The sequence below is a fragment of the Psychrobacter piscatorii genome, assembly GCF_904846415.1.
Taxonomy (GTDB): Bacteria; Pseudomonadota; Gammaproteobacteria; order Pseudomonadales; family Moraxellaceae; genus Psychrobacter; species Psychrobacter piscatorii.
Genome location: NZ_CAJHAR010000005.1, coordinates 57,672 through 113,040 on the forward strand (window position 1 = coordinate 57,672; position 55,369 = coordinate 113,040).

General features: G+C 42.9%; 68 protein-coding genes and 1 tRNA gene (2 of these 69 only partly in view). 49 read left to right on the forward strand and 20 right to left on the reverse strand.

Going from position 1 to position 55,369, the window contains the following annotated elements:
• Both JMX83_RS03445 and JMX83_RS03450 read left to right on the forward strand, forming a co-directional pair.
• A protein-coding gene (locus tag JMX83_RS03445) for a hypothetical protein (protein ID WP_201599195.1) crosses the window boundary here: on the forward strand, nt 1-3 show its 3' end. It extends 1,452 nt beyond the left edge of the window; the window shows 3 of its 1,455 coding nt (coding positions 1,453-1,455); its start codon lies off the left edge, out of view; it ends in the stop codon at nt 1-3.
• Between the two features lie 194 nt (nt 4-197).
• A complete protein-coding gene (locus JMX83_RS03450) occupies nt 198-1,400 on the forward strand; it encodes a hypothetical protein (RefSeq protein ID WP_201599196.1) in 1,203 nt (400 codons plus the stop codon).
• 35 nt (nt 1,401-1,435) lie between these two features.
• On the opposite strand, the gene JMX83_RS03455 is transcribed toward JMX83_RS03450, so the two are convergent.
• From JMX83_RS03455 to gatC, 16 genes are all read right to left on the reverse strand, one after another.
• Complete coding sequence (locus tag JMX83_RS03455; protein WP_201599197.1) at nt 1,436-2,395, reverse strand: DUF1853 family protein; 960 nt, start codon at nt 2,393-2,395, stop codon at nt 1,436-1,438.
• 407 nt (nt 2,396-2,802) lie between these two features.
• The gene (locus tag JMX83_RS03460; protein ID WP_201599198.1) at nt 2,803-3,648 is read right to left on the reverse strand and encodes a hypothetical protein; all 846 of its coding nucleotides are present in this window, start codon (nt 3,646-3,648) and stop codon (nt 2,803-2,805) included.
• 2,260 nt (nt 3,649-5,908) lie between these two features.
• The gene (locus JMX83_RS03465) at nt 5,909-6,220 is read right to left on the reverse strand and encodes an addiction module antidote protein (protein WP_201599199.1); all 312 of its coding nucleotides are present in this window, start codon (nt 6,218-6,220) and stop codon (nt 5,909-5,911) included.
• Nucleotides 6,213-6,539 carry a type II toxin-antitoxin system RelE/ParE family toxin gene (locus tag JMX83_RS03470; RefSeq protein ID WP_201599200.1) on the reverse strand — a complete coding sequence of 109 codons (327 nt, stop codon included), beginning with the start codon at nt 6,537-6,539 and terminating at the stop codon, nt 6,213-6,215. The genes JMX83_RS03465 and JMX83_RS03470 overlap by 8 nt, the downstream gene beginning before the upstream one ends.
• 297 nt (nt 6,540-6,836) lie before the next feature.
• Nucleotides 6,837-9,335 (reverse strand): DUF927 domain-containing protein, encoded by a 2,499-nt coding sequence (locus tag JMX83_RS03475; protein WP_227675701.1) that lies wholly within the window; start codon nt 9,333-9,335, stop codon nt 6,837-6,839.
• 106 nt (nt 9,336-9,441) lie between these two features.
• Nucleotides 9,442-10,026 carry a hypothetical protein gene (locus JMX83_RS03480; protein WP_201599201.1) on the reverse strand — a complete coding sequence of 195 codons (585 nt, stop codon included), beginning with the start codon at nt 10,024-10,026 and terminating at the stop codon, nt 9,442-9,444.
• Nucleotides 10,019-10,549, reverse strand: coding sequence for a hypothetical protein (locus JMX83_RS03485; protein ID WP_201599202.1), 531 nt, complete (start codon nt 10,547-10,549; stop codon nt 10,019-10,021). The genes JMX83_RS03480 and JMX83_RS03485 overlap by 8 nt, the downstream gene beginning before the upstream one ends.
• A complete protein-coding gene (locus JMX83_RS03490; protein WP_201599203.1) occupies nt 10,542-10,817 on the reverse strand; it encodes a hypothetical protein in 276 nt (91 codons plus the stop codon). The genes JMX83_RS03485 and JMX83_RS03490 overlap by 8 nt, the downstream gene beginning before the upstream one ends.
• Nucleotides 10,818-11,105, reverse strand: coding sequence for a helix-turn-helix domain-containing protein (locus JMX83_RS03495; RefSeq protein WP_201599204.1), 288 nt, complete (start codon nt 11,103-11,105; stop codon nt 10,818-10,820).
• Between the two features lie 4 nt (nt 11,106-11,109).
• Nucleotides 11,110-11,400 carry a helix-turn-helix transcriptional regulator gene (locus JMX83_RS03500; RefSeq protein WP_227675703.1) on the reverse strand — a complete coding sequence of 97 codons (291 nt, stop codon included), beginning with the start codon at nt 11,398-11,400 and terminating at the stop codon, nt 11,110-11,112.
• Between the two features lie 152 nt (nt 11,401-11,552).
• A complete protein-coding gene (locus tag JMX83_RS03505; RefSeq protein ID WP_201599205.1) occupies nt 11,553-12,578 on the reverse strand; it encodes a hypothetical protein in 1,026 nt (341 codons plus the stop codon).
• Nucleotides 12,579-12,699: 121 nt separating this feature from the next.
• On the reverse strand, nt 12,700-13,941 hold the full coding sequence (locus JMX83_RS03510) for a tyrosine-type recombinase/integrase (protein ID WP_201599206.1): 1,242 nt from the start codon (nt 13,939-13,941) through the stop codon (nt 12,700-12,702).
• 164 nt (nt 13,942-14,105) lie between these two features.
• Nucleotides 14,106-14,182, reverse strand: a tRNA-Pro gene (locus JMX83_RS03515).
• Between the two features lie 114 nt (nt 14,183-14,296).
• Nucleotides 14,297-15,823, reverse strand: coding sequence for an Asp-tRNA(Asn)/Glu-tRNA(Gln) amidotransferase subunit GatB (gene gatB / locus JMX83_RS03520; RefSeq protein ID WP_201599207.1), 1,527 nt, complete (start codon nt 15,821-15,823; stop codon nt 14,297-14,299).
• Entirely contained in the window at nt 15,823-17,319 is a 1,497-nt protein-coding gene (gatA, locus tag JMX83_RS03525) for an Asp-tRNA(Asn)/Glu-tRNA(Gln) amidotransferase subunit GatA (protein WP_201599208.1), read from the reverse strand. The genes gatB and gatA overlap by 1 nt, the downstream gene beginning before the upstream one ends.
• Nucleotides 17,320-17,400: 81 nt before the next feature.
• Complete coding sequence (gatC, locus tag JMX83_RS03530; RefSeq protein WP_201599209.1) at nt 17,401-17,715, reverse strand: Asp-tRNA(Asn)/Glu-tRNA(Gln) amidotransferase subunit GatC; 315 nt, start codon at nt 17,713-17,715, stop codon at nt 17,401-17,403.
• A 630-nt stretch (nt 17,716-18,345) separates the two neighbouring features.
• On the opposite strand from gatC, the gene JMX83_RS03535 reads away from it, so the two are divergent.
• The 33 genes from JMX83_RS03535 to rplQ all read left to right on the forward strand — a co-directional run bounded on the left by JMX83_RS03535 (nt 18,346) and on the right by rplQ (nt 38,092).
• On the forward strand, nt 18,346-19,383 hold the full coding sequence (locus JMX83_RS03535; RefSeq protein ID WP_058024004.1) for a rod shape-determining protein: 1,038 nt from the start codon (nt 18,346-18,348) through the stop codon (nt 19,381-19,383).
• A gap of 227 nt (nt 19,384-19,610) precedes the next feature.
• The gene (gene mreC, locus JMX83_RS03540; protein ID WP_201599210.1) at nt 19,611-20,468 is read left to right on the forward strand and encodes a rod shape-determining protein MreC; all 858 of its coding nucleotides are present in this window, start codon (nt 19,611-19,613) and stop codon (nt 20,466-20,468) included.
• 127 nt (nt 20,469-20,595) lie between these two features.
• Entirely contained in the window at nt 20,596-21,081 is a 486-nt protein-coding gene (mreD, locus tag JMX83_RS03545; protein WP_201599211.1) for a rod shape-determining protein MreD, read from the forward strand.
• Between the two features lie 74 nt (nt 21,082-21,155).
• Entirely contained in the window at nt 21,156-21,842 is a 687-nt protein-coding gene (locus tag JMX83_RS03550; RefSeq protein WP_201599212.1) for a Maf family protein, read from the forward strand.
• Between the two features lie 120 nt (nt 21,843-21,962).
• Nucleotides 21,963-23,567, forward strand: coding sequence for an Rne/Rng family ribonuclease (locus JMX83_RS03555; protein ID WP_201599213.1), 1,605 nt, complete (start codon nt 21,963-21,965; stop codon nt 23,565-23,567).
• A 408-nt stretch (nt 23,568-23,975) separates the two neighbouring features.
• Nucleotides 23,976-24,287, forward strand: coding sequence for a 30S ribosomal protein S10 (gene rpsJ / locus JMX83_RS03560; protein WP_010196670.1), 312 nt, complete (start codon nt 23,976-23,978; stop codon nt 24,285-24,287).
• A gap of 49 nt (nt 24,288-24,336) precedes the next feature.
• Nucleotides 24,337-24,975: a 50S ribosomal protein L3 gene (gene rplC, locus JMX83_RS03565; RefSeq protein WP_201599214.1), complete on the forward strand. Its 639-nt coding sequence runs from the start codon at nt 24,337-24,339 to the stop codon at nt 24,973-24,975.
• 14 nt (nt 24,976-24,989) lie between these two features.
• Nucleotides 24,990-25,592 (forward strand): 50S ribosomal protein L4, encoded by a 603-nt coding sequence (rplD, locus tag JMX83_RS03570; protein ID WP_075106934.1) that lies wholly within the window; start codon nt 24,990-24,992, stop codon nt 25,590-25,592.
• Nucleotides 25,589-25,939 carry a 50S ribosomal protein L23 gene (rplW, locus tag JMX83_RS03575; RefSeq protein ID WP_201599215.1) on the forward strand — a complete coding sequence of 117 codons (351 nt, stop codon included), beginning with the start codon at nt 25,589-25,591 and terminating at the stop codon, nt 25,937-25,939. Before rplD ends, rplW begins: the two co-directional genes overlap by 4 nt.
• A gap of 11 nt (nt 25,940-25,950) precedes the next feature.
• A complete protein-coding gene (gene rplB / locus JMX83_RS03580) occupies nt 25,951-26,778 on the forward strand; it encodes a 50S ribosomal protein L2 (protein WP_058025575.1) in 828 nt (275 codons plus the stop codon).
• Nucleotides 26,779-26,790: 12 nt separating this feature from the next.
• On the forward strand, nt 26,791-27,066 hold the full coding sequence (rpsS, locus tag JMX83_RS03585) for a 30S ribosomal protein S19 (protein ID WP_010196682.1): 276 nt from the start codon (nt 26,791-26,793) through the stop codon (nt 27,064-27,066).
• A 10-nt stretch (nt 27,067-27,076) separates the two neighbouring features.
• The gene (gene rplV, locus JMX83_RS03590) at nt 27,077-27,406 is read left to right on the forward strand and encodes a 50S ribosomal protein L22 (protein ID WP_021813373.1); all 330 of its coding nucleotides are present in this window, start codon (nt 27,077-27,079) and stop codon (nt 27,404-27,406) included.
• 3 nt (nt 27,407-27,409) lie between these two features.
• On the forward strand, nt 27,410-28,138 hold the full coding sequence (gene rpsC, locus JMX83_RS03595) for a 30S ribosomal protein S3 (RefSeq protein WP_201599216.1): 729 nt from the start codon (nt 27,410-27,412) through the stop codon (nt 28,136-28,138).
• A gap of 3 nt (nt 28,139-28,141) precedes the next feature.
• Nucleotides 28,142-28,555 (forward strand): 50S ribosomal protein L16, encoded by a 414-nt coding sequence (gene rplP / locus JMX83_RS03600; protein WP_010196693.1) that lies wholly within the window; start codon nt 28,142-28,144, stop codon nt 28,553-28,555.
• Complete coding sequence (rpmC, locus tag JMX83_RS03605; RefSeq protein WP_110923946.1) at nt 28,555-28,752, forward strand: 50S ribosomal protein L29; 198 nt, start codon at nt 28,555-28,557, stop codon at nt 28,750-28,752. The genes rplP and rpmC overlap by 1 nt, the downstream gene beginning before the upstream one ends.
• Nucleotides 28,749-29,024, forward strand: a complete 276-nt coding sequence (rpsQ, locus tag JMX83_RS03610; protein ID WP_021813375.1) for a 30S ribosomal protein S17 — start codon at nt 28,749-28,751, stop codon at nt 29,022-29,024. The genes rpmC and rpsQ overlap by 4 nt, the downstream gene beginning before the upstream one ends.
• A gap of 183 nt (nt 29,025-29,207) precedes the next feature.
• Entirely contained in the window at nt 29,208-29,576 is a 369-nt protein-coding gene (rplN, locus tag JMX83_RS03615) for a 50S ribosomal protein L14 (RefSeq protein ID WP_010196702.1), read from the forward strand.
• A gap of 8 nt (nt 29,577-29,584) precedes the next feature.
• Nucleotides 29,585-29,902 (forward strand): 50S ribosomal protein L24, encoded by a 318-nt coding sequence (gene rplX, locus JMX83_RS03620; RefSeq protein WP_011279796.1) that lies wholly within the window; start codon nt 29,585-29,587, stop codon nt 29,900-29,902.
• A gap of 21 nt (nt 29,903-29,923) precedes the next feature.
• Entirely contained in the window at nt 29,924-30,460 is a 537-nt protein-coding gene (gene rplE, locus JMX83_RS03625) for a 50S ribosomal protein L5 (protein ID WP_057758706.1), read from the forward strand.
• A gap of 12 nt (nt 30,461-30,472) precedes the next feature.
• A complete protein-coding gene (gene rpsN, locus JMX83_RS03630; protein WP_193006033.1) occupies nt 30,473-30,778 on the forward strand; it encodes a 30S ribosomal protein S14 in 306 nt (101 codons plus the stop codon).
• A gap of 11 nt (nt 30,779-30,789) precedes the next feature.
• On the forward strand, nt 30,790-31,188 hold the full coding sequence (gene rpsH / locus JMX83_RS03635) for a 30S ribosomal protein S8 (protein ID WP_057758708.1): 399 nt from the start codon (nt 30,790-30,792) through the stop codon (nt 31,186-31,188).
• A 176-nt stretch (nt 31,189-31,364) separates the two neighbouring features.
• The gene (gene rplF / locus JMX83_RS03640) at nt 31,365-31,898 is read left to right on the forward strand and encodes a 50S ribosomal protein L6 (protein WP_201599217.1); all 534 of its coding nucleotides are present in this window, start codon (nt 31,365-31,367) and stop codon (nt 31,896-31,898) included.
• 11 nt (nt 31,899-31,909) lie between these two features.
• The gene (gene rplR, locus JMX83_RS03645) at nt 31,910-32,260 is read left to right on the forward strand and encodes a 50S ribosomal protein L18 (protein WP_201599218.1); all 351 of its coding nucleotides are present in this window, start codon (nt 31,910-31,912) and stop codon (nt 32,258-32,260) included.
• A 2-nt stretch (nt 32,261-32,262) separates the two neighbouring features.
• Nucleotides 32,263-32,778 (forward strand): 30S ribosomal protein S5, encoded by a 516-nt coding sequence (rpsE, locus tag JMX83_RS03650; protein ID WP_010196711.1) that lies wholly within the window; start codon nt 32,263-32,265, stop codon nt 32,776-32,778.
• 20 nt (nt 32,779-32,798) lie between these two features.
• A complete protein-coding gene (gene rpmD, locus JMX83_RS03655; RefSeq protein ID WP_057758718.1) occupies nt 32,799-32,978 on the forward strand; it encodes a 50S ribosomal protein L30 in 180 nt (59 codons plus the stop codon).
• The gene (gene rplO, locus JMX83_RS03660) at nt 32,978-33,418 is read left to right on the forward strand and encodes a 50S ribosomal protein L15 (RefSeq protein ID WP_057758719.1); all 441 of its coding nucleotides are present in this window, start codon (nt 32,978-32,980) and stop codon (nt 33,416-33,418) included. Before rpmD ends, rplO begins: the two co-directional genes overlap by 1 nt.
• 19 nt (nt 33,419-33,437) lie before the next feature.
• A complete protein-coding gene (secY, locus tag JMX83_RS03665) occupies nt 33,438-34,769 on the forward strand; it encodes a preprotein translocase subunit SecY (RefSeq protein ID WP_178379273.1) in 1,332 nt (443 codons plus the stop codon).
• 30 nt (nt 34,770-34,799) lie between these two features.
• A complete protein-coding gene (gene rpmJ, locus JMX83_RS03670) occupies nt 34,800-34,916 on the forward strand; it encodes a 50S ribosomal protein L36 (RefSeq protein ID WP_010196721.1) in 117 nt (38 codons plus the stop codon).
• 252 nt (nt 34,917-35,168) lie between these two features.
• Nucleotides 35,169-35,525, forward strand: a complete 357-nt coding sequence (gene rpsM / locus JMX83_RS03675) for a 30S ribosomal protein S13 (RefSeq protein WP_021813384.1) — start codon at nt 35,169-35,171, stop codon at nt 35,523-35,525.
• A gap of 20 nt (nt 35,526-35,545) precedes the next feature.
• A complete protein-coding gene (rpsK, locus tag JMX83_RS03680; RefSeq protein WP_045454458.1) occupies nt 35,546-35,935 on the forward strand; it encodes a 30S ribosomal protein S11 in 390 nt (129 codons plus the stop codon).
• Nucleotides 35,936-35,983: 48 nt separating this feature from the next.
• Nucleotides 35,984-36,625 carry a 30S ribosomal protein S4 gene (rpsD, locus tag JMX83_RS03685; protein ID WP_058025563.1) on the forward strand — a complete coding sequence of 214 codons (642 nt, stop codon included), beginning with the start codon at nt 35,984-35,986 and terminating at the stop codon, nt 36,623-36,625.
• An 80-nt stretch (nt 36,626-36,705) separates the two neighbouring features.
• Nucleotides 36,706-37,713, forward strand: coding sequence for a DNA-directed RNA polymerase subunit alpha (locus tag JMX83_RS03690; RefSeq protein WP_201599219.1), 1,008 nt, complete (start codon nt 36,706-36,708; stop codon nt 37,711-37,713).
• Between the two features lie 19 nt (nt 37,714-37,732).
• On the forward strand, nt 37,733-38,092 hold the full coding sequence (gene rplQ / locus JMX83_RS03695; protein ID WP_021813387.1) for a 50S ribosomal protein L17: 360 nt from the start codon (nt 37,733-37,735) through the stop codon (nt 38,090-38,092).
• 92 nt (nt 38,093-38,184) lie between these two features.
• Here the strand turns inward: rplQ and JMX83_RS03700 are convergent, their stop codons facing one another.
• On the reverse strand, nt 38,185-38,805 hold the full coding sequence (locus tag JMX83_RS03700) for an L-threonylcarbamoyladenylate synthase (protein ID WP_201599220.1): 621 nt from the start codon (nt 38,803-38,805) through the stop codon (nt 38,185-38,187).
• Nucleotides 38,806-39,037: 232 nt separating this feature from the next.
• Nucleotides 39,038-39,781, reverse strand: a complete 744-nt coding sequence (locus tag JMX83_RS03705) for an elongation factor P hydroxylase (protein ID WP_201599221.1) — start codon at nt 39,779-39,781, stop codon at nt 39,038-39,040.
• A gap of 182 nt (nt 39,782-39,963) precedes the next feature.
• On the opposite strand from JMX83_RS03705, the gene JMX83_RS03710 reads away from it, so the two are divergent.
• The 6 genes from JMX83_RS03710 to lysM all read left to right on the forward strand — a co-directional run bounded on the left by JMX83_RS03710 (nt 39,964) and on the right by lysM (nt 44,439).
• Complete coding sequence (locus JMX83_RS03710) at nt 39,964-40,557, forward strand: YceD family protein (protein WP_201599222.1); 594 nt, start codon at nt 39,964-39,966, stop codon at nt 40,555-40,557.
• 318 nt (nt 40,558-40,875) lie between these two features.
• Nucleotides 40,876-41,058 carry a 50S ribosomal protein L32 gene (gene rpmF / locus JMX83_RS03715; protein WP_057758809.1) on the forward strand — a complete coding sequence of 61 codons (183 nt, stop codon included), beginning with the start codon at nt 40,876-40,878 and terminating at the stop codon, nt 41,056-41,058.
• A gap of 424 nt (nt 41,059-41,482) precedes the next feature.
• Nucleotides 41,483-42,451, forward strand: coding sequence for an ACP S-malonyltransferase (gene fabD / locus JMX83_RS03720; RefSeq protein WP_201599223.1), 969 nt, complete (start codon nt 41,483-41,485; stop codon nt 42,449-42,451).
• Nucleotides 42,448-43,176 carry a 3-oxoacyl-ACP reductase FabG gene (gene fabG / locus JMX83_RS03725; RefSeq protein ID WP_057758813.1) on the forward strand — a complete coding sequence of 243 codons (729 nt, stop codon included), beginning with the start codon at nt 42,448-42,450 and terminating at the stop codon, nt 43,174-43,176. Before fabD ends, fabG begins: the two co-directional genes overlap by 4 nt.
• A gap of 253 nt (nt 43,177-43,429) precedes the next feature.
• Entirely contained in the window at nt 43,430-43,666 is a 237-nt protein-coding gene (acpP, locus tag JMX83_RS03730; RefSeq protein ID WP_058025368.1) for an acyl carrier protein, read from the forward strand.
• 263 nt (nt 43,667-43,929) lie between these two features.
• Entirely contained in the window at nt 43,930-44,439 is a 510-nt protein-coding gene (lysM, locus tag JMX83_RS03735) for a peptidoglycan-binding protein LysM (protein WP_201599224.1), read from the forward strand.
• Between the two features lie 139 nt (nt 44,440-44,578).
• On the opposite strand, the gene queG is transcribed toward lysM, so the two are convergent.
• Complete coding sequence (gene queG / locus JMX83_RS03740) at nt 44,579-45,742, reverse strand: tRNA epoxyqueuosine(34) reductase QueG (RefSeq protein ID WP_201599225.1); 1,164 nt, start codon at nt 45,740-45,742, stop codon at nt 44,579-44,581.
• A gap of 248 nt (nt 45,743-45,990) precedes the next feature.
• Between queG and JMX83_RS03745 the strand changes: the two genes are divergently transcribed.
• On the forward strand, nt 45,991-47,802 hold the full coding sequence (locus JMX83_RS03745; protein ID WP_201599226.1) for an NAD(P)H-hydrate dehydratase: 1,812 nt from the start codon (nt 45,991-45,993) through the stop codon (nt 47,800-47,802).
• A gap of 18 nt (nt 47,803-47,820) precedes the next feature.
• Here the strand turns inward: JMX83_RS03745 and JMX83_RS03750 are convergent, their stop codons facing one another.
• Nucleotides 47,821-48,318, reverse strand: a complete 498-nt coding sequence (locus tag JMX83_RS03750; protein WP_201599227.1) for a DUF4124 domain-containing protein — start codon at nt 48,316-48,318, stop codon at nt 47,821-47,823.
• Nucleotides 48,319-49,291: 973 nt separating this feature from the next.
• Between JMX83_RS03750 and JMX83_RS03755 the strand changes: the two genes are divergently transcribed.
• The 7 genes from JMX83_RS03755 to JMX83_RS03785 form a co-directional block, all read left to right on the forward strand.
• Nucleotides 49,292-51,004 carry an acetolactate synthase 3 large subunit gene (locus tag JMX83_RS03755; protein ID WP_201599257.1) on the forward strand — a complete coding sequence of 571 codons (1,713 nt, stop codon included), beginning with the start codon at nt 49,292-49,294 and terminating at the stop codon, nt 51,002-51,004.
• Nucleotides 51,004-51,501: an acetolactate synthase small subunit gene (gene ilvN / locus JMX83_RS03760; RefSeq protein ID WP_075106943.1), complete on the forward strand. Its 498-nt coding sequence runs from the start codon at nt 51,004-51,006 to the stop codon at nt 51,499-51,501. The genes JMX83_RS03755 and ilvN overlap by 1 nt, the downstream gene beginning before the upstream one ends.
• Nucleotides 51,502-51,651: 150 nt before the next feature.
• Nucleotides 51,652-52,668, forward strand: coding sequence for a ketol-acid reductoisomerase (gene ilvC, locus JMX83_RS03765; RefSeq protein WP_201599228.1), 1,017 nt, complete (start codon nt 51,652-51,654; stop codon nt 52,666-52,668).
• Between the two features lie 351 nt (nt 52,669-53,019).
• Entirely contained in the window at nt 53,020-53,352 is a 333-nt protein-coding gene (locus JMX83_RS03770) for a hypothetical protein (protein ID WP_227675705.1), read from the forward strand.
• A gap of 369 nt (nt 53,353-53,721) precedes the next feature.
• Entirely contained in the window at nt 53,722-53,934 is a 213-nt protein-coding gene (locus JMX83_RS03775; RefSeq protein WP_057758834.1) for a cold-shock protein, read from the forward strand.
• Between the two features lie 238 nt (nt 53,935-54,172).
• Nucleotides 54,173-54,736 (forward strand): DUF421 domain-containing protein, encoded by a 564-nt coding sequence (locus JMX83_RS03780; protein WP_201599230.1) that lies wholly within the window; start codon nt 54,173-54,175, stop codon nt 54,734-54,736.
• 456 nt (nt 54,737-55,192) lie between these two features.
• A protein-coding gene (locus JMX83_RS03785) for an electron transfer flavoprotein subunit beta/FixA family protein (protein WP_193011083.1) crosses the window boundary here: on the forward strand, nt 55,193-55,369 show its beginning. 573 nt of this gene lie beyond the right edge of the window; 177 of the gene's 750 nt are visible here — the first part of the coding sequence; it begins with the start codon at nt 55,193-55,195; its stop codon lies off the right edge, out of view.

Consider the following 55,369-nt stretch of genomic DNA (forward strand, 5'->3'; position numbering starts at 1 on the left):
TAATTGAGCTATGTTCATACCTCACTCTCAGATGTTTCTATTCATGATTGAGGTATAAAAAAGAAAAAAGAGACAGCACCAGCTGTCTCTTTTTTGTGCCCTTTGACAAATGTGAGAAACCAATGTCAACTTCTGCTTCAACTCTATGTCATTTGCTACCTAAAAACATCGTATCATTTCTATATAAACGTATGAGGATGATTATTACACCAACGACTACCAGTATCATTGTGTCTGCTATAGTATCTACCTCTGCAATTGCTCAAAGCGATAGGGTTGATAATGATGCCGGTGTGAATTTTTACCTCAATCCACAAACAATAAACTTCGTAGATGGTAACGCTGAAATAACAGATACTCAGAGTGCTTGGACAGTCATGGCCACTGCGCATAGCCCAACTCAGCCTATATCTGAATTTTTGGACGACTGGGATGCACCTTTAGACTCAGGTGACCATGCTTATGTACAAGGCCGAGCTTCTTTTGAGATTCGTCCTGCGAATAGTGCGATTAGCTATGGTTTAGGATGGCGTTATGATTATTTAATGAGCTTTAGTGAGCAGACTGCTAAGGTCTACTGGCAGTATGAAAACCAGCAGCCCCCAAGCACCAGTCAGACTTATCCTTTGTATTTAGAAGCTAAGCACAATGAAAGAATAGGGGCTAATATTGGTTTTACTAAAAAGGTTTTGCCCAACTGGCAATTAACGACTCGTGCCAACATATGGCAAGGATTGCATGCTTTAGATGGCAAAATAGTAGGTGATTTGAGTACAATCGGACTACCAGCTAGTGAGGTAACAAATATACGCGACAGCTTAGATGAGACGCATGCTGATATCAATTATTATTATGATAAGCCCGCATTAGGCGAAGAAAATCTGGGCTGGAACCCAAACAAGCCTTCAGGATATGGTTATTCGTTTGATTTGCAACTGAAAGGCGATCTATCCGAGAATACAAAATTATCTATTGATGCTTACGATGTACTTGGACGCATGTATTGGAAAGAGATGCCAAGTACCCGTTATACGTTGGATTACGATATCGATGGTCGACCTTTATATACCATAGAAGGGCAGCTTGATACTGATGATGTCACACAGACATTACCATGGCGGGTAGAGGGAAGTCTTCAGCACCAAATAAATAATCACTGGCAGCTTGGTCTACAAGGGCAAGTAAATGATATTCAGGATTTATACCAGCTATCGGCAGGTTATCAGACAGATTATCGTACTTATCCCATGACCATCACAGGACTCATAGAGCCGCAGACGCACGCACTGGGTCTGGCTCTAGACAGTCAATATGGTGGTATCAGACTACTGACAGACAGTCTCGATTGGGGCGAGGCTAAGCGCAGTGAAGTCAGCTTATACGGGCAGTATGCTTGGTAGCTATGATATAAACAAAAGTAGCAGCTCCGCTCAGACTATTCTTTTAGTTGGTCTAACTGTCTTGGATAAATGACAATAGGTCTATCACCTTCAAAATATAAACCTGTCCTAGGTGGCTCATTATCTGACCAAACTATCGGCTGCTGACGATCATCGTAAAAGCCGCGCTTGGTGAACCATTCAATATAATGCGCGGCTCGTAATGAAGCGGCGTCAATCGTCGCAAGAGCGGCTTTATCTCTCTTATCGCACCATTCATGTATCGGAAAGTTTGGCGTTAGCCAATGAGGACAATCATAATCGCCAAGGTCGGTTGTGTTTATCGGTAAAAAGAATCGTCCTTTTATCACACCATAGCGCTTATTTATTTTGACCTGCCCGTGATCTTCCGTATCTACCCACACCGCTCGAAATTGCTTGGTCTGCATGTGCGTCATTTTGCGCTGTAGGTTATCATTAGAGTTAATCCCCACCCAGTTCACAGGCTCAAAAGGCGCTGATCCCATAAAGAACTTGATGGCCAGCTCCCAATGTTCAACCAGCCTCTCTTCATGGTTGTACAAAATCAAATCAAGCTCACCGACAGTCTGCTTACCATTGTACAGCTGCACATTGTTTGCTAGGGTCTCATACGGATGCAGCTTGCGCGCAAAGCCATCTTCTAACCAAAACGATAGCAGTCCCTCAAAATGAAAACCCAGACGATTGGGACTAGGGCGTTTAAGTAAATAACGAGTCAGCTCTTGATAGGCGGCAGTGGTGTCTAGCTCTGTTAATCGCTGCTCATACGCCTCAAACTGAACCTGCCAAAATTGCGCGCTATGAACGGTAACCGCATGGGTGTTCTCATGTGGTGCAAAGTCTAGCCACTGCGTCAAAACATTGGGACATGCCAACACATATGCCAAATCACGTACATAAGGTCGGCGGTAACGCTCCCAAGGTGCGTTATCCATGAGGCGATTAAATGTGGGCTGATTGATAGGCTCGGACATAGGATAGACCAGTGTGAAGAGGTAGCATTTACCCTAACGGCTCGCTCTATAAAAGTCTATAGATGACAAGTATCTGTTAGGGTAGTGCATAGTTGTTTACTTTAGAACATGATACTAATGTGATGGATATGAATGCTGATATCAGGAGGTGATAGCAGGTAGGGTAAAAGGATGCTGAGTATTGTTTTAAGTATTGGCAGTAGCCTTTTTGATATGTTGTTAGGCGCGTTATGTGGTGGTTGCTGCTCCAAATTATGCGGTGTATGCTCTTGCTGAATCATTATCTAGCTCCAATTATGCTGTTGCACTATGTTGTATAACAATCAATAAATAGAGCCTAATAAAATAAAAAGTTATCTGCAGAATTGGAGCAACTAAAGTGACATTTTAGCTAGTAAAATGGTGTTTTAGTCTTTGGTCTGCCTATTACGATGCTTGCTTATGATGTTAGATAATGAGCGTTCTGTATAACCGAGATGTTCAGACTTTCTTTCAAAATAAGAGATTATTTCTCTAGCTGCTTTATCATTGGAATAAATATATTTACCTTTTTCATGCTTTTCACTGAGGTGTTTATCGTGATAAATCAATGCCTTTTGCTGTGAGTTTCTATAGTTGAGAGCTTTTTGTGAACCTCCCTTAGCTCCAATAATTTTATAATTACGTGCTATAACTTCGCTTTCTTCTACATACTCAGATGGGCTTAAACTCTCACCAACTATCGAACCTCCATACATTAATACCGCAGCTTCATGATGCCAACAAGAAACGTCATGAAAATTGAGGTCGAAAGCTAAATAAGCTAACCCCTTATATAAAATCAATCTGATTACTGCCATTAAATTACAGTTTAAAAGCCTATTTTGTTCTTCTGATGTGAATTCTTTTAAAGCATTATGTATTACAGAATTACTTTCTACGTAAACTCCAAATTCAACAGTCATATTTTTGAAAGCTGGCATCACAAATTCATTAAGACCACATTCACAATTATAATCACAGTCACATTCAGGGCTGCCTTTAAAGTCGTTGTTATTTTTATAGTTTAGTTCATTTTCCTTTAAGAATTGGCCAACAACAGACTTTATACTATTTATGAAGGAAAAGTTATTTTCAGATTGAAGTTCACTACATTCATTATCAAGCAGTATCGTTTTTGCAATCTGACTATCCATAGGTTTTGATAAATTGAGTTCAAAATACTTATACATTAACTTATGGTTTCTCGCTTTCTCTTTTTTGCTCTGACTCATATTCACACCTCTACACACCATTAAATCAAAGTAGATATAAGACAAGCCAGCCTAAAACTATATGGATGACTGGCTTTAGATTATTCATCATGCCTTGCAAGATTTTTATTATTATTTGCTCAATCAAAACATCATACAATCCCTAGCCAAATTTAGCACAAAAAAAAGCCAACCATTGAAAACAATGATTGGCTTTTCTCTTTACTGCTATGTTTGGTCGGAACGGCAGGAAGCAAAGTAAAGGCTATATGCCTTGTAATATATAGGTTTGGTAATTTTATATATTAACGATACCAACAATAATACCAACAATCGTTTTTAATAATGCCCTTTTTTGGCTGTTTGCTGCTTCACTCACTATTATTTTGTAATTATTTTCACTGCTTGCCGTTTCAACATTTCTCAACACGGTAGGGCGGTGTAATTGTTCATAGCGTTGTCAGTAGTGACCGCTGCCTAAGTAATTTTTATGCGTCCGCGAAATTAAAAGTTTAGGGGTTGCTTTTTGGCTTCATGGGGTTGTTTCTCTAATAACTGCATACGCTCGCTAATGGCACTTAAATGCGTGCGTATTTCGTGCGTTTCTGTGCGTTTGCTAATTACCACCAATGGCGATTATTTATTGGTGCATCTGCTCAGTAGGTTTTTACGCATTATAAAAAAGGCGTTCACTTGTCCTGAAACTACCTTTAATTCCTTTTAACTTTTTAACATGGCTTTAACCTGATAATTATCGCTGTAAGTCATGCGCTTACGATACTTGTCGCAAAACTACCTTTAACCTCTTTTTGAAACGGTTTTTATTTTGTGCGTGTGGATAGGGGCGGTGTCCTATGGTTTGCCTGTTTAATCTCGATTTATAGCCCCCCTTGATACCTGTACAGAAAGTCCTTTTTTATGGACTCAAGAAAGTCCCCCAGTCTTTTTATAGTAGTCCGAAAAACTGCTCTTTTTATGGACTCGAAGTATTATTTTGATTGCCCTCTAAGATGTCCGAAAACTAGCCAGCATTGGTATAAACTGCACCCGTGCGCGTACTGTTCCCATAACTCTAACGTGTGTAATAACCTGCCTCGTACTTGTTAAGAAACTACCCCTTTTTATGGACTCGCAAAAGTCCCTTTTATGGACTCCGAAAACTAGGTAACGGCAAGATTACGGCAAGGATTAAGCCAGCATTGCGCGGTGTATTATTCGGTTTTGAATGTGAAGTTTTGTGAGGTTCTACTATGTGAGGATTCAGGTTTTCTCAGGTTCTTAATGACAGGTTTTGACAGGTTTTAGCCTTGTGGTGATCTTGGGGTAGTCAGTGCTGCCAACGTTAACAAATGTTAACAGGCAAGGCGGTGCTATTCACTTTTCGATGTTAGGTTTTGTCAGGTTTTTAATTCCGCATTTGAGGTGCGGAACGTTGGGTTTTATTGGGTTCTGCGATGTCCAAAAACCTAGGGGAAACCTTAGGGTTTCTTTACACTATAAAAAGGGCTTGGCAGTGATCGCCTAACGTGTCCGAAAACTATGCTTCTCTATAATTTAATACGGCTATGGAATAGGGTTTTATCTGTGCGCCTTGTACTGTCTGCTCATGCGTCAATTATCTAATGCTGCTAAATGCTCACCTCGTATCATGTGGTATTAAAAGATAGGCTCAAATCTGGGCGTATCTATTTAGGTTTACAGCCCCTTGCTAATTTGGCGTTAAAATTACCTCTTAGACCATACCTAATAAGCGTTTGCGCTTCATTCGTGTTTTAGTGATCCGTAAACACTGGTAAACCTAAATCATGCTTAATACCCCCACCTTTGGGGTTATCTATAATCCGATACAGCCCTACTATAATTTAACCCTAAAATCACCTTATAGCCCGTGATTGGTAAGAGTTTGCGCTCCATTCACTTTTTGGCAGTTCGTAACTAAATAGTTAACTTAAACCACGCTCAATACGCGCAAAACTGCACCTATCTAATTTTTGACGGCTTTATCCTGTTTTGGTGGCATCTATAAGCTGTAGGCTAATGATTGTAATGCTTTGGGCTAACGCTTATCCCATTGGGGGCTGGTGATCGGTAAAACGTGGTAAAAGTAATTGCACTGTTTGGCTGTGTGGTGATCTGCTCCATAAAGGTTTTAAACCTTAACATTTATTAACATGCTGCCAGTGCTCAAACTGATCTCACAATAAGCATCAGGCACGAAAAAAGGCAGACGTTAAACGGCTGCCCCCTTGTTTTAATTGCGCCTTTGCCGTTTTATTGCCGTTTACGCTTCTGCCAGTGGCTCATGGCTGGCTTTAGGGGTCAAGGTCACTTGCAAGCCCATACCATCAATAATCTTTAGCATAGTGTCAAAACGTGGCTTCTCTGATCGCAATGTCTTATAAAGGCTTTCGCGTCTTATGCCTGTCTTTGCTGCCAGCTCGTTCATGCCCTTTGCTTTTGCTACATCATTTAATGCTTCGATAAACTCACTAGGTGCGCCATCAGTCAATATTTCGTTCAGGTAAGCATTGATAAGGGTTTCATCTGTTAGATATTCCGCTACATCAAATCGGCTAGTTTTAATGTTAGTCATTGGGGTGTTCCTTTTCTTGATCCTTAACTTGCTGCCACAAGGTGCAAGCCTTAGAAATATCGTTTGTTTGGCTGTCTTTACTGCCACCTATCAACAATAGATAGAGGGTATCGCCTTGCTTGGCATAATAGACACGGTAACCATTGCCTTTAAATATTCGCATCTCATAGATACCGTTTGTATTGGCTAATGGTTTATGGTCACCAAAGTTACCGCCTTGCGCTCGCTTGATACGTGCCAATATGCCAACTTTGCCTAACGGGTCTTTGAGCTTATGCAACCAACGTTCAAACTGTTCTGTTTGGTCAATATTAATCATAGGGGTAGATTATTAGTAAACTTATAATTTATTGTAAACTTTTGGATAATATATAACAAGCTATGACTGTGCTTGCTGTGTTGTTTATTGTTGATCCATAAAAAAAGGCAGACGATAAACGGCTGCCTTTGATTATTTTTGTCTGCATCTACTTTTGTGCATGGGACAGACGGGACAGACGGGACAGCCCTTACGTGGTATGGCTTACAGCCGTCCCGTTTATGTTTTTAGCAATGGGACAGACGGGACAGAAAAGTTAAAATGTAAAATCCTGTCCCGTTCGTCCCGTTTTGGTTTTTAGCAATGGGACAGCGCAATCCCTTGCTGCATATAGCCTGTCCCGTTCGTCCCGTTTGTCCCGTCCTTTTTCATAGGTTCACAACAAAGTATGTTAGCAGTAACCGCGTAAACAGACGGGCGGTGCTTGCCATTAAATAAAGTATCAGGCGTTTTGTAGATTTTACGGTCACCTTGATTGAGTAGTAACAAGTCGGCTTCCTCTAATACTTGTAAGACTTTGCTTTTGCTAAAAGGCGCACATACGCTGTTAAAAGTTTCTTTAGAAAAATAATAATCCCCCGTATCAGTATTGCGATAGCCTACACGGTTGGGGGTTCTCTCCTCAAAGTCTAAGCGCGTGTTCCTATAACAAGGCTGAAAACGACTTGATCCGTGCTGTTCAATAAACGCCTTGATATGCTCTATGATTTGGCGCTGCTCATGCTCACCATCACGCCCATAGTTATCAAGCCAATTATCTAAGCAAGTCATCACGGCTGTAGTCGCTTGTCCTGCTTGCCAGCCTGTTATACCTGCCTGTGTTGCCAGCTCTCCAGCTGCGCTTACGATAGCGAACCGTTTAGCCACTCTATGCGCTTGTGCTGTCAGGTCGCTGTACTGGCTCATAAAGCTACTTACAAGCTGCCCAGCGTTGGCGGTGGTCGCTGCCTTGTCACTGGTGATATGTTCTAGCCATGCAATGCCAGCTGATCCATAGTAAGCGTGTGACAGCTCTTTGATCCTGTCGGCTTGTGCTTCGCTTGTGTCTGCCAGTACCAAACTATCAAACGTTTTTAACCCTTTGCCAGCATCAGCATCTATATGCGCCACTCGAACCTCAATACCTGCATTGGTTTTTTGTCCTGCTTGTGCCATGAAGTTTTGTAGCGACTCCTCACCATTAGACAGAAAGATAATGCGCCATGTTTTGGCTATGCGATTGTGTCCCGTGGTGGTGCTTCGTCCTTTACCTTGACCATTAGCCAGCATATAAACGGTTTTACCTACTATTTTGGGATCACATTCGCTGATCTCATCAAGTGGCAGAAAACTGTCATTGTGCTCGCTTGCTGTGCCTTCTAGGGCATTGTCAGTGCTACGCCATGTCTTAACGTACCTGTCAGGATTGCCCCATACACTAGCAGCCAATTTAAGCGATAATGACTTGCCCATGCTCGATGAGCCTAAGAGGTGAAAACCGCCCCCGTCATACTCTAATAATTCCAGTAATTGACCAGCGAACGCGCAAGCAATAGAGAAAACAAAACGGCTTTGATCGGCTAGGGGTTTGCACAGCTTATCGCGCCATTGATCTAATGTGCCTTGCTGGATTAGGGTGCTGTTAATACTATTTGCAGACTGATAGACAATAAGCTGCTTACCATCGCTGCCTATGGCTCTGTCAGGTAATATATATTGCTTATCGTGCCAGCCCAGCTTATCCACGCATAACGCCCGTTTGTGGATAGGGTAGTTTTGAATATAGGTGTCTAAGTAATTGCGCTGTTTGGGGTTGGTGGTAATGTTCAATCCTTGACTAGCAAGCTCTTTGCGGTATTCCCTTGCATCGCCTTGCAGTAGTGATAACGGCATTGACCACGTATGTAGCACGCTATCATCATCACGCCACTGTAATAACCGCCCCCATGTACCGCTGCTTGTGTCCCGTGTCTTAGCGATAACCTCTATCGGTGAACAAACAAACGCCTTAAACTTGAAAGTAATGTTTGCTGGGTCATCATCGTTATATTTCACAAAAAACAGCCCATCGTGGTAGAGCTCAAAACGCCCATCACTGTAGATCATTGGTTCATTCAGCTGTGGATCATCGCGCCATTCAGGATAGTAGGCAGTATCTTGTAAATTGATTAGCTGGGTGTCATCAGCTGCCAGTATCGCTTCATAGCTGTCATGCTGCAGCATGGTGACGATATGAGCCACCGTAACCAATGCCTGAGCCTTTACACCTGCCAATAGGTTGATTAAACCCTTATCATCAAGCGTTATAGGTACAGTTACTTGTGATCCGCTGCTCCAGTGCTGCACCATCTTTTTAAGGCATTGCTTGGTTTTGTGAGGGCTAATGATGATTGTTTTATCGCTGCCCATTAGGTAGCTGTAAACATCAATACCATCATCTATATTATCGAACGCTATCACCTCACTGGCTTTATTTGGCTCACCAATGACGATAGCGCCATACCCTGTAGGATCAATGACAATGGGCTTTGCTTTACTGTTTGGTGTATAGAATACCGCGCCTACTATATCGCCTTGTTTGTCGTGCAAACGTAGGGCTATCGTGCCAGCTGTCGGTACTATTTGCGCGTCATCTGTAGTAAGATTGTCGGTAATACTTAGCAAGCTGTCAGGCGGTAGTAGCGCGATTAGCTTTGTCAAAGTAGGATCATCTGCCAGCCCTTGCCGTGTGGCTGCATCAAAACTATTCATTACCACTGTAAAGCCTGTGCTAAATGCACGGGCTTTTTCATGGCTGTCTGTTGGTGTAGTGGTCATCTAGTCCCCCTTGCTTGTGACTGGTTCGGCTTGCGCTGCTCTCTATATTTTTTATAGTAGCTTTTGCGCTTGGCGTGCTTACGGCTTTGCTTTGGTGGGTAGGTTTTCATTGTTCGCCCCCCTTGCCGTAACGGGTCATTGCTAGGGTTTCTTTGATTGAACTTAACTGGCTTTGTAATAAGTCGTGCCACGTGTCAGTGGTGTCATGCGTTAAGCGTGCCATTGATATAGCAACATGAGTTTCTATTTTTTCATAGTGAATAAGTGCTAATAGTTTGCCAATGTCACTTATAACAACGGCTGCGCTTTCAAGATCACAAGCAATATCTGATAACTCATGTGACGACATAATGATAACTTCGGTGTCATCTGCTTCGGTTATGTCTATTACTATGCGTTGGCTGGCTTGGCTGCCCCTGTATAGCGTGGCTATCGCTTGGCGGTTGGCTGGCGTGTCGTGAAATAGTGAGGGTAAGACGTAGCAGTCATCATGATAAGCCCTACCATCAGCGCGATATAGGCACTCAACATTGCCAATATTGATGGTTAGGCAGTCTTTTGACTTTTGGACTAGCTTATATGTGCCATTGCCCACAGACGGACACAGAACGCTATCACCTGCCTTGAATGTGGCTGGTGCGCTGTTGGTAGTGGTTTGAGTGTTTGAGGTCGTACGGATTGAATTAGGCATGATAGCCTCCTGTTAATTTTTGAGTATGTGCCACGCTATACGGTAAAAGTATAGGGTGACGGGTCTTACTCTCGGTCTTAACAGTGACCGCCCCGCATATTCGCCCAAAGGCTATTTTATTTTGCAGCGTCAACCCGTCATAGTCGGTTAGCAAATGGTTTGCTATAGATATGATGGTTTGCCCCCTTGATGCGCTTAGGTGCGCTTGTGGGGCTATGCTTGAATGGATAGGGACAGCTTGAGAGGCTGCGCTATTATCAGGCACAAAAAAAGCCAAAGGTTTACGACTTGGCAAGTCGCTGTTAAGTTTTGAGAGGTCTATATAGTAACCGCTGCTATCATCGGTTGCAATCTGTTTTGGTTGTACTTGCTGGCACGCTACCAATGACAGTAGCAAGCCAATACCTGCCACCCATGCCATAAAGATAGTAAATCTTAGCAGTAAGCCACGTTTACCCGTCTGTTTGCGACTGTGCGCCCCGTGGTGGGCTGTTAGATTAGGTTTGGTATGGTTATCACTCATGACCTGTTACCTCCAACTCAGGCAGTAAGATAAGCCCGTCCATCTGTTCGCTTAAAATGGTTGCCAGCTCACTATTAGCGAGTAGGGCAGACCTTACAGCGACTATTACGCCCCTACTGGTGTCATCATCGGTATGGATAGCACTAAGCGCCATTGCTAGGCTCTCAGCATCGTGTGATAGGTCTTGTATGCGGTCATTAATGACAGACAGATAATAGCTATCTACTGCCACTAGGCGCGGTTCTAATATGTCGTTTGATTGGCTCATTTAGTTCACCTCACTGTTAGATAGTTCGCTTTCAAGTAATGTCTGCTCATCAAGCCAATAGACCGAAAACCGCTTGTCATTGTGCGTGACTATCTCGCTTTGAATGGTTAGCCCTGCGGTTCTCAGGTCATGTATGCGCTGTGCTAAGCATGTGATCTGATAAAGGCGGTAAGCGTCCCATGTGGTAATGGTTGCGCCTGTCATCAGGTGTGCTCTAACAGTGTCAATCTGTGTCTTAGGTGCTGGCTCATTGGTCACTGGGGCGGTGGTGGTTGCTGTGGTCATCATGGCTCTATACCTCGCTTGTGGTTGAGGTGTGAGAATTAAGCCATTCGTGAACGTCTGCATAGCTCCACGCTGTCATGGTAGGGCTTAGCTTTCTGCCAGCTGGGAAACGCCCGTCCTTGCTCCATTCAAACAAGGTGGTTTTGCTAAAAGGTAAGAACGGCAAAATGTCCTTTGCTCTGCCCATACCAGTAGTAGGCAGTTGCATAGCTGGACTGTTTGCGTTGGTTGGTTCGGTATCGTGCAAGGTGTTATCAGTAAAAGGAATTACTGGGGTGTTTTGGGTTGGGTGTGTCATTGTGTGTAGCTCCACTAAATGACGCTACGGCATGTAACGTCCAGTGGTTCTACTTTAGGGGGTGGGGTTATTTGCAGCACCCTAGCTGGGGTGAAGTCACGCCCTAAATGGGGTATGAGTTTATTTTGGGGTGGTGTCTAATCATGGTTATATTATTTCTTTTTTGCATCACTCAAAATAGAATTAGCATCACTAAAGCGAGTTTCTAAAGTGCTTTTACCTTGTCCGTATATTCCTTTATCTGTAATTTCACTAATAATGACTGCTTGGCTTGAAAATGGTTGTTTATGGTCAATTCCTTTAGGCGTGACCATCAATTCTAATAATAAGCCTATGGTAGTCTGATAGCTTTTTTCGGTACGTTCACTCAATTGTTGATAGTCACCAGCTGGCTTGTCTGCCAGTGCTGCATTAGCTTGTGCTAATTGGTTCTCAAGGTCTGATATTCTTTTTTCTGCTACCTGTTGAGTTAAAGCTGTCTTTTTCTTTGTGCTTTCAAAGTTGCGTTTGCAGTAGTCGTAATCTGACTCAAGATTTTTATAATCTACTGATAACTTATCTAACTCATTTTTGCATTTGTCTAGCTGCTCTCTACTACTTTTATATAGCTTCTCTCGGATTTCGTAAAGAGCTTCAGGTGATCCTTTCTTGTTGAATAGTTCTTGATATTGAGCTTTGAGCTTCTCGTTATCAGCTCTCAATATATCGTATTCTTTAGGCAAGCCTTGATAGAATGCTAACTCGTCACCCTCGCTTGTGTAGTCTGCATCTGTTATATCGGGTGACTCAGTATTAAATATTATTTGTTCAGGTATCTGCATACCTAAATTAACTAGCTGTTCTACAAATCTCTTTTTGCCAAAACCTAGCTTATAAATTGGACTGCCTGTTCCAATACCTTTATGGTCGATACACTCTTTTAACTCATGAGTAATAGACTCAAAAGTAATATAGGGTTCGCAAGTTGATTGCTCGTAACTACTGCATACATACACGGCTTTGACTGAGTGTGGGGTAATCAGTAGTAAATAAGTCTGCTTTCTTAGAAATGAGCTTGTTACAAGTTCAAAGGCTTCTTGTAGAGTGCCTTTGCCATGTTCTGATACAAAAGAAACGCTATCAAAAATTGATATGAACTGTTTATCTTTACGCTGTTTTTGTTGTTCAAAAAAACTCATGTTCACACCTTTACACACCCTTAATTCAAAATAGGTGCAAGGCAGTGCCAGCCTAAAGGTGTGTGAACGGCTGGCTTTCGGGTAATTAGTCCTAGCCTTGCATAGTTGTTACAGCATGGTATTAGCCATGCTTTTGTGTTTGTTGTTTGAAGTCTGCACGGATCACATTATCCATCTTGCCAGCATAAGCATTATCAATGAAGTTCGCCCATTCATTCATCATCTTGGTTCTATAGGGTAAATGCTGCGCTCCGTTGTATGCCTTGCTGATCTTGTTTTCTTTCTCATGTGCTAGCTGTAGCTCTATCGCTTCGTGCATATATTCCTGTTCATGTAGGGTAGTGCTGGCAAGTCCACGGAAACCGTGCCCTGTCATACGCCCTTTATAACCCATGCGCCATAGGGCAGTGATAAAAGCATTGGTACTGTATGGCTTACGGGTCGAGGGATTAAAGAAAACGTATTGATCCGAAAAACCTAGCGCCTTGATCTGCTCCAGTATCGCCATTGTTTGCGGTGCAAGTGGTACTAGGTGCGGTCTATCCATTTTCATTTTATCAGATGGTATGCGCCACAGCTTATCTTTGTAGTCTATTTCTGACCATTCCATGAACCTAAGTTCCTGAGTACGCACAAACGTATAGCATAAAAACCATAAGCCCAGCTTCACCAGTAGATCACCATCATAGGCGTTAATGTCTTGAAGTAGTTTAGGTAGTTGCTGGCTGGTCACACGGCTATGGTGCTTCACCTTATGCGGTTTTAGTGCTTCGGTTAGGTCGGTGGCTGGGTTGAGGTTGGTTAAGCCTTCACGTATGGCTTGTTTGAATATCTGCCCCGTTTGACGCATTGCACGCCTTGCCATATCACTAGCGCCCCTCGCTTCGATAGCTTTACCGATAGCCAAAACATCAGGCGCGGTTATGTCCTCTATATTCATGTGACCAATGACGGGCTTAATATCGCGCTGGTACTGTGAATAGTCACGGCTATAGGTGGTAGGGGCTATGTGTGCTTTGCGGTCATCGTGCCAACGCTGGGCTATAGTATCGAACGCCCTTGATCCGTCATTGTCTGCTTGTGTCTTTTTCTTATCGTCTTTTGGGTTGATACCATCAGCTATTAGTCTTTTGATCTCAATATTGCGCTGTCGTGCATTCTGTAGGCTCATTACTGGGTAAGTGCCAATAGTGAGGGTTTGCTGCTTACCTTGCCAGCGGTAGGCGCTGATCCATGACTTAACGCCCGTATAACGCACCCATAATTGAAGCCCGTTACCATCACTATGTTTATCAGGTCGCTTTGTATCAATCGAGGTGGGGCTAGGGGCTAGCTTGTTGATACTGGTATGGGTTAGGGGCATGGGGTCTATCCTTTGTTGGTATTGTCCATGTTGGTATTGCTCGATACCAACAATAATACCAACATTCTATATGGAACGCCATACACCTACAAAGTGGTGAAAACCTGAAAAACGCCCAAAATAAAGGGCAGACGGTCTATGACGGTCTGCCCTAAATCTATGTTTGGTCGGAACGGCAGGATTTGAACCTGCGACCACTACACCCCCAGTGTAGTGCGCTACCAGACTGCGCTACGCCCCGAGTGACTGACTATTTTACGCAAAATTATGTATATTGCAAGGGCTATTTATATCAGCCAAAATCTACCACATTATTCTACGCATTACAGTCAGCTTCTCTACTGCATAGGGAGTGTTAACCCAACAGCTCTTTTAGAATTTGGTTCACTTGCTGCGGGTTAGCACTACCGCGGCTGGCTTTCATGACTTGACCGACCAGACCGTTAAAGGCTTTTTCTTTACCACCGCGATATTCTTCAACCATCGCTTCATTTTTTGCGATGACTTCTTCGACCATTGCTTTGATAGCGCCAGTATCGGTCTCTTGCTTGAGGCCTTTTTCTTTGATGATCTTATCTGCGGCATCATCATCGTTGCCGCCTTCACGCTCATATAGCGCACTAAAGACTTTCTTGGCCAGTTTGCCAGATAGCGTGTCATCTTTGATACGCTTAAGCATACCAGCCAATTGCTTGGCGCTGATAGGAGAGTCGACAATATCTTTATCATCTTTGTTGAGAGCACCAAGTAGATCGCCCATCACCCAGTTGCCAGCCATTTTGGCATCTGCTTGCCCAACTTCTGCGACCACAGCTTCAAAATAATCAGCAATTTGACGACTACCAGTCAAGATACGAGCGTCATATTCTGACAGACCAAGCGCTTCTTCAAAGCGTGCGCGGCGAGCGACTGGCAGCTCTGGCATTGCTGCTTTGATCTCATCAACGGTATGTTGCTCGATACGGACAGGTAGCAGATCAGGATCAGGGAAGTAGCGATAGTCGTTGGCGTCTTCTTTGGTACGCATGGTACGCGTTTCGTCACGCTCTGGATCATATAGCATGGTTGCTTGTACGACTTTGCCACCATCTTCTAGGATATCGATTTGACGTTCGATTTCACGATTGATAGCACGCTCGATAAAGCGGAACGAGTTTAGGTTTTTCAGCTCAGTACGTGTACCAAGATCAGCGCCTGGCTTGCGCACAGAGACGTTACAGTCACAGCGGAATGAGCCTTCGGCCATCACGGCGTCTGAGATACCTAGCCACGTGACCAGCTGATGAATGGCTTTGATGTAGGCAAGTGCTTCGTGAGCTGAGCGCATGTCTGGCTCAGAGACGATTTCGATTAGTGGCGTGCCAGCACGGTTGAGATCGACACCCGTCATACCATCGACGGCATCATGTACCGATTTACCGGCATCTTCTTCTAGATGCGCGCGAGTGATACCCATACGTTTAGGGTATTCGTTCTTTTCACCTTCATTAACCACGACATCGATATAGCCAACGCCTACGATAGGATTGGCCATCTGGGTGATTTGATAGCCTTTAGGCAGGTCAGGGTAAAAGTAGTTTTTGCGGTCAAAGGTATTGAACAAACCTAGCTCAGCATTGACGCCGATACCGAATTTTAGCGCGCGATCGACCACACCAGCATTTAGTACGGGTAATACGCCAGGCAGACCCAAATCAACGATACTGGCTTGGCTGTTTGGTTCATGACCAAAGTCAGTCGGCGCACTTGAGAATATTTTACTTTCTGTATTTAGCTGGCAGTGAATCTCGATACCGATGACCACTTCATAGCCATCGACAAATAGCTCTTTACGCACAGCGTGTTCACGGACGGCATTGTTATCAGTAGTAGCTGTACTCATTATACCGTCTCCTTTGCGATGGTAGAGTGTTGTAGGTGATGATCAGTATGCTGCTGGAATAGATGCGCAGTCGTGAGCAATTGACTCTCTTGCCAATGCTTACCGATTAATTGCAAGCCAATAGGTAGGCCTTCTGTCGTCAAACCAACTGGCTGACTGAGGGCGGGTAGACCCGCTAGGTTGACCGCGATGGTATAAACGTCACCTAAATACATCGTTGCAGGATCTAGGTCTTCACTGAGCTTATAAGCCGCAGTCGGTGCAGTTGGGCTAGCAATCACATCACAGCTAGCAAATGCTTCATCGAAATCTTTAACGATTAAGCGGCGAATCTTCTGTGCTTTAGTATAGTAAGCATCGAAGTAACCAGCAGATAGCGCATAAGTCCCGGTCAAGATACGGCGCTGTACTTCAGGGCCAAAGCCTTCAGAACGTGAGCGCGTGTATAGATCGATAAGGTCCGTTGGGTTTTCACAGCGATAGCCAAAGCGTACGCCATCGAAGCGTGACAAGTTCGAAGACGCTTCGGCAGGTGCTAGCATATAATAGGTGGCAAGCGTGATCTCAGGATCAGTGATGTTTACTTCTACAATCGTTGCGCCTAATTCTTCGTATTTCTTTAAAGCGGCACGTGCTGCTTGTTCGACTTCGCTATCAAGCCCTGTACCAAAGTATTCTTTAGCCACACCAATACGCAAACCGTCAAATGGCTTATCACCAGCCGCAGCCTCTGCATCATTGATGTCTTGTACATAGTTAGGCATATCGTATTTGATCGAAGTGGCATCGCGTGGATCGTGACCAATCATTGGCTGTAGCAAATAAGCACAATCTTTTGCACTGCGTCCCATGCTACCAGCTTGATCTAGACTTGAGGCATAGGCAATCATACCAAAGCGTGACACACGGCCATAAGTAGGCTTGATACCTGTTAAGCCACAGAATGAGGCAGGCTGACGAATAGAGCCACCTGTATCACTACCGGTAGCAACAGGGACAAAACCTGCGGCAACGGCGGCGGCACTACCACCTGACGAGCCACCAGGGACGCGCTCTAGGTTCCAAGGGTTCTGTACCGTGCCATAGTATGAGCTGCTGTTATCTGAGCCCATCGCAAACTCATCCATATTGAGCTTACCTAAGCTAATCATGCCCGCTTTGTCGATGTTAGAGACGATAGTCGCGTCATATGGTGAGACAAAGTTATGCAGCATCTTAGAGCCACAAGTCGTCAGTACGCCTTGGGTACAAAAGATGTCTTTGTGCGCCATCGGTACGCCAAGTAGTGGACGCTGATCGCCTTGTGCACGCATCTCGTCAGCGGCTTTTGCTTGTGCGCGTGCTGTCTCAGAGGTATGCGTGATAAAGCTATTGATCTTGCTATCTAGCGCATCGATACGCTTAATGTAATGCTCAGTTAATTCTGCGCTGCTAAATTGTTTGTTTTGCAAGCCAGCAATCAGCTGCTCGGTACTTAATAAATGAAGTTCAGACATAAGGTGTCGTCCGTCAAAATGTGAATAGCATAAAATAAAATAGGATAATGGCAAATGCGTGGTTGTGTTATTCAGCCAATATTATTCAATCACCTGAGGTACAAGGTATAAGCCCTCTTCGACAGCAGGGGCGACTGACTGATTGCGCTCGCGATTGATATCGTGTTTGGCTACATCAGCACGTAACTCTTGGCAAGCTTCATGGATATTGGCTAGTGGTTTGATGTCTGTGGTATCAACGTTAGATAAGGTATGCATCAATTTTAATACTTTACTGATATCATCGGCATAGCTATCGGCAGTGCTTTCATCGACACCCAAGCGCGCAAGGTTGGCAACTTCTAGGATTTCTTCGCGGCTGACAGTGTTGTCAGACGTTGCTGGTTGCTGAGACATAGTTTCTCCAGTTAAGGACAGTTTTGTTAGAGTTAGAATGGTTGACTACGATAGTCAGGATACGTAAGCACTAAAATACAATTGGCGATAAAGTTGGCTTATTATAAAGCATCTGACCCAAGTTTACAGAGCATGAGGCTTGATTGGTGCACAATATCCATCAACACACCGTATCAATCAGGGCAGAGTGCCGACATAGCAATATACAAATACTTGCAAAACTGACCGAATAATTCATGATTGATTTTCAATTGCTTCCCAATTAGGTTCTAAAATACGTTACAGTATGCACCTACTACTAAGCAAAACAATTATCTGCCTGTAGAGCCTTGTTAGTTATCACATTAAAAGCGGTTTCATTGAGTTGAATGATAGTCACTACTATTTCAAACTTTGTAACAACTTTTAGCGTCTCAGACAAAATTCCTTGCTTACTGATGCAAATACCTATGTTTTTTTTGAGCTAAATCGGTATAATTTAGCTCAGTTTTTCATATCATCATTATTGCTTAGGTTTGACTGGTTGCGATGATTCACTTTCGCTCCCGTTAATGTCTAACGACGACCTGCTCAACACTGACGAGTAACACCTCAGTCAATCTCATTCGCCTCATTCGTAAGACGCTGGATATATTAGTCATGAACCTGTTTGGATTTTTATCAAATAATATCGCTATCGACCTCGGTACTGCGAACACCCTTATTTTTATTCCTAATAAAGGCGTCGTACTTGACGAGCCTACGGTGGTCGCATTACGAAGCAATCGTACTCAAAACCCGACCGTCGCTGCTGTGGGTATCGATGCCAAGCAAATGCTGGGTCGTACGCCTGCCAATATCACAGCGATTCGCCCGCTAAAAGACGGTGTGATTGCTGATTTTGAAGTGACGCAAAAAATGCTAAAACACTTCATCACTAAGGTAAAAGCCAAGCGTTTTATGGCACAGCCTAACGTGGTGGTATGTGTGCCATGTAAGTCTACCTTGGTTGAGCGTAAGGCGATTCGTGAGGCAGTATCATCAGCAGGCGCGAGCAAAGTGTTATTGCTAGAAGAGCCAATGGCTGCGGCTATCGGTGCTGGCATGCCTGTTCATGAAGCCAGTGGTTCTATGGTTGTTGATATCGGTGGTGGTACAACTGAGATTGCCGTTATCGCGCTATCTGGTTGCGTCTATGCTGAGTCTATCCGTATCGGTGGCGACATGTTTGATGAGGCGATTATTACACATGTGCGCCGTACGCATGGTTGTGTGATTGGTGAGACGACCGCTGAGCGCATCAAAAAAGAAGTTGGCTCTGCATTGAATGAAAATAGCCAGCTAGAAGTAGAGGTTCGTGGTCGTAGCATGGCAGAAGGCGTACCAAAGACCTTTATCGTCAATTCAGAAGAAGTACAAAAAGCATTGACTGACCCATTAAGCGGTATTATCAGCGCAGTCAAAGTCGCCCTTGAGCAGACGCCGCCAGAGTTGTCATCAGACATCGCAGAGCGTGGTATCGTATTGACGGGTGGTGGCGCATTGCTACGCGATCTTGACAAGCTTATCTCACAAGAGACTGGCTTACCAGTGACGGTAGCAGAAGACCCATTAACCTGTGTTAGCCGTGGTGGTGGTATCGCCCTTGATTTCATCAATAACAAAAGCCTGAACATGATTTTTGTGTAAACAGCTTTTGCTCATGAGTGTTATGCCCACATACCTTTGCTATCGCTATTATCCCGCTTCAGGATGGCTGACATAACCCATGAGATGACAAGTAAATAACATTAAAGGTAGCCAATTGCGCTGCCTTTAATTGCATTAATCCATGCTAGAACCCGATATCACCGATAAACATTCATGCTCTAAATAAGTGCTATTGCTCATTTTAGAATTCTTAAATTAGACGACTTATGACTCCAAGTATCTTTGCGCGCCAAGCGTTATCACTTCGTAAGACTGCCATTGTATTGATAGCAGCCTTGATACTGATGTGGTTTGATAGCAAAAACTCGGAATGGTTCAATCCAGTACGTAGTACCAGTCATGCTGCCATGCAGCCTATTTATGAGATGTCTCTATTACCGAGCTATGCCAAGCATTGGGCGAGTGGTAGTTTGCAGTCAAAAGAAGCGCTGCGCCGCGAAAACATGCAACTAAAATCACAACTCATCCATGCACATGCCAAACTGCAGCAACAAGATTATATCTTGGCGCAAAACGCACGCTTGCAGGGGATTTTATCAACCACTAAGCCTGAGCAGTTTGATCTAAACTTAGCTCAAGTCATTGGTACAGATACCAACTTGCTCAGACAGATTGTTGTGCTCAATAAAGGCAAGCAAGATGGTGTACAAGTGGGACAAACGGTCATCGATGAAGATGGTATTTTAGGACAGATCATTAACGTCTATCCTAATACAAGCCGTTTGTTGTTGATTACAGATGAGCAGCAGTCAGTGGCTGTCACTGTCAAACGTACTGGTCAGCGTGCTATCGTAACAGGCCAAGGTATCCCATCTGCACTGAGCCTAAACTATGTCTTTAAGACTTCAGATGTGCGTGTGGGTGATGAGTTGGTATCATCTGGTTTGGGTGGGCGAATTCCAGCGGGCTATCGTGTTGGCCGCATTGCACACATCAAAGATGAGCAAGCGGATAATTTTAGAAGTATCGAGGTTACGCCCTCTGCAAACTTCATTGATAATGCGTACGTATTGATACTCCAAGACAAGCTACTCAATAAAAACGACACTGCTATTGGTCAGTAGCAAAGATACATTAACACTTTATGCAAAACTACCAAATGGCTCATCAAATTTTTTGTCCATAGTATCCTATCAATATTCAATCAACCATCTCACAGTAGCCACTATACAATCGCTAAGGTAAGTACTCATGTCGTATCCTGATTCTGAGAATTCAACGGCACTGTTGATTGTGGTCATTGTTCTAAGCTTTATCATTGCTTCATCGCTCAATGTCTATCCATTAAGTCCAAGTATGGCAACACTGCGGCCCATGATTATGATTATGGTGCTGATATATTGGCTACTGTTCCAGCCGCGCTATGTGGGTATCTTTACTGCATTTACCATCGGGCTTATTGCAGATTTGCTGATGGACACCCATCTAGGTCAGCAAGCCTTTGCCGCTGTCGTGGTGGCACTAGTGATCAAAATTACTAGTATCTATGTTAGACAACTAAATACCATCAGCGCATGGTTGATAGCCAGTTTAGGGTTAGTTGTTTTTCAGCTAAATTTATGGATGCTGCAGATGTTTATCCAAAATACTTTTATCGCAAAATCTGCTTTGTCGCTTATGATGAGTATTATCAGCTGGCCACTTGTCTTATTGGCTTTACGCAAATTTGCGCGTTGATGATATTTATTAACTTACCTATAGAATATCTAAAAAATACATACCTCATAAATCTGTAAATGAAGAGAAGAGCGATGGATATCATTTTAGCGTCTGGTTCGCCGCGCCGTCGAGAGCTACTAGCAAGAGCACAGTTAGATTTTAGAGTGTTGAGCGTAGATATTGATGAAACGCCGCAAGATAATGAGTTACCCAAAGACTATATTGAACGTATGGTCGCTACCAAAGCCATAGCTGCCATAGAGCAACTAAACGAAACGTTAGAAATCGATGAGAACGGTGTCAGCGAATCAATTATCATTTTGACTTCTGATACCATCGGTGTGTTACCAGATGGCAAGACAGTACTGGTCAAACCGACCGATCGTGAGCACGCTTATAGCATGTGGCAGCAGATGTCAGATAATATCCATGAAGTATGGACTGCCGTACAAGCCACCAAAATACAGCGGCTACCTAAAGTAATAGAATACAATGCATCAGAGCGCACTCAAGCGTTTCAGATTATCGACCAGCAGCAAATTACTGAGCGTACAGAAGTGACCTTCATACCGTTGACTATAGAGATGATGAGCAATTATTGGGACAGTGGGGAGCCTGCTGATAAAGCGGGTGGCTATGGTATTCAGGGTTTGGGTGCTGCTTGGGTGAGTCGTATCAACGGCAGTTATACCAATGTCGTTGGGTTGCCACTGGCGCAAACGCTGGCCTTAATCAAAGACATGATAGAAGGCAGTGAGGATATTGTTGAACCGTTATAATTACATATGCACATAATGACACGGTAGGGCAATGGGCAAGAGCAAGGCGCATTTGTTACACTGTCAATCTAATAGACGATGACCGTCTGATAAGAAAGCTGAGAGATAAGAGAAAAAACTATGTCCGAAGAGCTGCTGATTAATATTAGTCCAATGGAATCCCGTGTTGCGGTTTTAGATAATGGCATCTTGGGTGAGATTTATATTGAGCGACATCACAAACTGGGTTTGGTCGGTAATATTTATCTGGGTACAGTCGTACGTGTCCTTCCAGGCATGCAGGCAGCCTTCGTTGATATTGGTCAATCGCGGACAGCATTTTTACATGTTAATGATATGCAGCGTGAGCCTCGCCCTGTTGCAGAAGACAAAAGCAAAGCCGCTACGAATGACAAAAAAGATAATAGTGACAATAGCGCCACCACAGAAACATCCACGGATAGCTTAGCAGTCACACCACCTGTTGTCAGTACTCAAAGTACAGAGGTCGTGCCTGTTTCTAAGACCTTGATTCAGCATCGATTACACGAAAGCCAGCGTATCTTGGTACAAGTCACCAAAGACCAGTTGGGTAGCAAAGGCGCTCGCTTAACCACCAACATATCATTACCATCCCGCTATCTGGTCTATTTGCCATCAAGCGATCATATCGGTATATCACAGCGTATTGATGGTGAAGAAGAGCGCACGCGTCTAAAAACTGAGCTTAGTAGCTTAATGCAAACGGTCAATCTAAAAGGTGGACTCATCGCTCGTACTGCGACTGAGCGTGTCCCTGTCGATAAGCTAGAAGAAGATATCTACTATCTGTTGCAGCTATGGCGTACTATCTGTGCTCGCCGCCAAGAGATCAATCATCACCAAAGCTCAGAACTTATTTATCAAGAACTATCGCTACCACTGCGCTCTATTCGTGACTTGGTACATGCTGATACCGAAAAAGTCATCATTGATAATACGCAAATCTATGAACAAGTCAGATACTTTGCCAAAGAGTTTGTACCGTTTATTTACGATAAAATCGTGCATTATACGGCAGAGCAATCACTGTTTGACGTGCATCGGGTTGAAGATGATTTACGTGACGCATTAAAACGTCGTGTCGACCTAAAGTCTGGTGGCTATTTGATTATTGACCAAACAGAAGCAATGACGACAATTGATGTCAATACAGGCTCTTTTGTAGGCGGTCGCTCATTAGAGGACACTGTCTACAAGACCAACCTAGAAGCCACACATGCTATTGCACGTCAGCTGCGCCTGCGTAACCTAGGCGGCATTATCATTCTTGACTTCATTGATATGCTAGAGCAGCAGCATAAGGATGATGTATTAGAGAGCTTGCAGGCGCAGCTGACTCAAGACTATGCCAAAACCAAGATTACGCAGGTTAGTGAGCTTGGATTGGTAGAGATGACACGTAAGCGCACGCGTGAGTCACTAGGGCAGCAGCTCTGTGAGCCTTGCTCAACCTGCCAAGGTCGCGGGTTTGTCAAAACCGCAGAGACAGTTTGCTTTGAGATATTCCGCGAAATCATGCGCTGTGCTCGCACTTATAACTCTCCCAAAAAGTTCACCGTTGTCGCTCATGCTGCTGTAATTGACTTACTACTAACGTCAGAGTCAGACACAGTAGCGGATTTAGAGTACCTACTGGGTAGAGTGATTACTTTTGATGTAGAGAATTTATATACCCAAGAGCAGTATGATATTGTTTTAGATTGATATTGTTGGGTACAGTTAGTAAGTTTTGGTGATGAGGCTGTGCATGATTAAAGCGATCTGTAGGAGTCAGCATCTTTAACCCTTTGGTAGATTGCTCTTGCAATACCCAAAATACTGTGTATAATATACACCACTGAATTATATATGCGCAGCTGACTAAAAAAGCTGGCGCTATTACAGCTGGAGCATCGTTTCTAGCACTATTTCATTATGCCTTTGCTGACATCCGTTATAGGAGAGTTGGCGGGGCTTTAAACTATTTTGCTTTTGGCACGCTATAAGTTCGGATAAAGAACTCATTCTGGTTAAGAACAGAAGGCCGCTTTAAGTGAATATTTAACCAAACTGCTTTTGATCATGATCTTGCGACGCAAGAATGACGAAAGCACATATTAGGAGCTTGCTGGCATGGCTAACCAGAGAATCCGTATCCGTCTTAAGTCTTTTGATCATCGTCTGATCGATCAATCTGCACAAGAGATTGTTGATACTGCAAAGCGCACCGGTGCGCAAGTTTGTGGTCCTGTACCGTTGCCGACTCGCATTGAGCGCTTCAACGTTCTAACCTCACCACACGTTAACAAAGACGCGCGTGACCAGTACGAAATTCGTACTCACAAGCGTATGGTTGATATCGTTCAGCCTACTGACAAAACTGTGGATGCGCTAATGAAATTAGATTTAGCGGCGGGTGTTGACGTCCAAATTGCTTTGGGTTAATGCACATTACACACCCAACCCATTAATATAAGATATAAAGAGGTCTAAAATGGCGATCGGTTTAGTCGGTAAAAAATGCGGCATGACCCGTGTCTTCACTGAAACAGGCGCATCTATCCCTGTAACAGTGGTTGAGGTCGATGCAAACCGCATTACTCAAGTAAAAAATACTGATGTAGATGGTTACCAAGCCATCCAAATCACCACAGGTACTCGTCGTGACAGCCGCGTAACAGCCGCACAAAAAGGTCACTTCGCGAAAGCTGGCGTTAAAGCTGGCCGTGGTGTTTGGGAGTTTCGTGTCAACGATAGCGATCTTGAAGGTCGTGAGATTGGCGGTGAGATTCTAGCTGACTTGTTCGAACAAGGTCAGATGGTTGATGTGACAGGACAGAGCAAAGGTAAAGGCTTCCAGGGTCCTATCAAACGTCACAACTTTAGTATGCAAGATGCTACTCATGGTAACTCAGTGTCTCATCGTGCACATGGTTCAACTGGTCAAAACCAGTCACCAGGTAAAGTATTCAAGGGCAAAAAGATGGCGGGCCAGATGGGTAACAAGCGTGTTACTGTTCAAGGCCTAGAAGTGATTTCGGTTGACGCCGAAAAAGGGTTACTTGTCATCAAGGGTGCTATCCCAGGTGCCACCGGTGGCGATGTTATCGTACGTCCGTCAGTCAAAGCCTAAGCAAGGGGATTAACGTGGATTTAAAAACAGTTACAGGTGCGGCGGTTGAGCTTTCTGATACGGCATTTGGTCGTGAATTCAACGAAGCACTAGTGCATCAAGTCGTCACCGCTTATTTAGCTGGTGCTCGCCAAGGTACACGCGCACAAAAAACCCGTGCCGAAGTTTCTGGCGGTGGTATTAAGCCATGGCGCCAAAAAGGTACTGGTCGCGCTCGTGCGGGCTCTATTCGTAGCCCAATCTGGCGTTCAGGTGGTCGTGCATTCGCTGCAAAACCACAAGATTGGTCACAGAAAGTAAACCGTAAAATGTATCGCGGTGCGATGCAGTGCATCCTAGCAGAATTGATTCGTCAAGAGCGTCTGATTTTGGTAGAAGAGTTGAGCGTTTCTGGGCCGAAAACTAAAGAACTGATTGCAAAGCTAAATGAGCTTGGTGCACCTCGTGCATTGATCGTCACTAAAGAAGTTGACGAGAACTTATACTTAGCTGCTCGCAACATTCCACACGTCAATGTACTTGGTACAAACGAAGTGGATCCAGTGAGCTTGATCGCATTTGATAAAGTGATCATGTCAGTTGAAGCTGCGAAACAATTTGAGGAAGCACTAGCATGAACAACGCAAGACTTTATCAGGTCTTAAGAGGACCTGTATTCTCAGAAAAATCTCAAATGCTTGGCGACTCACTTGGTGTGCAGGTATTTAAAATTGATTCTAATGCTACTAAGCTTGAAGTCAAGAAAGCAGTTGAGTTGATGTTTGAAGGTGTTGAAGTTACTAAAGTAAACACTTTGAATGTTAAAGGTAAGACAAAGCGTTTTGGTAAAAGCATCGGCCGTCGTAATGACTACAAAAAAGCCTATGTTACCTTAAAAGCTGGTCAAGATGTACAAATGGCTGATGCTGGTGAAGACGTAGTGAACACTACTACTTCTACTAGTGAAACAGCGAATAACGAATAAGGATTACACTCATGCCTATCGTAAGAGCAAAGCCAACATCACCAGGCCGTCGTTTTGTTGAAAAAGTTGTGCATCCACACCTTTATAAAGGTCGTCCTTATGCAGCGCTTCTAGAATCAAAAAGTAAGTCAGGTGGTCGTAACAATAATGGTCGTATTACTACTCGTCACATTGGCGGTGGTCATAAGCAACATTATCGCATTATCGACTTCAAACGTACTAAAGACAATATCCCAGCTGTGGTAGAGCGTATTGAATACGATCCTAACCGTACTGCACATATTGCATTACTTAAGTATGCTGATGGCGAACGTCGTTACATCATCGCTGCTAAAAAACAAGCAGTTGGCGATACAGTAATGTCAGGCGAGACGTCTCCAATTCGTCCAGGTAACTGCTTACCGCTAAAAAACATCCCATTGGGTACTGTGATTCACAATATCGAGCTTAAAATCGGTAAAGGTGCACAGATGGCTCGTTCTGCGGGTGCTAGCGTTCAGTTATTAGGCCGTGACGGTATCTATGCTATTCTACGTCTACGTTCAGGCGAAACACGTCGTGTACACGTAAACTGCCGTGCTGTTATTGGTGAAGTTTCTAACACTGAAAACAACTTGAAATCACTTGGTAAAGCTGGTGCTTCACGTTGGCGTGGTGTTCGTCCTTCAGTTCGTGGTGTCGCTATGAACCCGGTTGATCACCCACATGGTGGTGGTGAAGGTCGTAACAAAGGTCGCCATCCAACTAGCCCTTGGGGTCAGAAGTCTAAAGGACTTAAAACGCGTCATAACAAGCGTACTGACAACATGATCATCCGCCGTCGCGCCAAGAAGAAATAAAGGAAGAATTTCATGCCTCGTTCATTGAAAAAAGGTCCATTCATAGACGCGCACTTATTTGCTAAAGTTGAGAATGCATTAGACACCAACTCACGCAAGCCAATTAAAACTTGGTCGCGCCGCTCGATGATCCTACCACAAATGGTTGGCCTAACTTTATCTGTCCACAACGGCCGTACTCACGTACCGGTTATCGTAAGTGAGCAGATGGTTGGTCATAAACTAGGTGAATTTGCCCCGACTCGTACGTATCGTGGTCATGGCATTGACAAAAAAGCTAAGAGATAAGGTGCTTACCATGGAAGTAACTGCAAAATTACGCGGTGCCGCCATATCGGCACAAAAAGTTAGACTCGTTGCTGATGAAGTTCGTGGCAAATCTATTGAGCGTGCTTTGGATATCCTAACGTATAGCAATAAAAAAGGCGCTGTGTTTGTTAAGAAATGTCTTAACTCAGCCATCGCCAATGCCGAACATAATCACGGCCTAGATATCGACGACCTTAAAGTCGCTACTATCTATGTTGATGAAGGCATTACGCTAAAACGTATCCTACCACGTGCCAAAGGTCGCGCTGATCGTATCAGCAAGCGTACTTGTCACATCACTATAAAGGTAGGAGAATAAGTTATGGGTCAAAAAGTACATCCAATCGGAATTCGTCTTGGTGTTGTAAAAAAGCATAATGCAAACTGGTATGCTAACCCTAAACAATACTCAGAATACCTAATCAACGACATTCAAGTCCGTGAATATTTACGCAAAAAGCTAGATAACGCAATGATCAGCAACATCATGATCGAGCGTCCTACTGGCGCTGCTAAGATTACCATCGCCACTGCGCGCCCTGGTATCGTTATCGGTAAGAAAGGCGAAGATATCGAAAGACTTCAAAAAGAATTGACCAAAATTATGGGCGTGCCTGCTCAGGTCAACATTGAAGAAATCACGTCACCTGACCTTGATGCACGTTTGGTAGCAGAAGGTATCAGTAGCCAGCTTGAGCGTCGTGTTATGTTCCGTCGTGCGATGAAGCGCGCCGTACAAAACAGCATGCGTTCTGGTGCTAAAGGTATTAAAGTTGAGCTGTCTGGTCGTCTTGGCGGTGCTGAGATTGCTCGTAGCGAATGGTATCGTGAAGGCCGTGTGCCATTGCATACACTTCGTGCTGATATTGACTATGCGTCAATTCGTGCAGAGACAACTTACGGCACCATCGGTGTTAAAGTTTGGATTTTCCGCGGAGAGATCCTTGACGGTATGAACAGTGTTTATAATCCCGTCAAAGAAGAGCAGACTCGTGCGCCAAAACGCCGTGGTCGCGGAAACGGAAACCGTCGAAACTCAGACAGAGGTTAAACTATGTTACAGCCAAAACGTACCAAGTTTCGTAAAATGCACAAAGGTCGTAACACTGGGCTAGCTCATCGTGGAAGCACCGTTGCATTCGGACAAATTGGTCTAAAATCATTGACGCGCGGTCGTATGACAGCCCGTCAAATCGAAGCAGCACGTCGTACCATCACTCGTAAAATTAAGCGTGGCGGTAAGATTTGGATTCGTGTATTCCCAGACAAGCCTATTACTAACAAGCCATTAGAAGTACGTATGGGTAAAGGTAAAGGTCCAGTCGAGTATTGGGTATGCGAAATCAAGCCTGGTAAAGTGCTATATGAAATTGAAGGGGTGCCAGAAGAGCTTGCACGTGAAGCTTTCACGCTTGCTGCAGCAAAACTGCCCTTTAAAACTACCATTGTTAAGCGGACGATAATGTAATGAAGATCAGTGAATTACGTGATAAATCATTAGAAGAACTGACCCAGTTACTTGATGAAAAGCAACTTGATGCTTTCCGTATTCGTATGGCTAAAGCAACTGGTCAGTTGGGTAATACCCATGAAGTCAGAGGCAATCGTCGCACGATTGCTCAGCTTCAGACTTTGATCAACGAGAAACAACGAGGCGACTCATGAGCGATAACAATCAAACAGCTACCAATGCTAGCGTATTGACAGGACGAGTTGTCAGCGACAAGATGGACAAGTCCATCACAGTTTTGATTGAGCGTCTGGTTCGTCATCCTTTGTATGGCAAACAGCTTCGTCGTTCTACTAAAATCAAAGCACATGATGAGAACAACGTTTGCCAGCAAGGCGACCTTGTCCGTATCAAAGAAACGCGTCCAATCTCAAAAACTAAGTCTTGGACTTTAGTCGATGTGGTTGAAAAAGTAGAAAAAATCTAAGTAAATTGCATTAAAAGCCAGAAGCTGTTAAAATAGCCGCCTTTTTAAGGATGCTGATTGCGCCGAGCGTATATCACTCACATTAAGAGTAAGTCGCGGTTATTTATATTAAAATGCCGTCCTACTCATTCTGTGCTAGCGGCAGCAACTGGTTTTTATTGCTCATACGTGTGGAGTAACGCTATGATTCAGGTTGAGTCAATGCTGGAAGTTGCAGACAATAGCGGTGCAAGGCGAGTTCAGTGCATTAAAGTACTGGGTGGTTCTCATCGTCGTTATGCATCAGTTGGCGACATTATTAAAGTAACGGTTAAAGAAGCCATTCCTCGTGGTCGTGTTAAAAAAGGCGACGTGATGAATGCAGTAGTTGTACGCACCAAAAAAGGCGTTCGTCGTCCAGATGGTTCTGTGTTACGTTTTGATGACAATGCTGCGGTATTGTTGAACCAAAACAAAGCGCCGATTGCAACTCGTATTTTTGGACCGGTAACTCGTGAACTACGTGGTGATCAGTTTATGAAAATTGTATCACTAGCACCAGAAGTATTGTGAGGTAATCCATGTCAAAATTACGTAAAGGCGATACAGTTATCGTGATTGCTGGGAAAGACAAAGGCAAGCAAGGTACTGTACAAGCTGTAAAAAACGATCGTATTAAAGTTGAAGGCATTAATATTGTCACTAAACATCAGAAGCCAAATCAGGCGACTGGCGTTGAAGGTGGCATTCTTAAGCAAGAAGCTTTTTTGCATATCTCAAATGTCGCAATCTTAAATGCGCAAACCCAAAAAGCAGACCGTATTACTTATCAGTTTGGCGAAGACGGCAAGAAACAACGCGTCTATCGTTCAAACGGTGAAGTAGTGGCGACTGCGTAAGACACTAAGGGTGTAATGGTAATGGCAAGATTAAAATCTTTATATAACGATAAATTAAAGCAGCAAATCAAAGAAGATCTTGGTTTGGACAATGTGATGCAAGTGCCTAAAATCACTAAAATCACACTTAACATGGGTGTAGGCGGCGCGTCTCAAGACAAGAAATTGCTTGAAGGGGCTGTAGCTGACATGACCGCGATTGCTGGTCAAAAACCTGTTGTCACCAAAGCGCGTAAATCAGTTGCTGGCTTTAAGATTCGTGAAGAATGGCCAATTGGCTGTAAAGTAACGCTACGCGGTGAGCAAATGTACGAATTTTTAGATCGTCTCGTTGCCATTGCAATTCCTCGTATTCGTGATTTCCGCGGTTTTTCACCTAAAGCCTTTGACGGACGTGGTAACTACTCATTGGGTATCAAAGAACAGATCGTATTCCCAGAAGTAGATTTTGACAAGATTGATCGTATCCGTGGTATGGATGTGACAATCACCACGTCAGCTCAATCTGATGAAGAAGGTCGTGCGTTGCTTAAAGCATTCGGCTTCCCATTTAAATAAGGTAAAGACGTTATGGCAAAGAAGAGCATGATTAACCGCGAATTAAAGCGCGAAAAAATGGTTGCTAAATATGCTGAAAAGCGTATCAAGCTAAAAGAAACTATCAGTGATATGACTGCAAGTGACGAAGCTCGTATGGAAGCGATGTTAGAGCTACAAGCTCTTCCACGCAACTCATCACCAGTACGTCTGCGTAATCGTTGTGCTATCACCGGTCGTCCTCACGGTTACTTCCGCAAGTTTGGCTTATCACGCAATATGCTGCGTGAGCGTGTCATGCAAGGCGATGTGCCTGGTGTTCGTAAAGCAAGCTGGTAAGGAGTAACTATATGAGTATGCAAGATACCGTTGGGGATATGCTAACCCGTATCCGTAACGCACAAATGGCTAACAAAGTATCGGTAGCAATGCCGAGCTCTAAATTACGTAAATCAATTGCTGATTTGCTAGTTAGCGAAGGTTATGTGGCGAGCGCTGTTGTTACTGAGCAAGAAAACAACAAAGCAACCCTTACTATTGAATTGAAATACTTCGAAGGCCGTGCGGTTATCGAAACTATTCAACGTTATAGCCGTCCTGGTCTTCGCCAGTTCCGCGGTAAAGACGAAATCCCTACTGTTAAGCAAGGTATGGGTGTTGCTATCGTATCTACTAGCCAAGGTATCATGAGCGATCGTGCTGCACGCGCTGCTGGTATCGGTGGTGAAATCGTTGCATTTGTAGCGTAAGCTATACGACGATGAAGTCTATTTGATATTTGTTAGACTTCTATCGATTGAGTAATGTTAAATTATTTCAAATTGATAGGTGTCTAACACAGTCAACTATGCTAAACTAACACGCTTTTTAGCCTGTTAGTTTTTTCGCTAATATAAAGAAGTTAAATTTTTTAAGGAATATTCCTATGTCTCGTGTGGCTAAAGCCCCAGTGACGCTGCCAAATGGCGTAAGCGTTACTTTGAACGATCGGCAGGTCGAAGTTAAAGGCAAGAACGGTACTATGTCTTTACACCTGCATGAATTGGTCGAGCTGAAACAGGAAGATGATGCTATCATTTTCTCACCTACAGTCGATTCAAAAGAAGCTATGATGCACACTGGCACCATGCGCGCTCTTATTAACAACTATGTTAAAGGCGTGAACGAAGGCTTTGAAAGACGTCTTCAATTGATTGGTGTTGGTTATCGCGCACAAGTCGCTGGTAACAAAGTAACCTTGAACGTTGGTTACTCTCATCCAGTAGAGTACACGTTACCTGAAGGTGTGTCAGCTGAAACCCCAACGCAAACTGAAATTGTTTTGAAATCAAACAATAAACAGCAGCTTGGTCAAGCAGCGGCTAATATCCGTGGTTTCCGCCCACCTGAGCCTTATAAAGGTAAAGGTATTCGTTATAGTGACGAGCATGTGATTCGCAAAGAAGCTAAGAAAAAATAAGGTGAGTTGAAATGTTTGATAAAAAAGCAGCTCGTCTGCGTCGAGCTAAGAAAACACGCGCACATATCCGTTTCTTAGGCGTTCATCGCTTAACGGTTAACCGCACGTCAAAACATATTTATGCCCAGATTATCTCTCCAAATGGTGGTGAAGTGATTGCTCAGGCATCTACCTTAGACAGCAGCTTGCGTTCAGGCGCGACTGGTAATGCTGATTCAGCAACGTCTGTAGGCCAAATGATCGCAAAACGCGCAAAAGCAGCTGGCATTACTAAAGTTGCCTTTGACCGTAGTGGTTTCAAATATCATGGTCGAGTTAAAGCTTTAGCAGAAGCTGCTCGCGAAAACGGATTGGAGTTTTAATCATGGCTAGAAATGATAAAAATGATAAAAATGAACAGACTGACGGTCTAGTAGAACGCTTAGTTACCGTTGATCGCGTTGCAAAAGTTGTTAAAGGTGGTCGTATTTTCTCTTTCACTGCGTTGACCGTAGTGGGTGATGGTAATGGTCGTGTTGGTTTTGGTCGTGGTAAAGCGCGTGAAGTGCCTGCTGCTATCCAAAAAGCACTAGAAGCTGCCAAACGTAATATGATTACTGTTGAGCTAAATGATGCAACTTTGTATCATCCGATCAAAGCACGTCATGGTGCTAGTAAAGTCTACATGCAGCCTGCATCTGAAGGTACTGGCGTAATCGCTGGTGGCGCAATGCGTGCTGTATTAGAAGTTGCTGGTGTCAAAGATGTTTTGACTAAATGTTATGGTTCTACCAATACTGCTAACGTTGTTCGCGCGACGTTTAACGGTTTACGTGATATGTCAACTCCAGAGAAGATGGCAGCTAAACGTGGTAAATCTGTAGACGAAATCTTGGGTTAACTTAGACTAGGTGAGTTACGATGAAAAAAATGAAAGTCACTCAATTTAAATCGGGTGCCCATCGCCTAAAGAGCCACAAAGCGAGCTTGAAAGGATTGGGTTTACGCCGCATTAATCACACTGTTGTAGTAGAAGATACTCCTTCGACACGTGGCATGGTTAATCGCGTTAACTACATGGTAAAAGTGGAGGAAGCGTAATGGGTCTTAGATTAAATGAATTATCACCAGGTGTTGGCGCAAAGAAAACTGCCCAACGTCGTGGTCGTGGTATCGGTTCAGGTCTTGGTAAGACTGGTGGTCGTGGTGTAAAAGGTCAGAAATCTCGTTCAGGTTCTAGCATTCGCTCAGGATTTGAAGGTGGTCAGATGCCTTTATATCGTCGTCTACCAAAATTTGGTTTTACCAGTAAACTGGCTATGAAGACTGCTGAAGTACGTCTTTCTGAACTGAATAAAATTGAAGGCGATGTAGTTAGCCTTGAAACACTTAAAGCTGCTAACCTTATCCGTCACGATATGAAACGTGCTCGTGTAATGCTATCAGGCGAAGTCACTAAGGCTTATACCTTTAAAGGTATCAAAGTGACTAAAGGTGCTAAGCAAGCAATCGAAGCTGCTGGTGGTAGCATCGAGGAGTAGTAACGTGTCAAAACAATCAATGTCATCGGCTGGTATACCGCTTAATCCATTCGCATTTATACGCAAGTATGATGAGCTATGGTCGCGTTTATTATTCTTAATCGGCGCATTGATTGTTTATCGTTTAGGGTCGCACATTCCAGTCCCGGGTATCAATCCGGTTAATCTGGCTGATCTGTTTTCGCGCAACGAAAATACCATTTTGAGCATGTTTAACATGTTCTCAGGTGGTGCGCTAGAGCGTATGTCTATTATGGCGCTTGGCATCATGCCATATATCTCAGCATCGATTATCGTACAGATGATGTCTGCGGTATTGCCATCGCTTGAAGCTCTCAAAAAAGAGGGTGAAGCGGGACGACGCAAGCTGAACAAGTATACCCGTCAAGGAACGCTTGCTTTAGCACTAGTACAGTCATTAGGAATGTGTGCTGGCTTAATCAGCCAAAATCTTACCTTATCATCTGGTTTGACTTTTTATATTCCAGCCGTTACTTCATTGGTAGCGGGCGCAATGTTCTTAATGTGGCTTGGTGAGCAGATTACAGAACGTGGCGTTGGTAATGGTATATCAATGCTCATTTTTGCGAGTATTGTTGCTGGTACGCCAGGTATGATTTCACAATCTATCGAACAGGTCAATCAAGGTCAAATGAACTTGATTGTACTATTTATTTTTGTATTGTTAGGCATCGCGGTCACTGCAGGCATCGTTTATATCGAACGTGCTCAGCGCCGTGTTCCTGTCAACTATGCACAGAAGCAACAGCAAGGTCGCAAAATCTATGCTCAGCAGCAGTCACATCTGCCGTTGAAGCTCAACATGGCAGGGGTTATCCCAGCTATTTTTGCCAGTTCTTTGTTGCTGTTTCCAGCGAGTTTAGGGCAGTGGGTCGGTCAATCAACTGATCCTACCTTCGTACAAAAAATACTACAAAATATGGCATTGGTACTGTCTCCTGGACAACCGCTATATTTAGTACTGTTTGGTGCAATGATTATTTTCTTCTGTTATTTTTATACGGCGCTAGTATTTAGTCCACGTGAAGTAGCAGAGAACCTTAAACGTAGTGGTGCGTATATCCCAGGTATTCGCCCCGGACAACAAACTCAGCGTTACCTCGATCATGTATTAAACCGACTGACCTTTATTGGCGCGATGTATATGACGGTTATTTGTTTAATGCCAATGGTCGTCCAGTCATCGTTTGGTGTACCGTTTCAACTTGGTGGTACGTCGCTACTGATTATGGTGGTTGTGGTAATGGATTTCATCTCGCAGATTCAAGCGCATTTGATGACCCATCAATATCATGATCAGACGTTAATTCAATCGCCCACTCAACCTTAATGAGCGGTACGATATTTCAAGGAGCATGCTATGAAAGTTCAAGCATCAGTTAAAAAGATTTGTGGTAGCTGTAAAGTTGTGCGCCGTAAAGGCCGTGTACATATTATCTGTACAGCAGAACCGCGCCACAAGCAACGTCAAGGTTAATATTTGATAGCATGAGTTTTTTAACTTTTGTTACCAAATAAATTAATACTTGAAAAATAACGGCGGATGCGATATCATCCGCCACTTGCCGTGTTTATGCAGAATGTTTTATAATGTTTTCGATCGATAGGCTTTCAACTAAGTCAAAAGAACGACTATCGTTATAAAAAATCTAGTATTAACAGCAACAAATCTGAAGAATAATGCCTTATTGATAAATAACGCTTATTTTTCTTTAATGGAGAGAAATCAATGGCTCGTATTGCCGGCGTAAACATTCCGGATAATAAGCATGCTGTTATTTCACTAACTTACATCTTTGGTGTAGGTCGTACCACTGCTCAGAAAATCTTAGAAGCAGTTGGCATTGCCCCTACTACTAAAGTTAGTCAGTTAGATGATACACAGTTAGATGCTATCCGTGCACAAGTTGCAAATTACATGACTGAAGGTGACCTTCGTCGTGAAGTTTCAATGAATATTAAGCGTTTAGTTGATCTTGGTTGTTACCGTGGCATCCGCCATCGTCGTAACCTACCAGTTAGAGGTCAGAACACCAAGAACAACGCTCGTACTCGCAAGGGTCCGACACGTCCTCTCAAAAGATAATTAACTTAGGAAGCTAAAAGATGGCAAAAGACACTCGTAGTCGCAAAAAGGTGACTCGTCGTTCAGTATCGGAGGGCATCGCCCATATCCATGCGTCTTTTAATAACACCATTGTTACGATTACCGATCGTCAAGGTAATGCATTGGCTTGGGCCACTTCAGGTGGACAAGGCTTCCGTGGTTCACGTAAATCTACACCATTTGCAGCTCAGGTTGCAGCTGAAGTCGCTGGTAAAGCGGCTCAAGAATATGGTGTTAAGAATATCGACGTTTTGGTCAAAGGACCAGGACCGGGTCGTGAGTCTGCGGTAAGAGCACTAGGTGCATTGGGTTATAAAGTTAACAGCATCTCTGATGTAACCCCAATCCCACACAATGGTTGCCGTGCGCCGAAAAAGCGCCGCGTCTAATATTAAAGACGAAGCTTTTTATCCCAAAAGCTTATAGGAGACATAACAATGGCCCGTTATATTGGACCAAAACTTAAATTATCACGTCGTGAAGGCACTGACTTAGGTCTTAAGTCTGGCGTTAAACCATACGACGTAAAAACGAAAAAAGCTGGTCGTCCACCAGGTCAACACGGTGTAAGCCGTAACAAGACCTCAGAATATGCTCTACAGTTGCGTGAAAAGCAAAAAGTTAAGCGTATCTACGGTGTATTAGAGCGTCAGTTCGCTAATTACTATAAAGAAGCTGCTCGTAAGCGCGGTGCTACTGGTGAGAACTTGTTAGCTATGCTTGAGAGCCGTCTAGACAACGTGGTATATCGCATGGGCTTTGGCTCAACTCGCGCTGAAGCACGTCAGCTAGTCAGTCATCGTACTGTTATGGTAAAAAAAGCTGGTCGTGATGAGTTTGTTCGTGTGAACATTCCATCAATTCAGCTTCAAGATGGTGATGTCATCGCTATCCAAGAGAAGTCTCGCGAACAGCTACGTATCAAAAACGCTATCGAACTAGCGACACAACGTGGTATTCCAGAATGGCTTGATGTTGATCACAGCAAACTACAAGGCACGTTCAAAAAAGCGCCTGATCGTATTGATCTACCTGCTGAAATCAACGAAAGCTTGATCGTTGAGCTATACTCTAAGTAATAACGTCATGCTCAATGTTATGAAAATGGCATTGAGCAATTAACGTTAATTAAACCAGTTTAATAAATCGAGGTGACATCATGATGCTAAATGCAACTGAGTTTCTAACGCCGAACGCCATTAATGTGGACACGGTTAACGAAACGATTGCGAAAGTCACGCTCGAACCGTTAGAACGCGGCTTTGGGCATACCCTAGGTAATGCTCTGCGTCGCATCTTGTTATCTTCATTACCTGGTGCTGCAGTCATTGAAGCGGAGATTGATGGTGTTGACCATGAATACTCAACGCTTGAAGGACTACAAGAAGACGTACTTGACCTGCTTTTGAACCTAAAAGGCTTGGCGATTACCCTTCATGACCAAAATGAAGTATTTTTGACCTTGGATAAACAAGGTCCAGGCACTATTACTGCTGCAGACATCGCGTTACCGCACAATGTTGACATCATCAATCCAGAATTGGTCTTGGGTACATTGAGCGACCGTGGTCATCTTAAGATGCGTTTGCGTGTAGTGATGGGTCGTGGATATGAGCCAGCAAACCAGCGCCGTGAAGATGGTGATACCAGAGCAATTGGACGCTTAAAGCTTGATGCAAGTTTTAGTCCTGTGCTTCGTGTTGCTTATCAGGTTGAGAACGCTCGCGTTGAGCAGCGTACTGATCTTGATCGTCTTATCGTTGAGCTTGAAACTAATGGCACTATAGATCCAGAAGAAGCAATTCGTAAAGCAGCAACTATTTTACAGCAACAGATCTCTATCTTTGTTGACCTAGAAGCTGAAGAAGCGCCTGAGCCTGTGAAAGAAAAAGAAGAGGTTGATCCGGTGCTATTACGCCCTGTGGACGATCTTGAACTAACGGTTCGCTCAGCCAACTGCTTGAAAGCTGAAAACATTTACTATATCGGTGATTTGGTACAGCGTTCAGAGACTGAACTTCTAAAAACCCCAAATCTTGGTAAGAAATCATTAACAGAAATCAAGGACGTATTAGCGTCTAAAGATTTAGAGCTCGGTATGCGCCTAGATAACTGGCCACCAGCTGATTTACGTGTTGATGATCGCTTTTCTTATCGTAGCCGTTAAACTTTAAGGATTTTTGACTATGCGCCATCGTAAGAGTGGAGTCAAGCTGGGTCGTACCGGCAGTCATCGTAAGGCAATGTTTCAGAACATGACCAACTCATTATTTGAGCATGAACTGATCAAAACAACTTTACCAAAAGCTAAAGAACTACGTCGCGTTGCCGAGCCATTGATCACTATGGCTAAAGAAGACAGCGTTGCTAACCGTCGTTTAGCATTCAGCCGTATGCGTAGCAAAGCTATGGTAGGCAAATTATTTGGCACGTTAGGTCCTCGTTACCAGACGCGTCCAGGTGGTTATTTGCGTATCGTAAAATGTGGTTACCGTGATGGTGACAACGCGCCAATGGCTTATGTAGAATTAGTTGATCGCGACTAGTTTTGCATTAAAGACATATTTTATAAAAAAGCTCCAATTCAATTGGAGCTTTTTTTTTGTGCTTAAAACTAGTTAATCATATTGCTATCTGATCACAGTAGTAATGAATCGACATTAGCAGCACCTTGTCTAATGACTTCAGGGCGGCTACTAGTCATATCTACAATGGTGGTCAGTTTAGTCGTTTTTATACCTGCGTTGATGAGTGCGTCTATTTGATTACCTAATAAGTCTTCAATCTCAAATGGATCATCCAATATATCATCTCGATTGGGAAGAATTAACGAGCTGGTCAGAATAGGTTCATCCATCGCTTCTAATAATGCCTGAGCAATTGGATTACTAGGCACACGAATACCAATGGTTTTTTTCTTCGCATGCGCCAGTTTTTTGGGTACATCTTTTGTTGCATTGAGGATGAAAGTGATAGGGGCAGGGGTGTGGGCTTTAAGTTGCTTAAATTGTACGTTATCCACGGTTGCATAGTTGGCAATTTCGCTTAGGTCACGGCATAACAGTGTAAATTGATGCTTATCGTCAAGCTCACGAATTTGCTTGAGCTTAGTCAAAGCGTCTTTTGCACCTAATCGACAACCGAAAGCATAACTGGTATCGGTTGGGTAAATGATTAATTGGTCTTTGCGTAGTAGGTCAGCGGCTTGCTCAATGAGACGTGGCTGCGGATTGTCTGGATGAATGTAGAAGACTTCCATAATGGTTCCTTATTTTATAATTATTGGTTTTTAATTGAGACAAATTTTTCATTAATTCGATGTAGTTCAATCATTGGACATATTAAAAAAGTTATTTTAAAAATTAAGCAAATCTGTATTTTTAAAATACTACTTTAGTTATCAGTATAGCTTAAAGCAAATATAAGTTTAGTGGCAAGGCGTTACCAACCGTAGAAAATCGTTAATAAGTAGGAACACTTAGTAATTTGAATTAATCGTTGATTTCAGATAAAGAAGTACAAACGCTAAGCAAAGCAGTCAGTAAAGTCTTAGCGTCACGCGGCAGAGTATAAGGTTTGGCTATATAGCTTTCTACTTGCTGATAGACATCACTAGCAAAGGTGCTATTGCTCGTATCAAAGTCGGCAAACAAATTGTCCTGTGAGACTTGGAAGTTTCGCCCACACGCCAGAGTAAATAGACACTCCAATGCTTGAGGTTTGATTTCTACACGCTCAAATGCTTGCTGCTGAGCCTCTGTCCGACCATCTGGGGCATACCAGTAACCAAAGTCAGGTAATTGTCTACGAGCGTCACCAGCCATGCACCAATGACTTAATTCGTGCAGGGCACTGGCAAAAAATCCATGAGCGAATTCAATTCTGGCAGGCTCATTGTCTTGAGCAGGGAAATACTCTGGCTCACCTCCACTACGAACCAATATCACTTGCTGGTTAGTAAATAAAGTATTAAATAGCTGTATGAGCCAATCGGTAGCTAATCGTTCGCTATCAACTATCCATTCTGTTGAGTGAGTATTGCCAGGCTGAGTAGGAGACAACCTTTGCCACTGATTTCTCCATTTGTTTAAATACGCATCTTCATCGAGGCACAGTCTATTGCTAGGAGCATTTTCAGTATGACGCCCTAGTTGAGTAAGATATTGCAGCAACGAACTTGCTGTAGCAGGAGAAAGCAAATCAGAAAAATTAATTTTATTATCAGGTAGATTCATAGAGAAGACATTGACTTAATAAATATTAAAGGCAAAAAATTTTAGGTAAAAAAGTAAGTAGTAAAAAAGCTTGAACATATTTGCTATCAAAAAATCTTAACATACTAGCGCTAGCAGAATATGGCACTTTCCGTTAGTATGGCAGGCAATATTATACACCGTTTTTATGAATGAGGCCGCGCATGTCAAGCACTCCAGAAACTAAACCGTCAGCACCTTGCGCTGACAATAAAAAAGCGCCTGTATCTACTAGCATGCCTGAGCACATTTCTTTGGACAAGTGGGCAGACACGGGTTTTGAGTGGTCAGGCGAAGTCGATCCAAACTCTTTCGAGCGTCTTGCCACGACATTGAGTACCGAGCATGATCAGTCAAACACTCAGCTAAATGCTGAACTCTATCGTCGTAATAATGTTTTGCATTTGGCATTTACGTTGACAGGTGATGTTTGGCTAACGTGCCAACGCTGTTTACAACCAATTGCGATAGACTTATCTGATGATTACGACATCGCACTACTTGAAAATGACAGCCAAGTGCGTCTGGTTAATGACGAGCAAGATTATTTGTTACTTGATGAAATCGTCACCGAGCAGTCTCCCGAGCGTCTATTACCATTTAAAAAACTGGTAGAAGATGAGATCTTGCTAAAAACACCAATGGCGCCAAAGCATGATGATTGTGAGATGTCAGTTGAGCAGTTTGGCGAGATACCAGAAGAAGAAGAGAATGAAAATCCATTCGCTGCTTTAGCCTCCTTAAAAGGTAAGCTATAAGAGCCAAACTTATTTATTCAATGTATTTGAGAAGCCTTTTATCTGCTTTGTACAGAAGAGTGCAAGGCAGGGCTTTATTAATCTAATAAACATGCGTATAATGTCCGGTTTATTGCATTCGAGCAACCTGTTGCGTGCTGATAGAAGCTGACTAGGTAAATTTTTTATAAATTTCAGACATAGTTAGCGCTTTATGTAAGTAACAATCTATTTAACTAATGATGCTTCAGACTTAGGTTGTTGTGATTATATAGCCTCTGTCAGTATCGACTAAAGCTGAATTTCAAGCTTATCCCTTTTAAGTATAGGAGCTATATCATGGCTGTTCAAAAAAGTCGTAAAAGCCGTTCTCGTCGTGACATGCGCCGTTCACATCACCGTATGGAAATTGCTGAACTAAGCGTAGATGCTACTACTGGTGAAAAACATCGTCGTCATCACATGACTAAAGATGGTTTCTACCGTGGTCGTCAGCTATTCAAAGTTAGTCAAGATGCCTAAGACATTGGTCCTATGATAGCTAGGTAAAGTAGTAACAGTACTGGTGACTGTTGTTATATTTGCCCAGCTATCATTAGTCAATAAGCTTTGAGCTAAAAAAAGCCAAGTTATTTCGCTATCATATATTATGTGGCTGGATAACTTGGCTTTTTGTTATTTATGACTAAACTCATTGCTTAGATGACTTTTTATTTTTAGCAGATAGAAAAGCGTACTCATATCGTTAGTGCTTTTGATTGGTATCGTGTTTTCCTATCGTTGTTTGGTCTGCATCCGCTATGATAATAGTATGTGTCAGTGTATAGTTTACTGACAATCCGTTTTCTTATACAAATAATTGAACTAACGGCTTTGTATCACATCTAATAATATAATACACCCCATTGTTTTAGGGATATTTCTAATCAGATAAGGAATATTGGTTATGGCTTCTGTACCCGATATGGTAAAAAAGCAACCCGCTCGTATCGCGGTCATTTTTCCTGGACAAGGATCTCAAGCAGTCGCAATGACGAGTGAGCTTGCTGAAATCTATCCAGAGATACGCGATACATTTACCGAAGCGAGTGAGGCACTTGGTGAGGATTTGTGGGCAATCTGTCAGGATGAAGAAAAACTCAATCAAACTCAATATACTCAGCCAGCGCTACTGACAGCTAGCATTGCCATGTGGCGTGTCTTACAACAAAAAATAGAAGAGACTCCTTGCTATTTAGCTGGTCACTCTCTAGGCGAGTACAGCGCCCTGTGTGCTGCCAATGTGATATCGCTTGGTGATGCCGTCACCTTAGTGCATAAGCGCGGTCAGTTGATGCAAGAGGCTGTTGTAGGTGTAGATACCGCTATGGCTGCCGTGTTGGGATTAGAGGACAACCGAGTCGAAAATCTGTGTGAGCAAGCAACAGAGCATGTCGAGGGTGCCATTGTGGGCGCGGCTAACTTTAACAGCCCAGGACAGGTAGTGATCTCGGGTAACGCTGCTGGCGTTAACGCTGTAATCGACAAAGTAAAAAACACGGGCAAAAAATCTGTGCCCCTAAAAGTGAGTGTGCCATCTCATTGTGCACTAATGGAGCCTGCAAGTAATGCCTTAGCTGAGATATTAGCAGGTATTCAATTTGATCAAGCGACCATTCCTGTGATTCAAAATCGCTATGCGCGCGTTGAAACTAGTGCAGTCGGCATCAAGCAAGCATTGACTGAACAGTTGAGTGAGCCTGTATTATGGTCAAAAACCATGCAAGAGCTGGCCGATAAGCAAATTAACATATTAATCGAATGTGGCAGCGGTAATGTGCTCAGTAACTTGGCTAAGCGTCAAGCACAGCCAATTACGAGCTATCCTACCGACAAGCCTGCCCGTCTAGAAAAATTATTAGAGGTGTTATCATGAGTCGTACGATTACATTAGTGACTGGCGCTAGCCGTGGTATTGGAAAGGCCGTTGCTAAACGCTTTGCTAAAGAAGGACATTTCGTCATTGGCACAGCCACTACAGAGAAAGGTGCTGAGCTGATTGATGATTATCTTCACGATACTGGCGGTATCGGTCGTGTGTTAGATGTACGTGATACTGCTCAAATTGATAAACTGTTTGAAGAGATCGAAAGCGTTTACGGTGCGGTACAGGTACTCGTCAACAATGCAGGTATCACTCAAGATGGTCTATTGATGCGTATGAAAGATGAAGACTGGGAAAACGTCATCGATACCAATTTGACATCAGTATACCGTATGAGTAAGCGTGCAGTACGTGGCATGATGAAAGCACGTCGTGGTCGCATTATCAATATAACCTCCGTCGTCGCTCAAATGGGTAACGCAGGTCAATCTAACTATGCTGCGACCAAAGCCGGTGTAGAAGGGTTCAGCCGTACGCTTGCACGTGAAATCGGTTCACGCCAAGTGACTATCAATTGTGTGGCACCAGGTTTGATCGAAACGGATATGACAGATGAGCTTGATGAGCGCCTATTGAACTCTATGCTAGATGCTGTTCCTATCAGCCGTCTTGGCCAGCCAGAAGACATTGCAGCAGCCGTACATTTCTTAGCCAGTGATGAAGCCAGCTATATCACCGGCGCGGTTATTCCGGTCAATGGTGGCATGTATATGTAGGCGTTACATAGTTATAATAAAAAACTGTGTGAACGAGTGTAAACTATAATAAAGGGTGTTATAATAACGAATACTTTTGATTCAAAGCCCTGTATTATAGCAGGGCTTTATTAGACAGACTGTGTAACAAGTCATAGAGTACTCAGACAGCATTGCTAGTCTGGCAAACACATTTTATATACCATGCTACAGAGCTTAAATGAGGCGCTATAGCAGTTTATTAAAAATAATAGATGATAACGGAGTGATCTATATGAGTAATGATATCGAGCTAAGAGTAAAATCAGCAGTAGCAGAGCAACTAGGCATGAACATTGAAGACATCAACAACGATGCTTCATTCATGGAAGATCTAGGCGCAGATTCACTTGACCTAGTCGAATTGGTTATGTCTTTTGAGAGTGATTTTGGTATCACTATTCCTGACGAAGACTCTGCAGAACTGACTACTGTTCAAAAAGCAATTGACTACGTACAAGCCCAGCTATAATTTGCTATTCGTTTAGCAATTTTTATAATGCCGCTTATCTTAATAGATAGGCGGTTTTTTTATGAATGTGATTTAATTTATCGGTTGCATTAACATAAGCTACGTCAATTAACATTACTCAACATACTCTTACTATTCACATTTGATTCGTTTGTCTATACTCATCATGGTAAACAGTACAAAGCACGGTGATGTGATGTTAAATAACACACTACCGAAAATAAATATGAATAATAAATAATAATATTTCAAGGAGCAGTTATATGGGTATGTTCAGTTTTGCAAAAGATATCGGTGATAAAATCTTTAATCGTGATGATGAAAAGCACGACGCTAAGACAGAAACCAAGGCAGACGCCAATACACCAGTGAAGAGCAGTGAGCCTTCAGCTCAATCAGTTGCTAACATTTTGCTACGTCGTATTCAGCAACAGAACCTAAATATCAGTAATTTAAAAATCAAGTATAATGGTTCTACAGATACGGCAGAAATTAGCGGTAATGCCAAGACTCAAGCCGATCGTGAAAAAGCGATTATTGCTATTGGTAACGTACAAAATGTTGCTAAGGTTATCGACAATATCGATATCGAAGAAGATGCACCTGAGTCAACGATGTATACGGTAAAATCTGGCGATAGCTTATCTAAGATTGCTAAAGATGTTTACGGTGAGTCTGGCGATTATATGAAAATTTTTGAAGCCAACAAGCCAATGCTATCTGACCCAGATAAAATATATCCAGGTCAAGTGTTACGTATTCCTAAGCCGTAATAAATTGATGATATAAGCAATAAATAATCGATACAAAAAATCGATGATAAAAAAGCCTCTTTTATAAGAGGCTTTTTTATTATTTAAAACGATATAGCAATAGACACGAATTTCCAATAGTGGCGAATACTTGAACTATCTAAAAATGGATGCTGTCCTTCAGCTTTTTTTGTTGCTCATCCAATGCCCACTCGATATGCTCGTCTAGCATAGCACTATGTATGGTGAGCTTAGATTTTAACTGCTCAACCACTTCCAAACTGGCATTGGCATTGCCAAGACCAATCGCGATATTACGTAAGAAATTTATATAGCCTGTGCGCCTGAGCGGGCTTCCTTGTGTATTTTTCAAAAAATCCGCTTCTTGCCATTGCCATAATTCAAGCAAACTGCTGTTATCAAGCCCATGCCTTGGTACGAAGTCCTCAACGGTAGTCAGGTTGGCATAGCGATTCCACGGACAGATTAGCTGACAGTCATCACAGCCAAACACTCGATTGCCAATCGCGCGTCGATACTTGGTATCAATAACGCCATCGTGCTCAATCGTTAAATAAGAAATGCAGGCAGAGGCATTGAGCTCATAAGGCGCTACAATTGCTTGGGTAGGGCATACATCAATACAAGCGCTACAACTGCCACAATGCTCTTTAACAGGCTGGTCATCGGGCAGCTCTAAGCTTAAAAAAAGTTCACCCAGCACAAAAAACGAGCCAGCTTGTTTATTTATTAATAACGTGTGCTTACCTGTCCAGCCCAGACCAGCAGCATCTGCAATAGGGCGCTCAAAGATAGGCGCAGAATCACTAAAGGGTCTAAAAACAAACTCTTTATCTGAACCAATATCGAGATGTTGCCATTCAGGAAGCATAGCTTCGATATTCAGCGCCAATTGCTTTAAACGGCTACGCATTGTCTTATGGTAATCGCGACCTCTTGCATAACGCGCAATGATGCCTTGATTGGGATGGTCATTATCTGTGACAGCACGTGGCGTCGGGGCTTGGGTGAGGTAATCCATACGTACACTAATAATGGTCTTTGCGCCATCTACCAATTGCTCAGGATGAGCGCGCAGATGATGGTTGTTGTGCATGAACTGCAATTGACCCTCATAGCCTTTATCCAGCCACTTCTGTAGTTGTTCGATTTGCTTAGCAAACAGTGGATGATGAACAGATAAAAACCCACAATCAGCAAATCCTAATGTTTGCGCTTGCGTTTTGATCCATTGTTTAACATCTGCTGTTGTTGCAAAGACTGTTGAGTTACTAACGGCAATCTTGTTTTTATCGGTAGGCATATAGATAGAGGCTTATTGGCTGTCTGCTTGTTTGGGTTGATCAGATTATTCATATCTTACAATCAGTGATCATATAAATACCGTTTATGATAAGCCAGTGAGCGATAAGCGCAAGTAGAAAAGAAAATAAACTCACATTCATATTGATACATAAGTAGACATGAGCTTTTGCTAAGCTGATACCGAAGGTTAGCAACTAGATTTTCAACACCATAAAAATATCAGAAAAATATAGCCGAGGATAATAAATGAAAAACTGGACCAATTTATCAACGATAAAAAATACAAAACCCGTTGCGCTTTATAGTAGTGAGCAACTCTATGCCATGGAGCAAGCGTGGTTTGCTCGAGGATATGATAGTTTTGGCTTAATGCAGCAAGCAGCTTGGCAAATGGCACAGCAGATAGAGCTGCTTCATGAACAAAAATGTCTCAATGCTAATCATTCTGCTAATACCAACGTTTATCATCGTACGGAGCGTTTGCGCCGAGTAAGTGTCTGGGTAGGTAAGGGTAATAATGGCGGGGACGGTTGGCTCATTGCTCACTATCTGCAACAAGCTGGCTGGCAAGTAGAAGTAATTGCCGTTGGTTTTGATGAAAACGATTTTGTTATTGATGATAAATCAGTCACTTCTAACAGCAAAGACAGCGACAGTAGCAATATGACTGACGCAACAAAGGCTCTTCAAATAGCGCTATCTGCCAACTGTCATTATCAACGTTTTGAAGAGATTTATAGCAGTCATAATGATTCAGAAAAAATGGCTTTATCAGCTGATATTTATATTGATGCACTGTTTGGTATTGGGCTAGATCGTGCTCCAGAAGGTATCTATAAAGAGGCTATTAGTACTTTTAATCGTACTACTCAGCAGCATAAGGCACTAGCAGTCGCCGTCGATATTCCAAGTGGATTGGTGGCTTCTACTGGTGAGGTGTTCGATCGTATAGCAGTACAAGCTGATGTCACCTTATGCCTGATTGCACGCAAATTCGGTTTGCATACCAAAGATGGTACGGATTATAGCGGAGACATAATCGATATACCGTTAATACCTTATCAAACAGCTAGACCTCACAAAATATCTGATAAAAATGCTATTGAAGCATTTGAACCTGTTGCCACGCTACTGACGGCTGCACATAGTGTGCAGGCGCGCCGCCAAAATAGTTACAAAGGTAGCTACGGTCATGCGCTAATCATCGGTGGAAATCGCGTTGGTGGCTCTCAAGGGATGGGCGGTGCTGCGATACTGTCTGCCTCAAGCACCATGGCAACTGGCGCTGGTAAAATAACCGTTGCCTGTCATGAGGCTTTTCATGGTGCATTACTAACGTCACTGCCAGATGCGATGACAATTAATTTGTATGATGCAGATGGGGTAAAGGCACTCATCAAGCAAGCCAGTGTTGTCGCTATTGGTATGGGATTGGGCCGTGACGAAAAAGCAAAGGCGCTATTTATTGACTACATACAGACTGCGATAGCTCATGAAAAATCAATAGTGATCGATGCAGACGGTCTTTATCATTTGGCCTCGCTGCAAATGGACAATCATGAACTGGTAACAGAGCTTCGCGAACATAGCATCAATCATCGAGTTTGCTTGACACCGCACAGTGGTGAGACGGCTAGATTGCTCGATCAAAAAATAAGCGAGGTAGAAAGTGATAGATTGCAAGCCATAAAAAAATGCGCTGCTGTTTATGGTGGTAACTGGGTATTAAAAGGAGCAGGGTCGCTAGTTTTGGAGCAAAAATCAGGACGAGCACAAGTATATGTTTGTGATGCGGGCAATGCTGGTATGGCAACCGCTGGCATGGGTGATGTTCTATCTGGAGTAACTGCTGGATTATTAGCACAACAAGACTTAGCAGCAGAGTCGCGCAGTTTATCTCAGGCAGTGCTTATTCATGGGTTTGCAGGGGACACACTGGTTAATCAAGGTGATGAATGTCGTAGTGACAATAAGCTATTGATTGGACAACGAGGGCTACAAGCTCAAGATATGCCAGCAGCCATTCGTCATGTTATGCAACTAATGATGGTTGAGTAACCATCATTAGTATAAAGATTAGGTCGTAGCGCTGCCACAATATTGGTCGATTGCCTGCTGTACACGTTCACGTTTTAGCTCAATCTCACGGCCATCTAAGTACTGACGCTTGCCATTTGCATCCATCTCATAGATACGGCCGCCAACATTTAAGTTGGTTAGGTTGTTACGCAATGATTGACAGCGCTGGGCATTGGCTTGCGCTTCTTGTTCTTTGATACGTGCTTCGAGCGCTGCTACACGCTGCTCTTCTGCCGTTTGAGTATTATTGCTTTGGCTGGCATCGGTTTTGCCTGCCATTTCTCCGGCGTTGTTTTGTCTACCGTCACTACGAAACTCAATCAATTCAATATTTTTACCATTTTGCGGTGCGTGCTGGCTATATTTAACTTCGCCATGTGCGCCAATGGATTTGTAAACTTGAATAGCCTGACTGGCATTCATGGACAGCATTAGCATACACGCAGTACTTGTTAGCAGTTTGGTAGCGGTAGCTATTTTAGACGCATATGCCATAGCAGCAATCCTCTTGTTTTATAAAAGCAAATTTGTATAAGGGTAAATATAGCATTTGAGCACTTTATTAGCAGCACTAATGTATCGACTTCCGATTTTAGCAAATAATAATTATCAATGTATATTATTTAATAACTAATAGTTTGGGATAGGCTTTAGAAGTTTTTCTTGACAATAACAGACAAACAATCGAATATAATAGATGTTGATTGGTCAGTGAGCGGCTTTTATGATATTGCCGTGGCACTTGAGAATGAGAACTACGGGTTACTTATCGGTAGCTTACGCAGTTTTATTTCCTTTGTGATAATGATATAGCAGATGTAGTAGCAGAACGATTACTATTGATAGCTGATCATCGTCTCCGGACTTATCTGTCTACAATGACTAAGATAAACTTATTATTTGACATGTGCTAAATGTGATTCTAGCAGTTGTATGAAACACGATATAATATTAGGTATGAGATTTCCTTAAAGCCTTGTCATCAGTTCTACTGAGCTTGTGACACCGTATTTGGCTATAAAAGTCATTTCATCTATATCGATGCATCTGTATCAATGAATTTATTATCCGTACTTGCTTGCATGAATATTCAATAATAAGCTTCTTTATAGGTGCGCCCGCATCTTGTCACTGTATATCGATAAACATCCATCACAAAGCTGACCTTAAATACATTGCTGTGTTTGAGTAATTTGCTGTCTTAAAAAACAACGTTGCTCAAATATAATAGGCAAATATTCTTGATATGGACAAGGATTAGCGATCATTTTATGAGTTTGGAAGTAATACCTATATGGGATTATCTCTTGTCATAGAATACCGCAAATCCTCGCCGCAAAAAAAGGTGATGACAGTGACGCAAACCACGCAAAGTCCGAATATGACGGGACATACCCAAACGGGTAATGCCGCCAAAAATTTTGAAGAAAAGCAACAACGTCTTGCAGAAGGCAGCTCACAGCCTGTGATGCTATCGGGCGCTGAAATGCTGGTACAAGCGCTGACAGACGAAGGTGTCAAATATATCTTTGGTTATCCAGGCGGTGCCGTTCTGCACATCTATGATGCGCTATTTCAGCAAGAAGCCATTGAACACATCTTAGTGCGCCATGAGCAGGCTGCTGGTCACATGGCGGATGCTTATTCACGAGTTACTGGTGAGACGGGGGTCGTACTGGCAACCTCAGGACCTGGTGCAACCAATACGGTTACCGCGATTGCGACAGCTTTTATGGATTCAGTACCGATGGTCGTGATTTCAGGTCAGGTGCCAAGTAGTCTAATCGGGGAAGACGCTTTCCAAGAAACGGATATGGTCGGTGTATCACGTCCGATCGTTAAGCATAGTTTCCAAGTACGCCATGCTAGCGAAATTCCGATGATTGTCAAAAAAGCCTTTTATATTGCACAGTCTGGACGCCCAGGCCCTGTTGTCATTGACGTGCCAAAAGACATGACTGCTCCTAGTGAAAAGTTTGCCTATGAGTATCCAGAAGAGGTATTTATACGCTCTTACCAGCCTTCACTCAAAGGTCATAGTGGTCAAATCAAAAAAGCGGTTGAGACACTACTATCTGCCCAGCGTCCTGTCGTATATGCAGGCGGTGGTGTGATTTGGAGTAATGCCCACGAAGAGCTAACCGACCTTGCTCATCGTCTGAACTTGCCAGTGACCAATACATTGATGGGTCTTGGTACGTTCCCAGGCTCTGATCGTCAGTTCCTAGGTATGCTTGGCATGCATGGTACTTATGAAGCCAACATGAGCATGCATCACGCTGATGTTATCTTGGCAGTTGGTGCGCGTTTCGATGACCGTGTGACCAATAACGTCAAGAAATTCTGTCCGAATGCGACGATTATTCATATCGACATCGATCCTGCTTCGATCTCAAAAACCATTCTTGCGCATATTCCTATCGTTGGCGATGTAAAATCTGTCTTAACCGATATGCTAGAGATTGTTGGAGAAGATAAGCAGTTAGAGCAACATGCATTGCTCGATTGGTGGTCACAGATCAACGAATGGCGTAAGCGTCATGGTCTGCGTTATGACACCAGTACAGATAATGGTATTAAGCCACAAAGCGCTGTACAAGCCCTGTGCAAGGTCACGGATGGCAATGCGATTATTACCAGTGACGTCGGTCAGCATCAGATGTTCGCAGCCCTTTACTACACTTATAATGAGCCTCGCCAATGGCTGAACTCAGGTGGCCTAGGTACGATGGGCGTTGGCTTGCCGTATGCCATGGCAGCAAAGCTTGCCAATCCTGAGCGTGATGTGGTGTGTGTCACAGGTGAAGGCTCTATTCAGATGAATATCCAAGAGCTATCAACTTGCTTACAATACAACTTACCAGTCAAGATCCTGAACTTGAATAACGCACAGCTAGGTATGGTCAAGCAGTGGCAGGATATGCTGTATGAAGGTCGCCATGCTCAGTCTTATATGAACTCCTTACCAGACTTTGTCAAATTGGCTGAAAGTTATGGTCATGTCGGTATCAAGATTACTGACCCGGCGACCATGGAAGCACAGTTGGCTGAAGCCATGGCAATGAAAGACAAACTGGTATTTATCGACGTTTATGTCGATCGTAATGAGCATGTATATCCGATGCAAATCGCTGGACAGGCAATGCGTGATATGTGGTTAACAAAAGGGGAGCGTACCTAATGCAACAACAACATCTGATTTCGGTATTGATGGAAAACGAAGCGGGTTCGTTGTCGCGTCTAGTCGGCTTGTTCTCACAGCGTGGCTACAATATCGAAACGCTAAACGTCGCACCTACTGATGACCCAAGTATTTCACGTCTGACGTTGACAACCATTACTTCACCAGAAAGAATTGAACAAATCACCAAACAATTGCATAAATTGATTGAAGTGGTTAAAGTGCATAATCTGACGGAGAATGTACACGTTGAGCGTGAGTTGATGCTCATTAAAGTACGAGCGACTGGCAGCGTACGTGAAGAGGTGAAACGCAGCGCAGATATTTTCCGTGCACAGATTGTCGATGTGAATGCCAACTTATATACGATTCAAATCGTTGGTGATAAAGCCAAACTTGATGGTTTTATTGACGTACTTGGACGTGAGCGTATTATGGAAGTGGTTCGCTCGGGTGTGATTGGTATTGCTCGCGGCGAAAAAACACTTAGCACCTAGTATTTATTACGACCTATTTTAATCAAGCTATATTTTAATCAAAAAATATTTATCTAAATCAACAAAGCGCTTATCTTAGTCACTATCTTGATTACAGTATAAGCGCCTACTATCCATGGTACGCCATGATTGAGGACAAGGACTCTATTTATGAACGTTTTTTATGACAAAGATTGTGATCTATCAATTATCCAAGGTAAAAAAGTTGCCATTATCGGTTATGGTTCACAAGGCCATGCGCACGCGCTCAACCTACAAGACTCAGACGTTGATGTAACGGTTGGTCTACGTGCCAACTCAGGTTCATGGAAAAAAGCTGAAAATGCGGGCCTAAAAGTCGCTGAAGTAGAAGAAGCTGTAAAAGCTGCTGACGTTATCATGATTTTGACGCCTGATGAATTCCAAAAAGAGCTTTATAATGATGTGATCGAGCCAAACATCAAAGAAGGCGCGACATTGGCTTTCGCGCATGGTTTTGCGATCCATTACAACCAAGTCGTACCACGCGGCGATCTTGATGTGATTATGGTTGCGCCAAAAGCACCAGGTCATACCGTACGTTCAGAGTTTACTAAAGGCGGTGGTATCCCTGATCTTATCGCAATCTACCAAGATGCTTCAGGTCAAGCCAAACAGTTAGCACTATCATACGCTGCTGGTGTTGGTGGTGGTCGCTCAGGCATCATCGAAACCACATTTAAAGATGAGACTGAAACTGACTTGTTCGGTGAGCAAGCGGTTCTTTGTGGCGGTGCAGTAGAGCTAGTCAAAATGGGCTTTGAGACGCTAACAGAAGCAGGCTATGCACCAGAAATGGCTTATTTTGAGTGTATACATGAGCTAAAGCTAATTGTTGATTTGATGTATGAAGGCGGTATCGCTGACATGAACTATTCAATCAGTAACAACGCTGAGTACGGCGAATATGTCACTGGTCCTGAAGTCATCAATGAGCAGTCACGTGAAGCCATGCGTAACGCGCTAAAACGCATCCAATCTGGTGAATACGCGAAAATGTTCATCTCTGAAGGCGCAACCAACTACCCATCAATGACTGCGCGTCGTCGTAACAATGCTGAGCATCAAATTGAGACTACTGGTGCCAAGCTACGTGGTATGATGCCTTGGATCGGTGGTAACAAAATCATCGATAAAGACAAAAACTAATTCGATACTACTTAAATAGAGTATTTGATAATTTATTAAATAACCCGTGTTATCACCTGATAGCGCGGGTTTTTTATGTCCTACTTTTAGCATATGGTTACAACGCTATATGTGTTGGTTGAAAACCAGTAAAAACTGCCCAATATAGGCAGGCATCTTCACATTAGCCAGTGGGCTTTTACTGTGCTTATTTATCTTTGATTGATCAAAGTAGATGAGCCCTCATTCATATTTTCTATAGATTACAGGTTGTATGTTGTGCAAATATCTTATCCAGACTGGCTAACGCCGCAATTCGTGTATATTACTCTTAGCGCTGTAGTAGCAGTTTTAATTTGGATAGAAGGGGAAATGCTTAAGAAAACCGATGGTAAACTGCCTGAATCTAAGTTTTTCCAAATCAGTTCAATCTTAGATACCATCTGGTTCTTTATCTCTGTAGTTGTCCTATACGTGATTGATTTGGCACCGCTCGCGATTGCTGTACCTGCCGCTTATGGCATTTACACGACCTTTGGTTGGGTCTACGGTACGCGACTATTAAAGCGCAAAGGTATCCCTGATTCTCCTAAAGACTTGGTCATACCGGCCAAATATATTGCTTATAGTCAGTCATTTTCGTTGATATTTTTTGGGCTATGTTTGCTTGTATTAAGTTCACCATGGTTACCGATATTGCAATAGGCAATGACTGAGTTTTTGGCTTATAACGGTCTTTCTTTTTGTATTTAACGATGCTTCCATAATTACAGCCTAATATTTAGATATTAAAAATTTATTTAATATCAATGTGATAACGGCAAAAGTGCTAGCTATTTTAATAGGTTCTGATACCTAGAATTTATTTACAAAAATCATCAATTTAGACTGTTACCTGTATAGAAAACTGTTATAATCAGATTGTACTCAAAGTATTTGAGGTAAAAAATTCAGGTTTTCTCTTAGATTATTTGAAATTTTGAACCGTAGCGTTCAGCAAAAGATGCATGGGTATATATCAATTAATCGGTGATGACACAAGTCTCGCCAACAGTTAAAGAGTCAGGAAAATTTATGTCAGATAAAGTTGAAGGCACTGTAAAGTGGTTTAATGAAGCTAAAGGTTTTGGTTTTATCGCTCAAGACAATGGTGGACAAGACGTATTCGCTCACTACAGCGCTATCCAAGGTAACGGTTTCAAAACGCTAGCCGAAGGCCAAAAAGTGTCTTTCATCTTAGGTGATGGCAAAAAAGGCCCACAAGCTGAGCAAATCGAAGCTATCTAATCTCATTTACTATTAAGTTAACTGATTTTCAGTAAGCTTAATAATAATAAGATTACCAATATGCATTGATTACTTTGTTTGTTAAAACAATAAAAATACTGTATCGACTTTAAAAAAAAGCAACCTCTCATCAGGTTGCTTTTTTTATATCATTTTGTCTGAAGTAGCGTTTGATTGATTTTCTTAATAATCATCAGTTCATAATAGGTACTGACTCAATAATAAATAAGGTTCTATTATGAAATGGGAAACTTGGTTTTCAATTGACTGGCAACAAGCACTAGGTATTTCTTTATCTGCGGTGGGCTTCTATATTGGTTTGATGCTCTGTACCCGATTGATGGGTCTACGTAGTTTCTCCAAGCTATCAAGCCATGATTTTGCAATGACGGTCGGCATTGGCAGTATATTGGCGTCGACTGTACTGGCTGACAAGCCGTCTCTGTTGCAAGGGTTGTGTGCAGTTGCCATGTTGTTTTTGATTCAAGGCGTCATTTCAGTCATCAGACGCAAGGTGAAGCCACTAAAAGCGCTGATAGATAATCGGGCTATTATACTCATGGCGCATGGCGAATACTTTGCAGATAATTTGAAAGAGGCAAACTTAAGTACTAGTGACGTTCAGGAAGTGCTGCGCAAAAACGGTATCAAAGCCAAGACGGAGATATTTGCCGTCATTATGGAAACAACAGGCAATATGAGTGTCATCAAAAATAATGGCGTGACCCCTGACTGGGCGTTGTTCGATGACATACGTGATAGTGAGTTGTTAATTGGCTTTAGCAAAAATAGCAACATATAGATGCTGGGTTCTTCACGACTGCTATTAGTTGAACCCTAGGAAATAAATAATAACAAAATATTAAATAAACATACCATTGAGAGTGCTATAAAGGGGAGGACTCTTAAGGCTATTGTCAAAGAAAAATCACCAGATCACGTGCTTATAAACTATTTATTATAGAATAGTGACAAATTTATGACGCATTATTCACGGCGTTGTCTTGACCTTATCTGCAGGCTGACGCAAGATACATAGGTCTGATAATAACGGTTGGCTTAGCTTTAGCAGATTTTATCCGTAAGAAGTGCAATGCTAATATAATTTCGAATATTGGCGTATTTTTCTTAATTAGTTATACATCTGTTGATATAGTAATAACCTTGAGTAGTATTTTGAACGACGATTTGAACCACAACGAAAATTTGGTTCTTAACTGATATTTTTTAATTCATAACATTAATAAACGAGGAACGTATGAAAGCATTAGTAGCGGTCAAGCGTGTCATTGATTATAACGTAAAAGTTCGTGTAAAAGCCGATAACTCTGGCGTTGATCTATCAAACACCAAAATGTCGATTAACCCTTTTGATGAGATTGCAGTAGAAGAAGCCGTTCGTCTAAAAGAAGCTGGCGTCATTGATGAAATCATC

What these genes read in the sequence shown, in the direction of transcription:
- JMX83_RS03450 (WP_201599196.1), top strand. Translation starts at nt 198, where the DNA reads ATGATTATTACACCAACGACTACCAGTATCATTGTGTCTGCTATAGTA.
- JMX83_RS03455 (WP_201599197.1), bottom strand. Translation starts at nt 2,395, where the DNA reads ATGTCCGAGCCTATCAATCAGCCCACATTTAATCGCCTCATGGATAAC.
- JMX83_RS03460 (WP_201599198.1), bottom strand. Translation starts at nt 3,648, where the DNA reads ATGAGTCAGAGCAAAAAAGAGAAAGCGAGAAACCATAAGTTAATGTAT.
- JMX83_RS03465 (WP_201599199.1), bottom strand. Translation starts at nt 6,220, where the DNA reads ATGACTAACATTAAAACTAGCCGATTTGATGTAGCGGAATATCTAACA.
- JMX83_RS03470 (WP_201599200.1), bottom strand. Translation starts at nt 6,539, where the DNA reads ATGATTAATATTGACCAAACAGAACAGTTTGAACGTTGGTTGCATAAG.
- JMX83_RS03475 (WP_227675701.1), bottom strand. Translation starts at nt 9,335, where the DNA reads ATGACCACTACACCAACAGACAGCCATGAAAAAGCCCGTGCATTTAGC.
- JMX83_RS03480 (WP_201599201.1), bottom strand. Translation starts at nt 10,026, where the DNA reads ATGCCTAATTCAATCCGTACGACCTCAAACACTCAAACCACTACCAAC.
- JMX83_RS03485 (WP_201599202.1), bottom strand. Translation starts at nt 10,549, where the DNA reads ATGAGTGATAACCATACCAAACCTAATCTAACAGCCCACCACGGGGCG.
- JMX83_RS03490 (WP_201599203.1), bottom strand. Translation starts at nt 10,817, where the DNA reads ATGAGCCAATCAAACGACATATTAGAACCGCGCCTAGTGGCAGTAGAT.
- JMX83_RS03495 (WP_201599204.1), bottom strand. Translation starts at nt 11,105, where the DNA reads ATGATGACCACAGCAACCACCACCGCCCCAGTGACCAATGAGCCAGCA.
- JMX83_RS03500 (WP_227675703.1), bottom strand. Translation starts at nt 11,400, where the DNA reads ATGACACACCCAACCCAAAACACCCCAGTAATTCCTTTTACTGATAAC.
- JMX83_RS03505 (WP_201599205.1), bottom strand. Translation starts at nt 12,578, where the DNA reads ATGAGTTTTTTTGAACAACAAAAACAGCGTAAAGATAAACAGTTCATA.
- JMX83_RS03510 (WP_201599206.1), bottom strand. Translation starts at nt 13,941, where the DNA reads ATGCCCCTAACCCATACCAGTATCAACAAGCTAGCCCCTAGCCCCACC.
- gatB (WP_201599207.1), bottom strand. Translation starts at nt 15,823, where the DNA reads ATGAGTACAGCTACTACTGATAACAATGCCGTCCGTGAACACGCTGTG.
- gatA (WP_201599208.1), bottom strand. Translation starts at nt 17,319, where the DNA reads ATGTCTGAACTTCATTTATTAAGTACCGAGCAGCTGATTGCTGGCTTG.
- gatC (WP_201599209.1), bottom strand. Translation starts at nt 17,715, where the DNA reads ATGTCTCAGCAACCAGCAACGTCTGACAACACTGTCAGCCGCGAAGAA.
- mreC (WP_201599210.1), top strand. Translation starts at nt 19,611, where the DNA reads ATGACTCCAAGTATCTTTGCGCGCCAAGCGTTATCACTTCGTAAGACT.
- mreD (WP_201599211.1), top strand. Translation starts at nt 20,596, where the DNA reads ATGTCGTATCCTGATTCTGAGAATTCAACGGCACTGTTGATTGTGGTC.
- JMX83_RS03550 (WP_201599212.1), top strand. Translation starts at nt 21,156, where the DNA reads ATGGATATCATTTTAGCGTCTGGTTCGCCGCGCCGTCGAGAGCTACTA.
- JMX83_RS03555 (WP_201599213.1), top strand. Translation starts at nt 21,963, where the DNA reads ATGTCCGAAGAGCTGCTGATTAATATTAGTCCAATGGAATCCCGTGTT.
- rpsJ (WP_010196670.1), top strand. Translation starts at nt 23,976, where the DNA reads ATGGCTAACCAGAGAATCCGTATCCGTCTTAAGTCTTTTGATCATCGT.
- rplC (WP_201599214.1), top strand. Translation starts at nt 24,337, where the DNA reads ATGGCGATCGGTTTAGTCGGTAAAAAATGCGGCATGACCCGTGTCTTC.
- rplW (WP_201599215.1), top strand. Translation starts at nt 25,589, where the DNA reads ATGAACAACGCAAGACTTTATCAGGTCTTAAGAGGACCTGTATTCTCA.
- rplB (WP_058025575.1), top strand. Translation starts at nt 25,951, where the DNA reads ATGCCTATCGTAAGAGCAAAGCCAACATCACCAGGCCGTCGTTTTGTT.
- rpsS (WP_010196682.1), top strand. Translation starts at nt 26,791, where the DNA reads ATGCCTCGTTCATTGAAAAAAGGTCCATTCATAGACGCGCACTTATTT.
- rplV (WP_021813373.1), top strand. Translation starts at nt 27,077, where the DNA reads ATGGAAGTAACTGCAAAATTACGCGGTGCCGCCATATCGGCACAAAAA.
- rpsC (WP_201599216.1), top strand. Translation starts at nt 27,410, where the DNA reads ATGGGTCAAAAAGTACATCCAATCGGAATTCGTCTTGGTGTTGTAAAA.
- rplP (WP_010196693.1), top strand. Translation starts at nt 28,142, where the DNA reads ATGTTACAGCCAAAACGTACCAAGTTTCGTAAAATGCACAAAGGTCGT.
- rpmC (WP_110923946.1), top strand. Translation starts at nt 28,555, where the DNA reads ATGAAGATCAGTGAATTACGTGATAAATCATTAGAAGAACTGACCCAG.
- rpsQ (WP_021813375.1), top strand. Translation starts at nt 28,749, where the DNA reads ATGAGCGATAACAATCAAACAGCTACCAATGCTAGCGTATTGACAGGA.
- rplN (WP_010196702.1), top strand. Translation starts at nt 29,208, where the DNA reads ATGATTCAGGTTGAGTCAATGCTGGAAGTTGCAGACAATAGCGGTGCA.
- rplX (WP_011279796.1), top strand. Translation starts at nt 29,585, where the DNA reads ATGTCAAAATTACGTAAAGGCGATACAGTTATCGTGATTGCTGGGAAA.
- rplE (WP_057758706.1), top strand. Translation starts at nt 29,924, where the DNA reads ATGGCAAGATTAAAATCTTTATATAACGATAAATTAAAGCAGCAAATC.
- rpsN (WP_193006033.1), top strand. Translation starts at nt 30,473, where the DNA reads ATGGCAAAGAAGAGCATGATTAACCGCGAATTAAAGCGCGAAAAAATG.
- rpsH (WP_057758708.1), top strand. Translation starts at nt 30,790, where the DNA reads ATGAGTATGCAAGATACCGTTGGGGATATGCTAACCCGTATCCGTAAC.
- rplF (WP_201599217.1), top strand. Translation starts at nt 31,365, where the DNA reads ATGTCTCGTGTGGCTAAAGCCCCAGTGACGCTGCCAAATGGCGTAAGC.
- rplR (WP_201599218.1), top strand. Translation starts at nt 31,910, where the DNA reads ATGTTTGATAAAAAAGCAGCTCGTCTGCGTCGAGCTAAGAAAACACGC.
- rpsE (WP_010196711.1), top strand. Translation starts at nt 32,263, where the DNA reads ATGGCTAGAAATGATAAAAATGATAAAAATGAACAGACTGACGGTCTA.
- rpmD (WP_057758718.1), top strand. Translation starts at nt 32,799, where the DNA reads ATGAAAAAAATGAAAGTCACTCAATTTAAATCGGGTGCCCATCGCCTA.
- rplO (WP_057758719.1), top strand. Translation starts at nt 32,978, where the DNA reads ATGGGTCTTAGATTAAATGAATTATCACCAGGTGTTGGCGCAAAGAAA.
- secY (WP_178379273.1), top strand. Translation starts at nt 33,438, where the DNA reads ATGTCATCGGCTGGTATACCGCTTAATCCATTCGCATTTATACGCAAG.
- rpmJ (WP_010196721.1), top strand. Translation starts at nt 34,800, where the DNA reads ATGAAAGTTCAAGCATCAGTTAAAAAGATTTGTGGTAGCTGTAAAGTT.
- rpsM (WP_021813384.1), top strand. Translation starts at nt 35,169, where the DNA reads ATGGCTCGTATTGCCGGCGTAAACATTCCGGATAATAAGCATGCTGTT.
- rpsK (WP_045454458.1), top strand. Translation starts at nt 35,546, where the DNA reads ATGGCAAAAGACACTCGTAGTCGCAAAAAGGTGACTCGTCGTTCAGTA.
- rpsD (WP_058025563.1), top strand. Translation starts at nt 35,984, where the DNA reads ATGGCCCGTTATATTGGACCAAAACTTAAATTATCACGTCGTGAAGGC.
- JMX83_RS03690 (WP_201599219.1), top strand. Translation starts at nt 36,706, where the DNA reads ATGATGCTAAATGCAACTGAGTTTCTAACGCCGAACGCCATTAATGTG.
- rplQ (WP_021813387.1), top strand. Translation starts at nt 37,733, where the DNA reads ATGCGCCATCGTAAGAGTGGAGTCAAGCTGGGTCGTACCGGCAGTCAT.
- JMX83_RS03700 (WP_201599220.1), bottom strand. Translation starts at nt 38,805, where the DNA reads ATGGAAGTCTTCTACATTCATCCAGACAATCCGCAGCCACGTCTCATT.
- JMX83_RS03705 (WP_201599221.1), bottom strand. Translation starts at nt 39,781, where the DNA reads ATGAATCTACCTGATAATAAAATTAATTTTTCTGATTTGCTTTCTCCT.
- JMX83_RS03710 (WP_201599222.1), top strand. Translation starts at nt 39,964, where the DNA reads ATGTCAAGCACTCCAGAAACTAAACCGTCAGCACCTTGCGCTGACAAT.
- rpmF (WP_057758809.1), top strand. Translation starts at nt 40,876, where the DNA reads ATGGCTGTTCAAAAAAGTCGTAAAAGCCGTTCTCGTCGTGACATGCGC.
- fabD (WP_201599223.1), top strand. Translation starts at nt 41,483, where the DNA reads ATGGCTTCTGTACCCGATATGGTAAAAAAGCAACCCGCTCGTATCGCG.
- fabG (WP_057758813.1), top strand. Translation starts at nt 42,448, where the DNA reads ATGAGTCGTACGATTACATTAGTGACTGGCGCTAGCCGTGGTATTGGA.
- acpP (WP_058025368.1), top strand. Translation starts at nt 43,430, where the DNA reads ATGAGTAATGATATCGAGCTAAGAGTAAAATCAGCAGTAGCAGAGCAA.
- lysM (WP_201599224.1), top strand. Translation starts at nt 43,930, where the DNA reads ATGGGTATGTTCAGTTTTGCAAAAGATATCGGTGATAAAATCTTTAAT.
- queG (WP_201599225.1), bottom strand. Translation starts at nt 45,742, where the DNA reads ATGCCTACCGATAAAAACAAGATTGCCGTTAGTAACTCAACAGTCTTT.
- JMX83_RS03745 (WP_201599226.1), top strand. Translation starts at nt 45,991, where the DNA reads ATGAAAAACTGGACCAATTTATCAACGATAAAAAATACAAAACCCGTT.
- JMX83_RS03750 (WP_201599227.1), bottom strand. Translation starts at nt 48,318, where the DNA reads ATGGCATATGCGTCTAAAATAGCTACCGCTACCAAACTGCTAACAAGT.
- JMX83_RS03755 (WP_201599257.1), top strand. Translation starts at nt 49,292, where the DNA reads ATGCTATCGGGCGCTGAAATGCTGGTACAAGCGCTGACAGACGAAGGT.
- ilvN (WP_075106943.1), top strand. Translation starts at nt 51,004, where the DNA reads ATGCAACAACAACATCTGATTTCGGTATTGATGGAAAACGAAGCGGGT.
- ilvC (WP_201599228.1), top strand. Translation starts at nt 51,652, where the DNA reads ATGAACGTTTTTTATGACAAAGATTGTGATCTATCAATTATCCAAGGT.
- JMX83_RS03770 (WP_227675705.1), top strand. Translation starts at nt 53,020, where the DNA reads ATGCTTAAGAAAACCGATGGTAAACTGCCTGAATCTAAGTTTTTCCAA.
- JMX83_RS03775 (WP_057758834.1), top strand. Translation starts at nt 53,722, where the DNA reads ATGTCAGATAAAGTTGAAGGCACTGTAAAGTGGTTTAATGAAGCTAAA.
- JMX83_RS03780 (WP_201599230.1), top strand. Translation starts at nt 54,173, where the DNA reads ATGAAATGGGAAACTTGGTTTTCAATTGACTGGCAACAAGCACTAGGT.